This is a genomic window from Aeromonas sp. SE22, assembly GCF_038739755.1.
GTDB classification, from domain to species: Bacteria; Pseudomonadota; Gammaproteobacteria; order Enterobacterales; family Aeromonadaceae; genus Aeromonas; species Aeromonas jandaei.
Genome location: NZ_JBCGFD010000010.1, coordinates 1 through 56,143, shown reverse-complemented (window position 1 = coordinate 56,143; position 56,143 = coordinate 1). Strand labels below are relative to the sequence as shown.

Genomic DNA, 56,143 nt, shown 5'->3' with positions numbered 1-56,143 from the left:
TCAAGGGCGGTCTCGAGCCCGAGCCGAAGGATTTCGCCGAGCTGGCTGCCAAGTTTGAAGGGCGCCCCGATGCGGAGCTGCTCTCCACCATGCTGCTGCGCTCCATGCGTCAGGCCATCTATCAGGCTGACAACATCGGTCACTTCGGTCTGGCCCTGAAGTCTTACGCCCACTTCACCTCGCCGATCCGTCGTTACCCCGACCTCATCCTGCACCGCGCGATCAAGTATCAGACCGCCAAGGAGCAGCAGGCCAACCTGCGCCACAAGTGGACGCCGAGCGGTGGTTACCACTACCAGCTGGAAGAAGTGGATCCGATGGGCGAGCACTGCTCCATGACCGAGCGCCGTGCCGACGATGCCACTCGCGATGTGGCCGACTGGCTCAAGTGCGAGTACATGCTGGATCACGTAGGTGACGAGTTTGACGGCGTCATCGCCAGCGTCACCGGCTTTGGCTTCTTCGTGCGTCTGGCCGAGATCCACATCGACGGTCTGGTGCACGTCAGCACCCTCACCAACGACTACTACCAGTTCGACCCCCTGCATCAGCAGCTGATCGGCGAGAACTTCCGCCGCCGCTACCGTCTGGGCGACAAGGTGCGGGTCAAGGTGATGGGCGTCAATCTGGACGATCGCAAGATCGACTTCGTGATGGTGGAAGAGCCCCTCAAGATCACCGGCAAGAACGCCAAGCAGGCGGTTCGCAAGATGGCCGAGATCAAGAAGGAGAAGGCCAAGAGCGCCGAGCGCCACGAAAAGCGCAAAGAGAAAGATGGCAAGGAGAGCGGCAAACCCGCCAAGGGTGGCCGTGCCAAACCCAGCAACAGACGACCGGGCAAAAAAGCTCGCGATAAGGCCAAGAGCACTAAATGAGTACTGAACTGATCTACGGCATTCACGCTGTCACCGCGCTGCTGGAGCGCACTCCCGAGCGCTTCATCGAAGTGTGGGCCCTCAAGGGGCGGGATGACGACCGGCTGCAACCCCTGCTGGCCGAGCTGGAGTCCCTCGGCTTGCGCGTGCAGAGCGTGAACCGCAAGACTCTTGATGACAAAGCGGAAGGCAACAATCACCAGGGCATCATGGCCCGGGTGAAAGAGGCGCCGAAGCTGGCCGAGCACGATCTAGCCAGCCTGCTGGACGAGTTGGCGGCACAAGAGAGTCAGCCCTTCCTGCTGGTGCTGGACGGCGTGACCGACCCGCACAACCTCGGCGCCTGCCTGCGCAGCGCCGATGCCGCCGGGGTGCACGCGGTGATTGTGCCGCGCGACAAGGCCACCGGCCTGACCCCGATTGTGCGCAAGGTCGCCTGTGGCGCCGCCGAAGTGGTGCCGCTTATTCAGGTCACCAACCTGGCCCGCACCCTGCGCGAGCTGCAGGAGCGCGGCGTCTGGATCGTCGGCACCGCCGGTGAGGCCGATCACGACCTCTATCAGGCCAAACTGACCGGCCCGATGGCGCTGGTGATGGGTGCTGAAGGTAAAGGCATGCGCCGTCTGACCCGCGAGCACTGCGACGAGCTGGTGAGCATCCCGATGGCGGGGGCGGTATCCAGCCTCAACGTCTCGGTGGCGACCGGCGTCTGCCTGTTTGAAGCCGTGCGCCAGCGCCGTGCTTGATCATGCTGACTGACAGACCCCCCTTCGATTGGGCGCAGGTCGCAGATAGAGAGGAGGCCGCGCGCCTCCTCTCTTTTACCCGCCCGCTGACCCTCAGCCCGAAAAGCTGCCTCTGGCACGCCGGCGACAGCCCGGATCTGCTGGTCAGGGTGGAGCAGGGGCTGCTGCGGGCCAAGCTGGTGCTGGAGGATGGCCGCGAGTACATCAAGGAGTTCTACTGGGAGGGGGACGAGTTTCTCGACTTCCACCACCTGCTCAGTGGCGAGCCGGCCCGCTACAGCGTGGAGGCGCTGGAGCCTTGCCGTTTGCAGCTGTTCAGTCTGGCCGACTTGCGCCAGCTGCCCGGCTGGCCGCGCTGGTATCAGCACCTGTTGGAGGTGCAGTTGCGCATCAAGGAAGAGAAGGAGCAGTTGCTGCTCACCGGCAGCCCGCAGGCGCGCTATCAGCACTTTCTCGACAGCTTTCCCGCACTCGATGCCAGAGTGCCCGACCACCAGATCGCCGCCTATCTTGGCATTACTCCCATCAGCCTGAGTCGCATTCGCAAACGGCTGAAAGAACTTAACAAAGGTTAATGCAGGGTGCTGGCGCCACGATTATGCTGGCAGGCCGAACTGATAAGGAGTTGCCGATGAACTGGATCCTGAAACCCTGGTCTGAACTGACCACTGACGAGTTGTATGAGTTGCTGGCGCTGCGGGCCGAGGTGTTCGTGGTGGAGCAGACCTGTCCCTTTCAGGATCTGGACGGGCTCGATCGCCGCGAAGGGGTCTGGCACCTGCTCGGCTATCAGGGTGATCTGCTGGCCGCCTATGCGCGGATCATGGCGCCCGGCATCGGCGACGAGAGTGGCGCCGCCATCGGTCGGGTGGTGACCTCACCCAAGGCGCGCGGCGGTGGTCTCGGTCACCAGCTGATCGGCGAGGCGGTCAAAGCGTGCGAGGCGCGCTGGCCGACCCACAGCATCTGGTTGGGGGCGCAGGCCCATCTGCAGGGCTTCTACGGCCAGCACGGTTTTGTGGCCGAGGGAGAGGGATATGTCGAGGACGATATCCCCCATATCGGTATGCGCAAGACGGTGGCCTGACAGGTTGGCTGCATTCAGGCGTTGCGCCCTGAGATCGGGCGATGACTCCGCAGGGCGTCTGACGGGCAGATTGATGCCCTGATGATCGGATGAGGTTCACTATAAGTTTTGGTTAGGTCATTCAGCTAAAACCCATAAATTAAATTTATAGTGAGTCGTTCTGGCTGCAAATAGCCCTGCAACGGCGGTGGCGAGCCCGGGGCAACACAGCTCCGATTTGCCAGATACACAGAATGCAGAAGGGCCATCCCGCGGGATGGCCCTTCTCTTTATCGCTAGGCGATCACTTCTTCTTTTTCTTCTTGGTCGCTTTCTTCTTGCCATCGACCGGCTTTTTCTTCTTCACCGGTACCCGCGCTTCTTTGTGTTTCGGGCGCAGCTCGTCGATCACCCGGCGCTTGAGGCGCTCCTCGGTGTAGCGCTCGATCTTGGCGACCATCGCCATGTCGTGGGCTTCCACCAGACTGATGGCACAGCCACGGTTGCCGGCGCGGCCGGTACGGCCGATCCGGTGGACGTAGACATCGGCGCCGTAGGGCATGTCGTAGTTGATGACATGGCTGACGTTCGGCAGGTCGATGCCGCGGGCGGCGACGTCGGTGGCGATCAGGAAGGGCACTTCACCTTCGTGGAACTTGCGGATCGACTCGATACGCTTGCTCTGCTCCATCTCGCCGCGGATCCAGGCGCAGGAGATGCCTGCCGCCTGCAGCTGGCCGGAGAGCTCCGCCAGACGCTCGCGAGTCTTGACGAAGATGATCGCCTTCTGGGTTTCCGGGTTTTTCAGGATGTGGGTCAGCAGCGCCAGCTTGTGGGCGGCGTCATCGGCCAGATGGATCCACTGGGTGATGGGGCGACGCTCGCTGCGCGGCGGCTCGGCGTGCAGCTCCACCGGGTCTTTGAGGATTTCGCTGGCGAACTTCTCAAGGCCGGCCCCTTCCAGAGTGGCGGAGAAGAGCATGGTGTGCTTGCGGTAGCGCGCCTCTGCCACGATGCGGTTCACATCCTTGATGAAGCCCATGTCCAGCATGCGATCCGCTTCGTCCAGTACCAGCACCTCGATGTCGTGGCTCTCGAACTCCTCTTTCTCGATGTACTCGAGCAGACGGCCCGGGGTGGCGACCACGATGTCGGTGGTTTTGGTCAGGGCAGGCAGCTGCTCTTCATGGCTGACGCCGCCGATGATGGTCTCGATGCTGAGGTTGGTGTGGGCCGCCAGCGCCTTGGCGTGGGCAGTGACCTGCAGCGCCAGCTCGCGGGTCGGGGTCAGGATCAGCATGCGGCAGGGGCCCGGCTTGCGGCGCGGGAAGTCCAGCAAGTGCTGGAGCGCCGGCAGCAGGAAAGAGGCGGTCTTGCCGGTACCGGTCGGAGCGGATGCCAGAATATCGCGGCCGTCCAGGGCTGGCTCCAGTACCATCTGCTGGATGGTAGTGGGGCGGGTGAATCCCATCTCGGCCAAAGCCCGGTTGAGGGCAGGGTGCAGGTCGAAATCATCAAAGGACTGGCTCATGGCAATACTCGGTCATTAAGGAAACGGCAGATTATAGGCGATTATCTCGTCGGCTCCTATGGCGAGTGTGGCTTAGTCGCTATAATCGCCAACCATTTTTTCAGATGACGGGGGCCAGATGGGACGTAGTCGCGGTTTTACCTTCAAACAGTTCCATATCAATCACGATCGCTGCGCCATGAAGGTGGGCACCGACGGCATCCTGCTCGGTGCCTGGGCCCCGGTCGAACAGGCGCGCCGGGTGCTCGATATCGGCTCCGGCAGTGGCCTCATCGCCCTGATGCTGGCCCAGCGCAGCAGATCTGACTGCCATATCGACGGGGTGGAGCTGGATAGTGATGCAGTGATCCAGGCCAGAGAGAACGTCGCCGCCTCCCCCTGGGCCGATCGCGTGACCATCACCGAAAGCGCGGTGCAGGAGTATCAGGCTGACCCTTACGATCTGATTGTCTCCAACCCCCCTTACTTCGTGGCAGGCCAGTCATTTAGCGACCCTGCACGGGCGATGGCCCGCCATACCGGTGCCCTCGACAGCCATGCACTGCTGGCTGCCTGCGACCGACTGCTGGCCCCGAATGGCGAGGTGGCACTGGTGCTGCCGACGGCCATGGCTGATGAAATTTTATGCATATCGGCGGATTATGATCTGCATGGCATTTGTTATACAGCTGTTATCACCAGAGAGGGTAAAGAGGCAAATCGTGTTTTATTGCGACTTGGCAGAGGATTAAACAGGTGTGAAAGGGGGGATATTGTGATCCATTCTGCTGATGGAGCCTATTCCGACAGATATATCCAACTGACCAGCCCCTTCTATTTGAAGATGTAAATTTCGTCTTGAACTATTTTTTCATGCCATTATGCTGGTTCCAGATCGAGCACCCGCTCCAGACCAGCCAAAACCACTGGTCGCGATGAAAAATCAAGCGGGGCTCTTTTTTTTACCCATATGAACAAACTGGTCAATGACCGATAAAAACTATAACAAGCAATAATTTACAAGACAGACGAGGTTGAACTTGAAGAAATCACTCACGTTGTCCGACGTACTCGGATTGGGGTTCATGACCTTCGCCTTCTACCTGGGCGCCGGTAACATCATCTTCCCGCCGCTCGCTGGTTACATGGCTGGCGAACACCTCTCTCTGGCGATGCTGGGTTTTCTGGTTACCGCTGTGGGCCTGCCGCTCATCACCATCATTGCCGTCGCCAAGGCCGGTAACGGCTGGGCCGGCATGACCAAGCTGCTGCCTGCGGGCGTGGCCACTGCGCTGGCGGTTGCTATCTATATCATCATCGGCCCGGCCTTTGCGGCTCCCCGTACCGGTCTGGTGGCCTACGAGATGGGTCTCAAACCCTTTATCGGTGATATGGGTCAGGCAGGTCTGGCTGCCTACACTGTGCTCTTCTTCGGGGTGGCCGTGCTGGTCTCCATGAACCAGGGCAAGCTGATGGATGCCATCGGCAAATACCTGACGCCGGTACTGATGTTGCTGCTTCTGACCCTCGCGATCGGCGTATTCGTGGCACCGCAGGGCACCATGCCTGAATCTGCCGGTGACTATCAGAACAGCCCGTTTGTGAAAGGGATCCTGGAAGGCTACAACACCATGGATACCCTGGCTTCCCTGATGTTCGGTGCCCTGATCGTCGACCTGCTGCGCCAGAAAGGGATTAATGACTACCAGAGCCAGTTCAAGTATCTGGCCATCGCCGGCCTGATCTCGGCCATCGGCCTCTCCGTGGTCTACATCTCCCTGTTTGAGCTGGGCAACACTGCCGCAGGCGTAGCGACCGATGTCAGCAATGGTGGCGCCATCGTCAACGCCTATGTGCTGAGCCTGTTTGGTCAGCCGGGTCAGTTCATTCTGGCGGCCATCATTACTCTGGCTTGCTTTACCACTGCCGTGGGTCTGATCTCCGCCTGCTCCGACTTCTTCCACAATCTGACCGGCATGGCTTACAAGAAGCTGGTCGTGCTGCTGGGCGTCATCTGCGCCGTGGTAGCCAACGTGGGTCTGAGCCAGCTCATCAGCCTCTCCATTCCGGTGCTGGTGGCCATCTATCCGGTTGCCGTGGCGCTGGTACTGGTCACCTTCCTGAAGGGTTACTTCGGTCGCCCGCGTCTGGTGTTCCGCGCCGTGCTGGTGGTGGCTTTCCTGTTCGGTTGCCTGGATGGTCTGGGTGCTGCCGGCATGAAGATGGATGCGTTTGCCTTCCTGCCGCTGTTTGACAAGGGCCTTGCCTGGTTGATGCCGACCCTGCTGGCTTGTGTGGTTGGGATGGTGGTTCGCCCGGCCGAGAAGCTGGCCGCCGAAGCTGCCTGATAGCGTCCTTCTCTCTGAACAAAGAGCCTGCCTTGTGCAGGCTCTTTTGTTTGTTGATCACTGCACTGCTGCCGGATGCTTGCCCGCTTCCTTTCTCTCTACCGCTCTTTTGCGACTTCCCCACCCTGGTCATTCAGCGATTAATTCTGGCCAAGCAAATTGTTTCAAGATATTAATGTGTGATTGAGATCAAATATCTCTTCTTTATGCTCAGGATGGCGCTCCTCATCCGATTGTCGGGGAGAGCGGGAAGCGAGCATATGGTTGTCAGGTTATCTGCCAGGCAGTGGGTGTAATCAACAAGAACAAGCTGATAAGGCAGATGAGGTTGGGTTTGACGAAATCATTGAAGTTGTCCGACGTATTCGGATTGGGGTTTATGACGTTCGCCTTCTATCTGGGGGCAGGCAATATCATTTTTCCGCCGCTGGCCGGTTTTATGGCCGGTGAGCATCTGGTCGCCGCCATGTGCGGTTTTCTGCTGACGGCGGTGGGGCTGCCGCTGATCACCCTGATTGCGGTGGCCAAGGGCAGCTCCGGGCGTGGTGCCGGTGGCTGGACCGAGCTGACCCGCTATCTGCCGGCAGGCGTTGCCACTGCGCTGGCCATCGCCATCTACATCATCATGGGGCCTGCTTTTGCCATTCCCCGCACCGGTCTGGTTGCCTACGAGATGGGGCTCAAGCCGTGGCTCGGCGATGCCGGTCATGGGGGGCTGCTGCTCTATACCCTTAGCTTCTTTGCGCTGGTGATCCTGGTGGCGCTCGATCGCGGCAAGCTGCTCGATGCGGTCGGCAAGTACCTGACGCCGGCGCTGATGGTGATGCTGCTCATTCTGGCGGTCGGGGTCTTTGTGGCGCCGCAAGGCACCATGCCTGATGCCAGCGGTGAGTACATAGAAGCAGCCCTGACCAAGGGGATGCTGGAGGGGTACAACACCATGGATACCCTGGCCTCCCTGATGTTCGGTGCCCTGATCATCGGCTTGCTGCGCCAGAAGGGGATTGAGGATTATCGCAGCCAGTTCAAATATCTGACCATCGCGGGGTTGATCTCGGCGGTCGGGTTGTCGGCTGTCTATATCTCGCTCTTTCATCTGGGCAACAGCGCTGAAGGGGTCGCGAGCGATATCAGCAATGGCGGCACCATCGTCAATGCCTATGTGTTGAGCCTGTTTGGTCAGCCGGGTCAGTTCATTCTGGCGGCGATTATCACGTTGGCCTGCTTTACCAGCGCGGTCGGCCTGCTCTGTGCCGGTGCCGACTACTTCCACGGTCTGACTGGCTGGGCCTATCGCAACTGGGTCATGCTGCTGGGGGCGCTCTGTGCGCTGGTGGCCAATGTGGGGTTGAGCGAGTTGATCGGCCTCTCCATTCCGGTGCTGGTGGCCATCTATCCGGTCGCCATCGCGCTGGTGCTGGTGACCTTCCTCAAGGGCTACTTTGGTCGCCCGCGTCTGGCGTTCCGCTGCGTGTTGGCGGTGGCCTTCCTGTTTGGCTGTCTCGATGGGCTGGGAGCTGCTGGCATGAAGATGGAGGCGTTTGCCTTCCTGCCGCTGTTTGACAAGGGGCTCGCCTGGCTGATGCCAACCCTGCTGGCCTGTCTGCTTGGCATGCTGGTGCGGCCGGTCGGCGATCTGACTGCCGAGGCAGCGTAAACAGGTGATTTACCCGCCCGCATAACAAAAGAGGCCAGCAGATGCTGGCCTCTTGGTATGGGTCTTCAAGCTGGCGAACTAGATGCGCGGGCCTTCCGGTTTGGGCTTGCCATCCAGACCATACCAGTGGGTCTGAACGCGCCCGGCATGCCATTCGAAGGTGCCCCACGGCGCTTTGGCTTGCCAGCGGGGGAAGTTGATGACTACCCGATTGTCTTCGTATTTGTAGAGGGAGGTGCTGATCTGGATATCAGAGAGGATCAGCAGCAACGCCCAGCAGATAAAGAACCATTTCAAGGCAGTCCACATCGTGACTACTCGAAGCAGATTTCGATGGTGGCACGACCAAAATCAGATTCGAAAGGCATCATGATCTTGGTGCCATCGGCGCGGTGAGTGATGGTGTGGTTAGGGCCGGAGACGATAACCGGAGTGGCCATGTCAAACTCGTAGCCCTTCTCGCCCAGCATCCGCTTGGCACCACCGGTCACCATGTTGGTGATTTCACCGACCATGTCGGTCACCTCTTCATTGATGGTGGCAGGCGCTTCCCCCAGCATGCGGCGCATGATCTCCAGCGCCAGCCCTTTTTCGAAGCTGATGGAGAGCGAGCCACGGGTCTGCGGGCCGACCATGCCGATCAGGCCTGAGACATCGCCGCGAGCCAGCTCGTCCATCTTGCGTTTCGGTTTGCCCGGTTTGAGTTCCAGCTGTGCCATGGTGGAGAGCACATTGAGCAGAGAGAGCAGGAACGGATTTACAAAATCAGCCTTCATGATGACTTCCTACAGTGGGCGTACAGCGAGCACATTGGCCATGTGCTTCTATCGTCTTATTGGTAATAGTAAAACCATGCAGATGGGCCTGCTCGGAAAACGCGCTATCGATCGCCGTGTCGTGCAGCTCGACCACCTCGCCGCAGTCATCGCAGATGAGCAGCTGCATCGGGTGAGCGTGATCGAAGTGGCAGCAGAAGATAAATGCGTTCAGCGATTCCACCTTGTGGGCAAAGCCTTGTTCGAGCAGAAAATCGAGTGCCCGGTATACGGTTGGCGGTTTGGCGTTGGCTTCCGTTTGCTGCAGTTGAGCCAACAAATCATAGGCGCTGATGGCATTGCCATGTGCCGCCAGCAGGCGAAATACCTGACGTCGGGTCGGGGTGAAGCGGATCCCTCGCTGTACACAGAGTCGCTCGGCTCGTTGTAAAAGTTGGTCTTGATTCATGATCGCGCAATTGCCCTTTCTATTAGCTGGATACTATCACAGGGCCTCGCATGGCGCGGCGACAAAATTCATTTTCTGGGGCTGCTTCACGTTGTGATAAAATCCGCCCCTTTCTTTAGCCAACCCGGATGATTTTTATGCAGGCGCAGCGTTTTTCTATCGCCCCCATGCTCGACTGGACCGATCGGCATTGCCGTTATTTTCATCGACTGATGAGCCGCCAGACCTTGCTCTATACCGAAATGGTGACCACCGGCGCCATCATCCACGGCAAGGGTGATTATCTGGGTTACAGCGAGCAGGAGCACCCCATCTCCCTGCAGCTGGGTGGCAGCAATCCGGCCGATCTGGCGCGCTGTGCCAAGCTGGCCGAGGAGCGTGGCTATGACGAGGTGAACATCAACGTCGGCTGCCCCTCCGATCGGGTGCAGAATGGCCGCTTTGGTGCCTGCCTGATGGGTGAACCGGCGCTGGTGGCTGACTGCGTCAAGGCGATGCGCGATGTGGTCGATATTCCGGTGACGGTGAAGACCCGTATCGGCATCGACGATCAGGACTCCTACGAATTTCTGCAGGCCTTTATCGAACAGGTGCGCGATGCCGGTTGCGGCACCTTCATCGTCCATGCCCGCAAGGCCTGGCTGAGCGGCTTGAGCCCCAAGGAGAACCGCGAGATCCCGCCGCTCGATTACCCTCGGGTCTATCGGGTCAAGCAGGATTACCCGGATCTCACCATCGCCCTCAACGGCGGTGTCACCTCCATGGAGCAGACCCTTGAGCACCTGCAACACGTCGATGGCGTCATGATGGGGCGCGAAGCCTATCAGAATCCCTATATTCTGGCGCAGGTAGACAATCTGGTATTCGGCCAGAATAATGCCGTGCCGAGCCGCCATGAGGTGGTGCGGATGATGCTGCCCTATATCGAGCAGGAGCTGGCCAAAGGCAACTACCTCTCCCACATGACCCGCCACATGCTGGGGCTGTTCCAGAACATGCAGGGGGCGCGCGCCTGGCGTCGTCACCTGAGCGAAAACGCCTGCAAGCCGGGGGCTGATATTCAGGTGGTGCTAGATGCCATGGCGAAGGTGCCGGAGTTTGCTGCCAGCGAGCAGGACGAATAACTCTCCTGTCAGGCAAAGCGAAAAAAGCGCGTCTTGTGACGCGCTTTTTTGATCGCTGTCGCTTCAATATCTGAACTGGTTGATCAGCCGCGAGAGATCCTGCAGCCGTTCTACCAGCAGGGTGATGCCATCGAGCGCCTGCCTGCTGTTGTCGGCGGTGTGGCTGGCCAGCTGGTGGATCTGGTGCACCCCTTCATCGAGCGTTGCTGTCACATCGGCTTGCTGACTTACCGACTGGGCGATCTCGTCGCTGGTGCGGGTCACCTGTCCCAGCATCCGGTTGATCTGGGTGAGCACGTCGGCGGTGGTGCCTGCATGCTGCTGGCAGCGCTCCGAGGTTTGCGCTCCTTGCGTCATCCCGTCTGACAACTGACGGGTGGTCTGTTGCAGCGCCTGGATCATTCCGTGGATCTCGCTGGTTGAGGCACGGGTCTTCTGGGCCAGCGCCCGCACTTCATCCGCAACTACCGCAAACCCGCGGCCCTGTTCGCCCGCCCGGGCTGCCTCGATGGCTGCATTGAGGGCGAGCAGGTTGGTCTGGTCGGCGATTTGGCTGATCACCTCCAGAATGCCGCTGATCTTCTGGCTGTCGCTGGTGAGCTGGGCCAGCACCGCGTGGTTGGCATCGAGCTCATGATGGAGTTGGTTGACGGCGGAGCGGGTGGTCGCCAGCGCTTGCAGCCCTTCGGCGGAGACCTGCTGTACCTCGGTGACCAGATTGCTCGCCTCATGGGCACTGTGGGCCACATCACGAATGGAGTGGCTCAGCTCGGTGATGGCGGTGGCCAGCTGCTCGCTGCGGGCACGCTGTTGCTGCAGGTGAGTATCGATGGTCTGGATATTGCCCCTGTCATCTTCGGCAGCTTGCAGGATCTGCTGGTTGGTGTCGGCGCTGCGCCCGACTACGGCCTTGAGCTCTGCCTGCTTCATCCGCAGCGCCAGTTCGACGGCAGCCAGGGTATCGCGCCGCCGGGTATAGAGCACCTGACAGAGGCGGGTTCCCTTGTCTTGATCGGCAAGGGTGAGCAGATGCGTCAGCCGCTGTTGCAAGCGCCAACCGTGGATTGCTTGTGTCAGTAGCAGCAGGGCAGTGGGCAGCAGCCAGAGCAGGTTGTCGGTAGTAAACGCAATAAGGGTGGTGAGGAATGCAGAAACGGAGAGCCAAAGGGTCAGCTGGCCCGGTTCAATATGAAACCGGCTCAGCCAGGGAAGCGCCTTGCCGCTGCGCAGCAGGCCATAGAGCTGCTCGGCCCAGGCCACATCGCTGGCGGCGGGTTTGGTGCGTACCGACTGGTACTCGACGATCTCCTTCTGGGCATTGAGGATCGGGGTGACGTAAGCGTTTACCCAATAGAACTGACCGCTTTTGGCGCGGTTCTTGACCAGCCCCATCCAGCTTTTGCCCTGTCGCAGCCGCTGCCACATGTCGGCGAAAGCCGCCTTGGGCATGTCGGGGTGACGTACCAGATTGTGGGGCACCCCTTCCATCTCGGCAGCACCATACCCAGCCACATCACAGAAGTGCTGGTTGGCATAGGTGATATGGCTGGCGGGATCCGTGGTCGAGATGAGTGCAATGTTGTCGGGGAAGTGTATCTCCCCCTCCTGATGGAGTTTGGTCATGTGTCGTTCCTGAAAAAGCCAACTAACTGATAAATATGTTTTTTATTATTGTTTTCAGCTAGTCATTCTAAGGCGCTTCAGGGAGCCGAACTTGGCTTGGGTCAATTAATCAACACTATGAATTGATGAAGTGAGGGTCAGCTGGCTGGAGCAAAATCGTGAATTTCACCACTCCTCGGGGTGAGGCGAGGATCGCCGTCGTTATAGCTGCTCACTAGCTGCATGGTCTGGCAGAAACTGCCCGCTTTGTCGTACTCCTGCCGGGCAAGGTCGATAGCCCGCTCGGCCCTTCGCCGCGTCATCTTATCCGCCTTGCGATCGCTGAACTGTTGTTGCTGATGCAGCATCCAGTCGACGAAGGCTTGCTGGCAGTGAGATTCACTCTCGGCCTGGGCTGGCAGTGTCCAGAGCAGGGAGAGCAGTAACAGATAACGCATGATAAATGGCGATCGACAACGGCTGATGGAATCGGAAAGCGGGCATTCTATGCGGCGATATCGGGTGTGAACAGTATCAATAAGAGGGCCGCCCGCAGGCGGCCCTCTTGTGCTTCAGCGCTCTATATCTGCTCAGTGCTTGACGATATAGAGCTGGCGGCTGTAGGCCACATCTTCCGGGTTGTTGATGGGGTAGCCCTTGAGCCAGGGCTTGATGAGCCGGGCATTGGTGTACTGATAGATGGGGGCGATGGGCGCCTGCTGTTCGAGGATGCTCTCCGCCTGATCGAACAGCCGGCTGCGGGCACCGCTGTCGCGGGTTTGCGCCGCCTTGTCCAGCAGTTGGTCATAGCTTGTATCGGCAAAGCCGGTCATGTTGCCGCTATGGTGAGAGCCCCACAGACCGAGGAAGGCGGACGGGTCGTTGTAGTCGGCCACCCAGGAGGAGCGGATCACCTCGAACTGGCCGCTCTGGCGGCTGTCGAGATAGGTTTTCCACTCCTGATTGGTCAGCTCTACCTGAGCACCCAGCTTCTGTTTCCACATGTTGGCGATGGCGAGCGCCAGCTTCTTGTGTACTTCGGCGGTGTTGTAGAGCAGCGAGAGCTTGAGCGGCTTGTCAGGGCCGTAGCCAGCCTCCTTGAGCAGCGCCTGTGCCTTGCTGTCCAGCTCCTGCTGGCTGCTGCTCGAGAGCAGGTTGGCCTTGGGCTCGAAGCTGGCGGTGACATCCGGGGTGAAGTGGTAGGCCGGTTTCTCGCCGGTGCCGAGCACCTTGTCGGCAATCAGGGCGCGATCGATGGTGTAGGAGAGCGCTTTGCGTACCCGCACGTCGTTCAATGGCGGCTGACGGGTATTGAAGGCGTAGTAGTAGGTGCCAAGCTGCATTGGGGTATAGACCTCACCCGGGATCTCTTTCATCAGCTTGTCGTACTGCTCCTTGGGGAAGGATTCGGTGATCTGCAGATCCCCCGCCAGATAGCGGTTGGTTGCGGTGGTCTCCTGATTGATCGGCATGAAGATAACCTTGGTCAGCACAGTGTGGGCCTTGTCCCAGTAGTGGGGATTGGGCACCAGCTCCAGCTTCTCGTTGACCACCCGACTGCTCAGCACGAAGGCGCCGTTGCCGACCAGCTTGCCGGGCTGGGTCCACTTGTTGCCAAACTTCTCGATGCTGGCCTGATGCAGTGGCGACAGGCTGGGGTGGGTGAGCAGGCTCAGGAAATAGGGAACCGGTTGGGAGAGGTTGATCTGCAGGGTGTGGTCATCGATCGCCTTGACACCCAGCTCGCTGGCAGGCAATTTGCCAGCCATGATCTCGTCCACCTTGTCGAAGCGGGCAAGTTGGGCAAACCAGGCGAAAGTGGCCGCCTCTTTCGGGTCGACCAGCTTGCGCCAGCTATAGACGAAGTCGCCAGCCTTGACCGGATCGCCGTTGGACCAGCGGGCATCCGGGCGCAGGTGGAAGGTGAAAAACTGGTTGTCCTTGTTCTCCCAGCGCACGGCAACGGCGGGGACGGGTTTGCCATCCGGCCCCTGGGTCAGCAGCCCCTCGAACAGATCCCGCAGCACCTGCAATTCGGGCAAGCCGACCAGCTTGAGCGGACTGAGACTGGCAGGTTCATCTTTCAGGTGGCGAACCACCACCTGTGTGGCGGCCAGTTCGGTTCCGGCGGGAATATCGGCAGCCTGGACTGCGGCACAGCCCAAGAGGGCCAGCAAGGGGCTCCATCCTTTCATGGGTCGGATCCTTCAAATTGTGTGAAGCGGGGAGAAAACTCGGCGAGAAAATGTCGCCGACAGACGGGAAATCATGATATCCCGTTTACTGGTCTGACCGCCAGCATTCGGCTCTCATCTGTCGCCGGGGCGGCGCCGCGTTGTCGCGTGTCCGGGATTGAATGTGACTAGGAGTAGCAAACGATGAAAGCATGGTTATTGCCGGGCTGTTTCCTGATGGTCGGGGCGCTCAGCCAGAGTGTCTGGGCGTTGACGCCGTGTCAGCGCGACACGGCGGTGGGCAGCTGGTGCGAGGCGGGGATCGAGACTCTGCACCCGACCCAGGGGGGGGTGGGGCAGCTGCAGGTGGATGAAACCCAGGCGATGCTGGCGGACATGAATCCGAAGCAGCTCGACAAGCTGATGAAAAAGAAAGAGATCCCTGTGGTGATTGCGCCGGATGGCGGCTACTGGCTGGTGGACCGACATCACCTGACCAAGGCGCTCTGGCAGCAAGGGGTCAAGCAGGTGCGGGTCAAGGTGATCGGTCGCTTGCAGGATAAAGACAACTTCTGGAGCCAAATGCAGAACAACCACTGGGCCTGGCTCAAGGATGAGAAGGGGTTACCCCTCACGCCGGAGCAGCTGCCGACCAGCATCGACAAGCTGCCTGACTACCCCTATCGCACTCTGGCGGGGTTGCTGCAGGATGCGGGTTACTTCAGCAAGCAGGATCAGGTCTACTTTGTCGAGTTTGCCTGGGCCAGCTGGCTCGGCAAGCAGATGCAGTGGATGCCGATAGACAGCGCCAATCTGGCGGCTCGGCTGCAGCAGGCCAAACGGCTTGCCTGCGGCAGCGATGCCAAAGATCTGCCCGGTTATCCCGGCCGGCAGTGCAGCCTCAACCAGTCGAAAACGGCGAGCTGACAACCAGACTACGAGAGAGGGCGACCCGTGGGGCGCCCTCTTTGTTATGCCTGTCTGCGCGTTATGGTGTCGCATCTGGCGCAGAAGCTTGGCTCTGCCAGGTGGCCGCCGCCTGTTCCAGTAGCGCCACCTCGCCCTGCTGGATCAGTGGCAACAGGGCATTGACCTGTTCGTTCGGCCAATCCCACCAGGCGAGGGCCTGCAGCCGGGCGATCTCGCTCTCGGTGAAGCGCATCCGTACTATGGCCGCTGGCGTGCCTGCCACCATGGCATAGGGCGGCACATCTTTGGTGACCAGCGTCCGGGCGGCGATGATAGCGCCATCGCCGATGGTGACGCCGGGCATGATCATCGCCTCCATACCGATCCAGACATCGTTGCCGATGCGGGTATCGCCGGCAGGGCGGTAGCTGCGCTTTAGCGCCTCCAGATCAGCAAACGGATAGGTGCTGATGAAGGCGGTGTTGTGGGTGTGGTTGCCGCCCATGATGATCTTCACCCCGGCGGCGATCTGCACGTAGTCACCGATATGGAGCTGGTCGATATGCCAGAGCGGCTCCCAGCCGGTATCGGGATGGCGGCTGAAGCTGTCGCCATAGAGGTAACGCACCACCTCCTGTTCGAAGGGGCCATCCCAGGCACCCGAGTAGTAGCTATGTTGCCCCTTGAGGCGGATGTTGGGGTTGCTGACCGTCAGATGCAGATATTCGACCTGTGACCAGTGCTGGCAGGTTTTCATCCTGGTACTCCTTTGCTGAATGGATTTGATTGGTTGCGCTCGATGGAGCGCAGCTAATAGATCCAGACCAGCATGCGGGGCACGCAGAGCAGGGAGCAGCCCAGCATTTGGGGCAGACGGGGTCGCATTCGGGGTAAGCCCTGATATCGGCAAGTGGCGGGATCATAAGGGGGATTGCAGCGATTTGCCAACCTGCAGCGGAGATCCTGCACTAACCATCTGGTTGATATTTATTCTCAATTAGCCATCATTAACCTCCCGGTTTAGTCGGTGGGGGATAACGAAATGACACCAGAGAGTTGGCAGCGTTACATGCTGGAGGCGGAGCGGTCGTGGCAGTCCGGTTCGCTGGGGGCCGCCGTCTGCTTCTATCAGCAGGCGCTGGGGGATGTCTACGAGATGAGCGAGGTTGAGCTTGCCGAGTTGGCCAGCATGCGGGTCGCTACCTGCCACCGGCTGGCAGATTTCTGGCGGGCGATGGATGAACCCGCCTATGAGCTGCGTTATCTCAAGCTTGCCTCCGAGCTGGTGACGGCGCTGGTACCGCAGTGCCCCAACCGGGAGTGCGAGGCGCTGATCAGCGAGCTGGGTTGCTGCCGCGGCGCCCTGCTCGCCTTCTTGAAGCGCCACCCCAACCCCGAAATAGCCAAACTGATCCATTTGCAGGACAAGGTACAGGGCTGCGAGCTAATCGGCCGTTTTCGCCTCAACTGACAGGCGTCGATCTCAGCTGCGGCGTTTGAGCTTTTGAGCGATGCGCTGCTGCGCCTCTTCCCCTTGCAGCGCTTGGGCGAAGGCGCGCGCCTCCAGATCGATGACGAAGTGAACCGCCTGTTTGAGCTCCTGTTTCAGCAGCGCCTTGCTCTTTTGCACCGCCCTGGGCGCCTTGGCTGCCAGCTTGAGCCCCTGCTCGCGGGCAAAGGGGAGCAGGGCATCGGCGGCCATCACCTTGTTGGCAAGCCCGAGCCGCAGTGCCTCGTCGGCATCGATCGCCTCGGCCAGCAGCAACAGCTCCGCTGCCTTGAGGTGACCCACCATGCGCGGCAGCAGCAGGCTGGAGGCAAACTCCGGCACCAGCCCCAGCTCGACGAAGGGGAGTTGCAGGCGGGCGTTATCCGCCAGATAGACCAGATCGCAGTGGAGCAGGATGGTGGTACCGATCCCCACCGCCGGGCCGCCGACCGCCGCAATCACCGGCTTGGGAAAGTCAGCCAGGGTGTGGAGGAACTGCAGGATGGGGTCGTCGGGTTCCAGCGAGCTCTTGCCGACGAAATCGGCCAGATCATTGCCCGCGGTAAAGCAGTCGCTCTGACCCTGCAGCAGCAGGGCGTGCACCTCCTCATCGTTTGCCGCCTGTTGCAGGGCGCTCACCAGCTGCTGATAGAGGGCGGTATTGAGGGCATTGCGCTTGTCGGGGCGGTTGAGCGTCAGGGTGAGCAAGCCATCCTGCTGCTCGGCGACGAGAATGGGGGCCATGTCTAAATCCTTGTTATTGAAGGGTGCACAAAGGTTACTGCTGGAGTAACCTTGGAGCCGTTTAACAACATCATAAAAGGATTTCAACCATGTTTAAACGTGCGTTTTATTCTCTGCTGGTGCTCGGCATGACGGCTCCCGCGCTGGCCAAGGTGGATGCGGTTGACGGCTATGTGCGTTTGCTGCCGCCGGGCTCTCCCAACACCGCCGCCTTCATGGTGCTCAAGAACGATGCCGACAAGCCGGTCAAGCTGGTAGCCGCAGCCTCTCCTGCGGCGGGTCGCGCCGAGCTGCATACCCACCTGCACGAGAATGGCGTGATGAAGATGCGTCAGGTCGAGAGCATCGAGATCCCGGCCAAGGGTGAGGTAGCGCTGCAGCCCGGCAGCTTCCACATCATGCTGTTCGAGATTGGTGCGCTCTCCGAAAAAACGCCGATGCCGCTCACCCTGACCATGGATGATGGCGAGAAGCTGGAGCTCTCCCTGCCGGTCAAACCGATCGAGCCGATGGCGGGGATGAACATGAAGCATATGAAACACTGACATTTGTCGTCGCTTGTTCAGATTTGAGACTGGGTATTTTGGCTGCACCGGGTAAAATAGCGCTCTTTCCATGTATGCAAGAGGAAGTGAAGTGATGAAAAAGACGCTGATTGCCGGTGTTCTGTTTGCCCTGTGCAGCCAGGGTGCCATGGCCGCCAATGACTGGCGTTTCGCCGCCGGTGCCGACGTATGGAATGCCCAGGGCAGTGGTCAGGTTTATGGTGCCAGCACCAACTATGACGATCACTACAACTGGAACGGCTACCTGCAGCTGGAACACGGCATCATTTTCCTGCCGAACGCCAAGTTTGAGATCTCCGACTTCAGCACCTCCGGCGGCGCCTTCAAGAATGAGCTGACTGCCTACGATCTGAACCTCTACTACCGTCTGTTCAACAACGATCTGTTCAAGATCGATCTGGGTCTGACCGGTCGTTACTACGATGGCGAGCTGACCTCCTACGGTCGCAAGGGCTACGACAAGGACACCGTGATGGCCTACGCCGGTAGCGAACTCTACATCCCGAACACAGGTTTCGCCTTCTTCGGTGATCTGCGTACTCACGACGTGGACAACTATGACTACCGTCTGGGCGCTTCCTACAAGTTCTCCAACATGCCGGTCAAGCTGCGCGCCGGCTGGCGTGAAGCCAATGTGGACTTCGACAACGTCGACCAGCGTATCGACGGCTGGTTCATGGGCGGCGAATTCACCTTCTAATCTGAGTGTCTGACGACAAGGAGAAGTAATGGGCTACATCATAGTGACGGGGGCCGGTTCCGGTCTGGGCCGCGCCTTGACCGCAGGGCTGGTTGAGCGGGGCCATCGGGTTGCCATGATGGGGCGCCGTTACGAGAAGCTGCAGGAGCAGGAAGATCTGCTCGGTCAGGCGGTGATCGGCATTGCCGCCGATCTGGCGCACCACGAAGAGGTGGAGATGGCCTTTGCCGCCGCCGTTGAGTGGGGCGGCCTGCCCGAGATGGTGATCCACTGCGCCGGGGTTGGCGAATTCGGCCCGGTCGGCATCTACACCGCCGAGCAGATCCGCAGTGTGGTGGAGAGCAATCTTGTCTCCACCATACTGGTGGCCCAGCAGACGGTGCGTCTCATCGGCGAGAAAGGTGGGGTGCTGGCCAACGTGCTCTCCTCTGCCGCTCAGGTGGGCAAGGCCAACGAGAGCCTCTACTGCGCCTCCAAATGGGGGATGCGCGGCTTTCTGGAGTCGTTGCGCGCCGAGCTGAAAGGCTCGCCGCTGCGGCTGGTGAACCTCTATCCGAGCGGGATCCGTAGCGCCTTCTGGGACAACTCGGATCACGTCGACCCGACCCGTTTCATGACTCCGGAAGATGCCGCCGCCTACATGCTCGATGCGCTGGCGGCGCGCAGCAGTTGCCACGTAACCGATCTCTTTATCGGTCGCAACGAGTAGATTTTTCTCTTGCCGCACAGGCTCAGGTTAAAGAAAGAGGGAGGCGTGATGCCTCCCTTGTTTTTTAGCTGATAGCAAAATCGATCATTGGTGCCCCCCTGCTTGGCCGCTTCTGCTGGCCAGTTTCCCTTTCAGCCAGCTCTCCAGGTCGGCCACATAGCTGTAGACAACCGGCACCATCAGCAGGCTCATGGCGGTGGCTGACAGTAACCCCCCTATTACGGCAATGGCCATCGGTTGGCGGAAGCTGGCATCCGCGCCAAAGCCCAGCGCAAGTGGCAGCAAACCCGCCGTCATGGCGACCGACGTCATGGTGATCGGCTGTGCCCGTTTATGACAGGCATCGAGCAGGGCATCGCGCAGGCTCATCCCCTGCTGCCTGGCTACGATGGCAAAATCCACTACCAGTATCGAGTTCTTGGTGACGATCCCCATCAGCATGACCAGCCCGATGAGCGATGGCAGGTTCAATTCGCCGTGGGTCAGCAGCAAGGCGGCAAAGGCGCCTCCCGCGGCCATCGGGACGGCTGAGAGGATGGTCAGAGGCTGGAACCAATCCTTGAACAGCAACACCAGTACCCCGTAAACGCAAAGCACACCCGCAATCATGGCGCCGCTCATGCCGGCAAACAGCTCGGCCTGGGTCTCTGCATCGCCAGACTCCAGCAGCCGTACCTGTTCCGGGCGATCCTGCAGAGCAGGCAGCGCTTTGGCCGCTTTCAGGGCATTGCCCAAGGCATAACCCCCCAGATCTGCCGTCAGCGTGACCTGACGTTCGCGATCAAATCTGTCTATTTGTGATGGGCCGCTCTCCAGCCCAATCTCGGCTACGTTGCCAAGAGGAACCAGTCCAGTGCGACCCGGCACGCGCAGCGCCGCGATAGCCTCAAGGTTCTGGCGCATCTCCCCGCGCAACAGCACACGGATATCCAGTTGTCGCTGTTCCAGATTCAGTTTGGAGAGCGAGGACTCGCGATCTCCTGCCAGCGCGACCCGCAAGGTGTCGCCAATGGCCTGGGTTGTCACACCGCTCTCGGCAGCTTGATCGGCATCGGGTCGGATGACTACATCTTGTCGCTCCAGACTGGCTGTCGAGGTCACGTTGTGGAGAAATGGCAAGCCACGTAGCTGTTGTTCCAGCTGTTTGGCGCTATTCATCAGCGCGTGTGTATCTGAGCTGGAGAGCACCAGCTCGAGTTTTTCACCCGAGCCACCGCTGCTAAATGAGAAGCGGGCACCGGGAACATCAGCCAACCGCTGCCGCATGGCCAGCTCGATCTCCCTCTGTTTCGGACGTTCCCCACGCTCGGCAAGCACGACGACCAGGCTGGCAAAGCGTACTTCACCGGGATCATTGGCCGAGGCATTGCCGGCATAGGCGAACATGGACTTCACGCCTTCAGTGCCAATCAGCGCATTTCTGGCCTCCTCGGCCATCTCCATGGTTTGATTGATGCTGGCTCCCGGAGGCAGCTCAATGCTGATGGTGGTGCTACCCCGATCAGCCGGCGGAATAAAGCCGGTAGGCAACAGCGGCAACAGGGCGGCGGAGAGTACAAACAGACCGACACCGATGAGCAAGGTCTTCAGACGATGATCGAGGCACCAGCGAGCCAGTCGCAGATAGAGTTGCATGGTGGGGCCATCGTGCTCTTGCTGGTGCTGGCCGGGTTTGATCAGCCAGACCGCCATCATGGGGGTGATGATGCGGGCGACCATGAAAGAGAGGCCGACGGCAATCACTATGGTCCAGCCAAATTGCTTGAATACCAGACCGGGGACACCACTCATCATGGCGGTGGGCAGGAACACCACGATCAGCGTGGTGGTGGTCGCCGCTACTGCCAGCGCAATCTCGTTGACCGCGTCTTCAGTGGCCTCCCGGGCACTTTTCCCCTTGTTCATATGGCGGGCGATGTTCTCGACCTCAACGATGGCATCATCGACCAGGATCCCGACGACGACCGCCAGCGCCAGCAACGTAATAGTGTTGAGCGTATAGCCTGCCCAGTGCATATAGGCGAAGGCCGGTATGATGGAGAGAGGGAGTGCGACCGCCCCGATCAGGGTGGCTCGCCAGTCGCGCAGGAACAGCCAGATTACCAGCACGGAGATAATGGCGCCCTCATAGAGCATGTGCATCGAACCTTCGTACTGCTCCTCGGTATGCTCGACCGTGCTGTTGACCCGTAGCAACTTGATATCGGGATATTTGTGCTGGATCTCCTGCAGCGCTTGCTCTACCCCTGCGGCAATGCGCACCTCGTCAAACCCCTTGGTGCGCCAGAGTTGAAATCCCACCGCAGGTTTGCCATCCAGCATGGCCGACTGGGTTCTGTCGGCAGTTGTATCCCGGACGGTCGCGATCTCGTCCAGACGGATTTTGCGTCCATCACTCAGCACCACCGGCAGGGCGCGCAGCTGGTCGGCTTGCTGTACCGTCGCCAGGGTTCGCACACTCTGCTCAGCCCCACCCATCTGACCCCGTCCGCCGGATGACTCCTGCTGGACACTGCGTAGCGCGCGCGATACATCAGCCGCAGTGGCCCCCAGCCCGGAGAGACGAATGGGATCGACTTCGATGCGCACTTCCCGGCGCACGCCACCGATCCGGGTGAAATCTGTGATGCCGGGAACGGCTTGCACCGCCTTGGCCAGTTCGTTGTCAACCAGCCACGACAGGGCCTCCTCGCTCATCTTGTCGCTGGCAATGGCATAGGTGAGCATGGCGCCGCCTGGCCCCGCGATCACCTTGCTGACGATAGGCTCCTGCAGGTCATCGGGCAGATCGCTGCGGATCCGATCAACCGCATCCTTGGTGTCGGACAAGGCTTCATTCAGATTGCGCTCCAGATCAAAGGTCACCGTGATGGTGACCACTCCATCGTTAATTTTGGTGGTCATGTGGCGCAGACCACGTACGGTCGCCAGCGAATCTTCCACCTTTTTGGCGACATCGGTTTCCAGCTGGGAGGGGCTGGCGCCCGGCTGACGGAGTTCCAGTTTGACGGTCGGTAAATCGAGATCCGGCAAATCCTGGATCCCCAGCTTCTGGAAGCCGGCCACGCCGGCCAGGGTCAGCATGATAAACAGCAGGATGGAGGGAATGGGGTTGCGGATCGACCAGGTTGCCAGATTCATGGTTACTCCTTGCCTTTGGCGGTTATGACGCGAATGGCTTCACCATTGTTGAGGAACCCGGCCCCCTTGAGGGCAATCAGGTCGTTTTCCCGGATGCCCCGGGTGATTTCGACGGCATTGTCGCGGCGCAGGCCCACGGTGACCTCCTGCATATAGGCCTTGCCATCGTCGATGCGGAAAACGACGCTGCGGCCATCCCGGATCAGCAGCGCCTGTGCCGGGATGGTCAGTGCCTGCCGTTTCTCGACTTCAATTTGGCCACCGATATACATGGCCGACTTGGCACCGCTGCCCGGCAGGATATCGACATAGGCAGTACCCATCCGGCTGTTGTTGTCGAGTGCGCCAGCCAGCTGCCTGACCTGCCCTTCCGTTCTGGCACCGGATGGCAGGAGCAAGGAGACATGCTGGCCTGGCTTGACTTGCTCCATCTTGGCGGCGGTCAGTTCGGCGCGCCACTCAAGGCGATTTTGTCGTATGAGGCGAAACAGTTCGGTACCTGTGGCTGGTACCTGCCCCAGTGTGGCATTGCGAGCAGTAATAAGACCATCATCCGGCGCAATGATGCGGGTATCGTCCAGACGTACCTGTTGACTGGTCAGTGATGCCTTGGCTGACAGCTCCTGCGCCTGAGCCAGCTTGAGCTCGGTCTCCACTTTGAGCAGATCCTGATCGCTGACACTCTTTGCCTGATAGAGCCTGCGCATGCGCTGGGCATTGGCCAGGTTTTGCTGCAGGCTCGCCTCGGCCTTGATGAGCTCGGCTTGGGCTCGCTGCACATCCGCCCTGGCGATCCTGTCATCCAGCCGAGCCAGCATGGTGCCTCGAGTGACCAGATCACCGACAGCGGCGTTGATCTCCACCACCGCCATGTTGCCGCTATTGGCACTGACGATGGCCTCCTGCCAGGGGGTAACAACGCCCATTGCCGGAATGATGTCAGGCCAGAGTTGCCGCTGTGGTGTCACCGTCGTGATTGCCGTCGCCATTTTGTTTTCTGCGGCATCACTTATTAATGGGGTCAGACATAGTTGAGCGATGATTAACATGAACAAAGGATGTCGCATAATTTGGAGGCTCCACGCAGCGGCCAATATGGCAATCATGTTATGCTACTATGATTACCGGTCATATTTTTTGGTGATGGATTAAATCAGTAATAAATTTAGCTGGTCGCTGGTGAAGCTGATTCAGGATGGGTAATTCCGGCAAGGAATATTGAAAATACTCCCGGAGCCTGCTTCTGGAGTTGTTCCATATCTTCGGCAATGACGGCTTGCATAATCAAACCTTGCAGCATGCCGATGAATAATGTCGCCGCAGCATCCATATCCAGAGTTGATGGAAATTCATGGTTTGCAATACCTTGCTGCATTAATTTAATCAACATCGCCCGATAACGTAATAACAATGTCTTGGCAATCGTTCTGGTTGGCGAGGCTCGGCTCTTTTGCAGCTCGCCAAACATCATTCTTGGAATACCGGGGTGATGAGCTGCAAATTCAGCGTGCGTCATAAACATGGCTTCCAGTGCAGCCGGTGCTGACTCGATACCCTCTATGGCACGTTCGAGACGGGAGAGCAGGGTGTTGGCGATCCACTCCATCACCGTCTGGAAGATGGCATCCTTGGTGGGAAAATGTTTGAACAGGGCCCCCTGGGTGAGCCCCATGTGCTGCGCAATGATGGTGGTGGTGAGCTCCCCGGGGTGATGCTTGGCCAGCAGTGTGATGACCGTCTGGATCGTGGCGGCTTGCCGCTCTTCGCTCGGTAAATGCTTGGGATGACGCGCCATCTGGTCTGGTCTCTAAGTAAAGTAATTCACCTATTACTTAGCATCAATCTCTGTACGTTTTTTGTCAAGCAAGCCACATCGACAAAAACATAACCATATGAAATAGAAGGTTTTTATATACAGCGTCATTTCTCCATCCTGGCCATGATTAGCTTTGCCAGCGGTTGAGCGGCCTGGACTATCGTCACTAGGTTTCACGTGTGATGGGGTACATCAAGAGATGATGGAGATGAACTCCTTGATGTCTTCGCTGTGCAGAGTTAACGACCAGAGGGCACGATGCTGGTCTGAGCTGAGGCCATCGGTATATATAATTGTGCTGTCTTGAATATGAATATGGTTACGGTGTGCTTCCATTTGCAGCCCCGTCGTTGGAAACCAGATATGTATAATTCCCGATGTAATAAAGGTAAATTGAGCAAAAAGTTCATTTTCGCCGACCAGTCTGAAGGTTCTCTCAATCACTTTGACTTGCATATATTCTCCCGGTTAAAAAACGCAATTGATATTTGCGTCAAGAGATAGTCCTGAAATTAACGAGAGACAATAGAATGTGGTGCTGATTGTGAGAGCGCTCACGGGTGGTGAAAAAGTAATTGCTGGGGCTCACTTGGGGGTTTCATGGCAATTAATGGCATGCTAGGCAAATATTTCTGTTAAATATCGGTTATATATCGCAGCACGACTGGATTGTCCTGCAGTTTATTTTCACAGAACCATATTGAGCACATGGCAGGGGTATTTCCGGTATTTCCCGTCAGATCACCCCAGCATAGCGACACCTCCTTACCAGAGCAGGTGGAGTGGTTTGGTGGTCAGGAGTCAGGAGACAGTGCAGGAGGATACCCGGCATCCTGATGTAACAGGGCCATCCGTCAGAGAGAGCAATAAAAAATGCCAGTCAGCATTGGCTGACTGGCACCATTTTGAGTGCGTTCGTTAAGGCGGCTGTGGGGCTTAGCGGCCCAGCTTGGCCTTGATCATGGCGACGATATCGCTGATGGCCACTTCCTGCTTCTCGCCGGTGCGGCGGCACTTGTACTCCACCACGCCGTTATCCATGCCGCGCTCGCCGATGACGATGCCGTGCGGCACGCCCAGCAGCTCCATGTCGGCGAACATCACGCCCGGGCGCTCTTTACGGTCGTCGAACAGCACGTCGACACCGGCTGCTTTCAGCTCGGCGTAGAACTGCTCGGCCAGCTCGGCAACACGCACGGACTTGTGCATGTTCATCGGCACGATGGCCACTTCGAACGGGGCGATGGCGTCCGGCCAGATGATGCCGTATTGGTCGTTGTTCTGCTCGATGGCAGCGGCCACCAGACGGGAAACCCCGATACCGTAGCAACCCATCTCCATGGTGACGGACTTGCCGCCTTCGTTCAGCACGCTCGCCTTCATCGCTTCGGAGTACTTGGTACCCAGCTGGAAGATGTGGCCCACTTCGATACCGCGCTTGAGCAGCAGCTTGCCCTGGCCACACGGGCTCGGGTCGCCTTCTACTACGTTGCGCAGGTCGGCAACTTCGTAAGCGGTGATGTCGCGATCCCAGTTGGCACCGATCAGGTGGAAACCGGTCTCGTTGGCGCCGCAGACGAAGTCCGCCAGATGGGCGGCGCTGCGATCGACGATGATGCGACCGGCAAAGCCGACCGGGCCGATGGAGCCTGCGTCGCAACCGGCGGCCGCTTTGATCTGCTCGTCGTTGGCGAAGGTCAGCGGGTTGGCAACACCAGCCAGCTTCTCGGCCTTGATTTCGTTCAGCTCGTGGTCGCCACGCAGTACCAGCGCGATGACGGCCTGCTTGCCAGCCTCATCCTCTTCGCCCAGTACCAGCAGAGTCTTGGCGATGGCGGTCGGCGCCACGTTCAGGAAGGCGGCCACTTCGTCGATGGTGTGGACGTTCGGGGTGGCAACCTTGGTCAGGGCAGCAGTGGCGGCAGCGCGCTCGCCAGCCGGTGCCAGCGCTTCGGCCATCTCGATGTTGGCGGCGTAATCTGATGTATCGGAGAAGGCGATCAAATCTTCACCGCTCTCGGCCAGCACTTGGAATTCGTGGGAGCCGGTACCACCGATGGAGCCGGTATCGGCCTGCACCGGACGGAAGTTCAGACCCATGCGGGTGAACGCCTTGCAGTAGGCGGCGTGCATCTTCTCGTAGGTATCGACCAGAGACTCTTTGTCGATGTGGAAGGAGTAGGCATCCTTCATCAGGAATTCGCGGCCGCGCATCACGCCGAAACGGGGGCGCACTTCGTCGCGGAACTTGGTCTGGATCTGGTAGAGGTTGAGCGGCAGCTGCTTGTAGCTGTTCACTTCGTAACGCACCAGCGCAGTGATCACCTCTTCGTGGGTCGGGCCCAGCACGAAGGGACGGTTGTGGCGGTCGGTCAGGCGGCACAGCTCGGGACCGTAGTCATCCCAGCGGCCGGACTCCTGCCACAGTTCGGCGGGCTGCACCACCGGCATGGAGACTTCGATGGCACCAGCATTGTTCATCTCTTCGCGAACAATGTTCTCGATTTTCTTCAGTACCCGCAGACCGGTTGGCAACCAGGCATACATGCCGGAGGCCAGTTTACGGATCATCCCGGCGCGCAGCATCAGCTGGTGGCTGACAACTTCAGCGTCGGAGGGGGTTTCCTTGAGAGTGGAAAGCAGATATTGGCTGGTACGCATCGCGGTAGACCTTAGCTAGAACGGGCGCGGGGCCCAGGATAATTTCAAGGGCGGAATTTTAACAGGCTGGGCGTTGCGGCCCAAGGGCTAAATTTGCCGCAGCCGCGAAAGGGCGGCGCGGGCCGGCCATCTTGCGCGGATCGGAGGGGATGCCCGACTGGCCATCACCGGCTTGCCGGAGGCGCATGTGACCGCAATTGGCTTGGTATAAGTAAAAGTTTGGCCATTTTGGCAAAACCCATAAATTTGATTTATACCGCGTGGTTTGTCCCTGTAACGGGCCGCAGCTTGCCAGTGAGGGCTCGCTAAGGGGATTGGCCGATCCTGACGATGCAAATCTTGCCGCAACCCGCGGGAACGGGGGCTGGCGGGGCCTTGTCCTCGGGCCATTTGGCCGGGCTGCAAAAGCGGGGCGGGTAGTACCACAACCATTGGGCTTTTAATGCCTGCAATTTGGCCGGATCTCCGCTAAACTCTGCCACCTTTTCGTGACGGGTCGGCCAAACCGGCCCCGTCGCCCCCTCTTTTATTTGTACTTTTGGAGCCGCTCATGCCGCTAGTGGGACATCAACACCAGATCGAGATCCTGGAACTGACCGACAAAGGAGATGGCAAAGGACGCCTGTTCGACCGCCCCCTGTTTGTCGAAGGTCTGCTGCCGGGTGAGCAGGCGTTGGTCGAACTGACCGAGGTGAAGCCCAACTACCTGCACGGCAAGGTCGCCGAGCTGCTCCAGCCCTCCGCCGACCGGGTGGCCGACTTCTGCCCCAACACCGAGTGCGGTGGCTGTCAGGTGCGCCCGCTGGCTTATCCGGCCCAGCTCAAGCTCAAGCAGAGTCTGGTGCAGAGCGCCCTGGAGCAGGTCGGGCTGGGTGAGGCCGTGGTCAATCCCATCCTCGGCATGGAGACCCCGTTCGCCTATCGCAACAAGGCGCAGTACGCGGTGCGCGGCTGTGACGCGGGTGCCGAGATCGGTTTTTATCGCAAGCACTCCCACGACCTCATCACCGCCGATGATTGCGCGGTGCAGGACTCGCTGCACGTGGAGCTGAACGCCCGGGTGCGCAACTGGATGCGCGCGCACGACATCGCGGCCTATGACGAGGTGAACCACACCGGCTGCGTGCGCAACCTGATGACCCGCAAGGGCTTCAAGAGTGGCGAGCTGATGGTGGTGCTGGTGACCCTGAGCGAGGAGCTGCCGTTCGAAGCCGAGCTGCTGGCGGCTCTGCAGGATCTGCCGATCACTACCCTGGTGCAGAACATCAACGAAGCGCGCACCAACCGCATTCTGGGCGACAACAACCGGGTGCTGCTGGGCAGCGGGGTGATCCGCGACAAGATCCACGAACTCGAATTCGAGATCTCGCCGCTCTCCTTCTTCCAGAACAACCCGAGCCAGACCGACGTGCTCTACTCCAAGGCGCTGGAGTATTGCGAGCTGACCGGCAACGAGACGGTGTTCGACATCTATTGCGGTATCGGCACCATCTCCCTGTTCCTGGCTGGCAAGGCCGCCAAGGTAGTGGGGATCGAGTCGGTCGAGAGCGCCATCAGCGACGCCCGTCGCAATGCGGCTCTCAACGGCATCGAGCAGACCGAGTTCCACGTCGGCAAGGCGGAGCAGCTGATGCCTGCCCTGCATGCCGAAGGGGTGAGCGCCGATGTGGTGGTGATGGATCCGCCGCGCAAGGGCTGTGACAAGGCCGTATTGCAGACGCTGGTGGCCATGGCGCCCCGTCGTCTGGTCTATGTCTCCTGCAACCCGCAGACCCTGGCCCGCGATCTCGCCTGGCTGGTCAAGCAGGGCTTCGTGCTGGACGAGGTGCAGCCGGTCGATATGTTCCCGCACTCAATGCACGTCGAAGCCGTCGCTCGCCTGAGCCTGCCCGCCAAGGCATAAGTCGCCTCTGACTTGCGCCCATAAAAAAACGACGCCAACTGGCGTCGTTTTTTGCTATCTGATACTCGCAGCTTGCGGTAGTCAGCCCTGCTTGCGTACCTCGTCGGCAATCTGGTCGAGCAGCTGTTGCCAGCCCAGACCCAGCTCGCTGACCAGCGCGTTGTAGCCATCGGCCGGCAGCACCCGCACCTGATTGAAGGGGGCTTCGCGCAGTACCGAGCCATCTTCCGCCAGCAGGCGCCAGCGTCCGCTCAGCACCGCGCGGCCATCGTGACGACCCTGGAAGCGCTCGACCAGTATGGTCAGCACCGGGCCCTTGCGGCCGCCATCCTGACGGACGACCCAGCCCGGCAGGCGGGTGGAGAGGCCGTTGAGGGTGAGCTGGTTGAGCTGATCGTCGAGCGAACCGGCCCAGCGGTGGTACTCGGTGAAGTGGAGCTCCTGCCCCTCCAGCTGATAGACCAGACTGATCCGGTCGAGCTGGCCCGCCAGCGCGATGGGGCGCAGCACCAGCTGGTGCTGCGGAGTAACCGGCGCCGCAGCCGGTTGCTGGCTGTCGGCGGCGAGGGAGTAGTAGTGCAGTGCCGGCTGGGTGCCGCTGCACCCGGCCAGCAGGCCGGTCAGCGCCAGCGTCAGGATGAACTTTTTCATGGTGTGCCTCGCTTGGGTTCAGGGTCCCGGGGACGGACGCGATCGAAGATCAGCGAACTCGGCTGCTCGTTGAGAGAGTGCACCAGCGGCTGCAGCTCGCGCATCAGCTGGTTGAGGGTCTGCACCGACTGACGCAGATCCTGATTGGTTTGCGACTGGGCATCATAGGCCTGCAGGGTCTCCTGCAACTGCTTGAGGCTCTCGTTGAGCGACGCCGGCAGCTGCTGGGTGGAGTCCTTGGCGGTGAGCTTGTCCAGATTGGCGCTGACCGCACTGATGTTGCGCAGGGTGCCATCCAGCGTCGAGAGCGAGCTGTTGACCTTGGTCAGGGTGGTGGCCATATCCATGTCGACAAACTTGTCGAGGATCAGGTTCACCTTGCGCTCGATCTGATCCAGCCCGCCCTGCACGGTCGGGAAGACCTGATAGCCGGCCAGCTTGACCTGATCGAAGCGCGGTGCGTCCGGATAGAAGTTGAGGTCGATGATCTTGCCGCCGGTCAGCAGGCTCGAGGTCTTGAGGCTGGCACGCAACCCCTCCTTGAACTGCTTGCTGAACAGGGCGCGCCACTGATCTTTTTCCGCCTTGGCATAACGGTGGGAGAGGCGCTGCACCTCGATACGGGCCAGTACCGGGATCTGGCGGTTCTGGAAGATGCGAACCCCCTTCTCCTCGATCATGTAGGGCGCCGAGATGACGGTGCCGACCCGGATGCCGCGATACTGCACCGCCGCGCCCGGGTGGAGGCCCGCCACGTTGTCGTCGAACAGGAAGACGTAGTCGATGAACTGATCCAGACTACCGGCCAGCACGCTCGCCTCATCCTGGAACAGGGTGAACTCCTCGTGCTGCTTGACCGGATCACCCGGAGACCAGCCGGCAGGCAGGCCCATGGTGATGCCGCCGTCGATCAGGCTCTCCAGCGAATCCATCTTCACCTTCATCCCTTCACTGCTCATGGAGACCTCGAAGCCCGGGGTCAGCCAGAAGCGGGAGTTGCTGCTCACCAGAATGTCGTAAGGGGCGTTGATGAAGATCTGATACTGCATCTCGCTCTTTTCAGGCAGGAACTTCGCCTCTTCCACCTGACCTATGGTGAAGCCCTGATAGTTGATGGGCGAGCCCTCGCCAAGTGCCTTGGCTTCGCGGCTGGAGAGGGTGAGGCGCAGCCCCTTGGCGTCCAGCGAGGCGAGCGGCGGCTTGTCGAGCATGGCGTACTCGTCGCGTGCCTTCCCTTTCTTGCCGGGGGAGAGCTCGATATAGGCGCCGGAGAGCAGGGTGCTGAGACCCGATACCCCTTCGCGACCCACTCTGGGTTTGACCACCCAGAACTTGCTGTCGCCGCGCAGCATGCTGGCGGCGTCGTTGGTCAGGCGGCCCTTGAGCACGGCGTGGCTGTAGTCATCGCTCAGCTGGACGGCATCAATGCGGCCGACGGTGACCTCGCGCGAGCGGATCTCCGTCTTGCCAGCCACTATGCCTTCGGCGGTGGCGACTGTCAGGGTGAAGCTCGGGCCCTGGGAGTACCAGTGCTGGAACAGCATCCAGAGACCGATGAACAGTGCCAGCAGCGGCACCATCCAGATTGCGGCGGCGGAGCTCAGAAAGTCAGAGCCCGGTTTCCACCTTGTTTTACGCTCACTCACGTTCGCGTTCTCCTTGTTGTAAATCCCAGATCAGGCGCGAGTCGAAGCTCATGGCGGCGACCATGGTGATCAGCACCACGCCTGCAAATGCGACGGCCGCAGGGCCGGGGTAGATGGTCATCAGGTTGTCGAGCCGGATCAGGCCCGCCAGAATGGCCACCACGAAGACATCGATCATCGACCAGCGTCCGACAAATTCGGTCATCCGATAGAGCTTGAGCTTGCCGAGCGGCGACTCGGCATGGCCGCTCTGCACCATGTAGCAGAGCCAGAACAGCGCCAGGATCTTCACCAGCGGCACGACCACGCTGGCAAAGAAGATGACGGCGGCGATGGGGTAGGAGCCCATCGCCCAGAGCAGCACCACGCCGCCGAGGATGGTGGAGGGGCTGTCATCGCCGAGAAAGACGGTGTCCATAATCGGGTAGACGTTGGCCGGAATGTAGAGAATGGCCGAGGTGATGAGCAGGGCCCAGGTGCGGTTCAGGCCGCCCGGTTTGCGGGCATGCAACTTGCCGCCGCAGCGCTGGCAACTGTGGCTGCCCGCATCGCTCAGGGCGCCGCAGATATGGCAGCCCACCAGACCCGATGCCATGGCGCCCGCTTCGGGATCCAGTTCACGCTGCTCGGTCGGGCCGAACAACCGTTGCCAGAGCCACATCCGATCCAGCGACGAGATGGTCTTGATGAGCAGGATGGTGTAACCGACGAAGGCCCAGAACGAGAGGCCCATCTGGATGTCGGCCATCCCCATCAGCTTGACCAGCGAGATGAGCACACCCACCAGAAAGACATCCACCATCAGCCAGGGCTTGATACGGCAGAGCAGGCGGCCGAGAGAGCGCAGGGCGTGGCTGTGCAGGTCTTTGTCGAGGCGCCACAGTACCAGCATGATGGAGCCGATATAGACCAGCGGCAGACCGATCAGGGTGATGCTGAGCACGGCGCTGAGAAACAGATACCCTTCGTCCACCAGAGTCGAGATGCACTGGAGAAAGGTCATCTCCTGCCCGATCCCCTTGGCCGAGAAGGACATGAAGGTAAAGGAGTTGGAGAGCACGAACATGATGAGCGCCGCAAACCCGTAGGAGATGGGACGCAGCTCCTGCTGTGGCAGATGCTGGCTCAGGGTGTGACCGCAACGGGGGCAGTGGCTGGCTTCGCCCACCGCCAGCGGTGTGGCCGGGATCAGCAGGTCACACTCTTCGCAGGCGGTGTCGTCATGAACGTAGGTGGTATGGTGTTGGTGTGAAACCGGATGCAAGATAAAACCCCAGATTAGGCTCGCGAGAGAACCAGAGGGGCGATTATCGCAGTTGTATCGGTCAGCGACCAGTCCTGCAGCGCTGCGATTTGCGGGGCGGTGTGTGAGAATGACTTTGACAAGCCAGTGGCCATTTAGCACAATCAAACGCCACTTTTTTTCCGCGGGACAATAATTTATGACAACTGAATCCCCAAGCTACTCCACGATTGAGCAAGCCTTCTCCCTCGGGAACGGGCAAGATTCTGCCCTCAACTGGTTGCGTAAAAACCGCAGTCAGGTCGCCATTTTCCTGGTGAGCGGCATCAAGCTGGAGGGCACCATCAGCGGGTTTGACCAGTACAGCGTGCTGCTGACCGATGCACACGGCAACCAGCAGCTGGTCTACAAGGCCAAGATCTCCACCATCGCCATGCACACCGGCCGTCCGCAGGTGAACATCCAGCGTGCTCGCAAGCCGCGTGTCTCCATGGCGCCGCGTCCCCACGGTGCGCCGGGTCGCTATGACGACAATCAGGGTGGCGGCAACAACGAGTAATCGTACGTCACTGCCTGTCCGTTGACCGCCAGCTGCGTCAACGGCTGACGGGAGTTCCGCTCATTCTCCATCCTGTCCCGTATGAGCGTGGACTCCCGTAATCGCCCTGCCAGGGGCGATAACTTTCACCTCATCAGAAGTCGATCCCTACCGGTTTACCCTCTTTGACCATGCAGGTCTGCATCCCGGCAGCCTCGCCCGCCTGTACGCCGATCCCGGTATCTTCAAACACCAGACAGTCTGACGGAGCGACCCCCAACTTGCTGGCGACCAGCAGGAAGGTGTCCGGATTGGGCTTGTGCAGCTCCACGTCGTCGGCCGTCACCACCACCTGAAAATAGCGATCCAGCCCGGTATTGCGCAGCACCGCTTCGGCATTGACCCGGGGTGAGCCGGTGCCAATCCCCATCGGGATGGTGCCGTGATAGCGATCGAGCAGTGTCTGCATGGCCGGAAACACAGTCGCCTTGTGCAGATTGGCCACATAGTGGGCGGTCTTGCAGCGGGTCACCTCGAGCGGATCGAGGGGGATCTGCTGCTCTTCGGCGACCAGTAGCGCGATCTTGCGGCTCGGCATGCCACCCAGTTCATAGAACCAGTCGGCATCGAAGCGAAAGCCAAACTCACGGGCGGTGTGCTCCCAGGCGGCGAGATGCAGCGGCATGGAGTCGACCAAAGTGCCATCAAGGTCAAAGACCAGGCCTTGGAATCCGGAAAGGGTCATGGTGCGGGGTCTGTCTCTGAAAAAAGGGAGCCCATTCTAGCCAGTGGCTCCCCGGCTCGCCATCACCTAGCTGGTGAGAAACGCTTGCCCCCACATTTGTGCCTGAAAATAGATGGGGGTGAGCTTGGCCGGATCGAGCTGGTAGTGCGGGGCCAGCTGTGCCAGCAGAGCCCAGTTGCCCTGCTCGTAGGTGTTGACCAGCTGGAACAGATGAAACAGCGGCCCTTCGTGCAGCTCGATGGCCCGTTTGACGTTCGTGGGCAGGTGGCGCTTCATCTCCTCCGACAGCAGGGAGGCATCCTGCACCAGCCCGACCAGAAAGGCCCAGCTGGCGTCGGCTTTACCGAGCGCCGTGAGGGCGATGAGCTCGCAGAAGCGGCCGCGAGCGATGGCCATCCGGGTACAGGCTTCGGGCATATGTTGGCTGGCCCGGGCCAGCCCGTTGATCAGCACGAATTTGCGGATCTCCTGCTCCCCCAGATAGGAGAGGGCACGGGGCACCGAGGTGATGGGAGTGGCGTGATCGAAACCGGGGGCGTTGACATAGGTGAGCAGTAGGCCAGGTAGCCAGGCATCCTGCTCCAGCAGGCGGGCGACTTGAGCAAAGGAGAACTCTTCGTGGCAGATTAGCTGGAGGATCTGCTGCACCAGCGCCATGTCGGGCTGCTGGGCGCGCTGGTTGACCAGCTCGGGACGGGCGAGAAAGCCGCCGGCGAAGAAATCGACCCCCGCCTCCCGCAAGGGGAGAAAGTCCTCCCACGCCTCGACGTTGAGCGCCATCCGCTTGTGATCGGTGGGTTGGCAGATCCCCTCTTCCCCCGTCCAGAACACCAGCAGGCGGCTGGCACCGAGCCAGCGGGCATCGCGATGGGCGCCATGGACGGCGAGTCTGCGTCGGCTGTCGCGCCACTGCTCCAGCACCGGAAAGGAGGTGGGTAGCCGTTCGCTGGATGCCTCGACCAGCGGGATGGTCTCCTGAGCAAACAGCAGGGGGCGTTGCTCATCGAGCTGTTCGTGGCTGAAGGGGAGCAGATATTGGCGCCCCTGCGCCAGCAGGTGGCTATGTTGGGCCAGTGCGGGCCATTCGGCCGGTGAGCTGAGCTGAGCTGATAGTCGATGCCGTAGGCCACCAGAGCCAGGCGACGGTTGAAGATGGGATAGCGACGCAACAGCATGGGATCACCGATAGGCCAGTGTGCGGGCCCTCCCTTCTGATTTGGCGTGGTAGAGCGCCTGGTCGGCCTGTTCGGTCAGGCTCTGCCATGCCTCGTCCTGGGAGGGGACCAGATAGCTAAAGCCTATGCTAACCGTAATGAAATCAGCAACTCGGGATGCGGGATGTGGCAGGTGCAAACGGGCTAGCCCCTCATGAATCCGCTCCGCCAGCTGCTCCGCTTCACCGGGTTGCGGTGCGCAGAGCAGGATGACGAACTCCTCTCCGCCATAGCGAGCCACCAGATTGGTGCGGCGGCGCTCCGCTTCCTGCAGCACCCGCGCCACCTGCTGGAGGCACTCATCCCCCTTGGCGTGGCCAAAGTGATCGTTGTAACCCTTGAACTCGTCCACATCGATCATCAGTACGGCCAGCAGGCTCTGGGTACGTCTTGCCCACTCCCACTCCCGTTGCATGGTGATATCCCACTGGCGCCGGTTGGCGATGCCGGTGAGGGGATCTTCCAGCGACAGTAGGGAGAGGCGCCGGTTGGCCTCCTCCAGCGCACGGTTGGTCTCGGCCAGCTGCATGGTACGCTCGGCGACCCGCTCCTCCAGCTCGCGATTGAGCCGCTCCAGCTGCTCCTGGGTGCGCTGGCGGATCAGCAGTTGCGACAGGATGGCGGCGTACTGTTTGAAGATCTCGCTCTGATAGGCTTTGAGCGGGCGGTGCCACAGCAGGTTGTCGGCGGCAATCCAGCCGATGGGGATGGCGCCATCCCAGAGCGATACCATGGCGTTCCAGCCCTGTCCCACCTGCTGTTTCTCGTAGTAGAGAGGGGTATCTTCGAGCACCAGCACGTAATCCTTGCGCTTGAGCGCCTCTTGCACCGTGGGGTGATCCGGGATGGGGCTGACAAAGTCGTGTTCGTCTACCAGCTCTCCCTCCTCACTGGTGCCCCAGGTGCCGCGCATGGTCTTGCCATCGGGCTCGATGAGAAAGATGGCGACCCGGTCAAATTGCAGCTCCTTGCGTGCCAGCAGCACGGCATCACGCAGTAACTGGTTCTCGCTGCGGCTGCGAGAGAGTGTGACACTGACCATGTGCAGCGCCTGCAGCATGGTGAGAAAGGAGCCCTGCAGCGCCTGACTCTGCACCAGATCGGTCTGGGTATGCAGCCGCTGGTCCCGCTCCTGATCAACCTGATCTGCGAGTAGGTGGTTGCTCAGCTCGGCGGTCAGGTAGTGGATCAGTAGCTGGATCCCCTGACGCTGATGGCGGGAGAGGCGATCGATCCGGCGGTGGGTTTCGAGGTAGATGACCCCTTCCAGCTTCAAGTGACGTTTGAGGGGGAAGCAGGCGCGCAGGCGGGGCGGCTGGGGCTCTGATTCATCCCGCTCGTCCGGAGGCTGGTGGACCGGCTCGATCATCAGCTGGCCCTGATGAATCGCCTTGTCGATCAAGGTGTGGGGCAGGGGCAACGCATCCAGATGGGTGAGATCGAGCGTCGTCAGCCCCTGCTCCAGCTGGAAGCGATAGAGTTTCGGTTCGGGGGATTTCAGCCAGAGATAGAGGTAGTCGGCATCTGTCTTGTCACGAATGGTAGCGAGGCTGACTTCGCATAACTGGGCAAAGTTGGTGAAGTGTTCCGGATCCCATTCCTGCATGCCAATATCCCTTTGGGTCTAACCCAGCGAGTATATATAGAGTCCGTTTAATTTATTGATTGAAATGTCAAAATGGAGATCCAGAGCCCAGATTTTGGCTCCTTTTATGGTGCGTGATGACGGGCTTTGCGTGGGGCTATTAACTGTTACAGGTAACAGCAATCAGTGGCAGATTGGCAGGGAGATTTGAAGGGTTCTGAAAAGAAGAGCCCGCACAGTGGCGGGCTCTGGAGAGGGGGATTTATTCCGCCTTGCTGGCTTCATCGGCCGGTGCCGCGGCGTTATCAGCACTGTTCTCGGCGACCGGCGCTTCCGGTGCCGGTCCCGGCACCAGATCTACCGCCGGTTTGGCGATAAGGGAGCGGGTCTCTTCCACCGCTTCGGTCAGCTTCACCTCGATGATTTGGCCCAGCTCGTAGACCACCTCGGTCTTGTCCAGATAGACGCGGCCGTTGTCCCAGTTGCACTCCAGTCGATCCTTGTTGTCGAGGATGTGACGGGCAGGCATGAACACCACGGCGCCGTTCTCCTGCAGACGCAGCTTGAGACCGGCACGCATCACGTCGATGATCTCGGCGTTGAACACCTGATCGGTGCCCGCGGCGGCTTTCAGATAACGGACATAGAGCCAGTCGCCGATGTCGCGCTCCACCATGCGGTGCAGACGGCGGCAGGCGGTCAGATGCTCGGTGAGCTCGGTGCTCGGGCGCTCGCCCGGGGTCTTGCCGGCGATAACGGCTTTAAGCAGACGGTGGTTGACCATGTCGCCGTATTTACGGATCGGGGAGGTCCAGGTGGCGTAGGCATCCAGACCCAGGCCGTAGTGGGCGCCCGGCTCGGAGGACATCAGCGCATAGCTCTGGAAACGGCGGATCTTGCCATCCAGCCAGCGGGTGTCGAGGTTGTCGATCCAGCGGCGCAGGGCACAGAAGCCGGAGAGGCTGGCGATCTCGTCGCGCTCGAACGGGGCTTCGGCACTCTTCAGCAGGTCGATGGCGCCGTCGAGGGACTCTTCGTCAAAGCCGGTGTGAACGTTGAAGATGCCGTAACCGACGCTCTTGCCCAGCACGCGACCGGCGCAGATGTTGGCGGCGATCATCGACTCTTCCACCATGCGGTTGGCGATGCGGCGTGGCTCGACGTGGATAGCCAGCACTTCGCCATTTTCGCCCAGCTCGAAGTCGTAGTCGGGACGATCCGGGAATACCAGCGCATGTTCGGTGCGCCACTTGATGCGCGCCTCGGTCATCGCCTTCATCAGCGGCAGCTGGGCCAGCACGCCGGCGTCGATGGCCAGCTCTTTGCCATGCTCGGCCCAGTCGGAGACGTCGTCATAGTTGAGACGGGCGTGGGAGCAGATGCGGGCGGCGAAGAACTCGGTCTCCTCCAGCAGCAGACCATCTTCGGCGATCAGCAGACGGGCGCACAGGGTGTTGCGCTCCTCGCCCTCCTTCAGGGAGCAGAGCTCGTCCGATAGGGTACGCGGGATCATGGGTACGTTGCGGCCCGGCATGTAGACGGTGAAGGCGCGCTGGGCGGCTTCCTTGTCCAGCTCGCTCCCTTCGGCCACATAGGCGGTCGGGTCGGCGATGGCGACCAGCAGCTCCCAGCCGTTATCCAGCTTGGTGATGGCCAGCGCATCGTCCATGTCCTTGGTTTTTGCGCCGTCGATGGTGAAGAAAGGCACCTTGGTCAGGTCACGGCGGGGCAGCTCCTCCTCTTCGATCACCTTCCACTCCGGCAGATCAGCCGGTTCGACCTGGGCCAGGTTGTGGCGCGCCAGCACCACCCACCAGGGCACGTTGTGATCTTCCTGTGCGGCGATCTTCTGGGTGATCTCGGCAGAGAAGTTGCCGTCAACCAGCGCGTGGCGCTTGAGGGTGGCGACCACCCAGTCACCTTCCTTGAACTCTTTTTCGTCCAGACCCTTCTTGACGCGGGCCTTGATGGCATCCTTGATCAGCGGATGGTCGGCGACCACGTTGAGGCGGTCGCGGAACATCTTGACCCGGGCCACGAAGCGGGTGACGGACTGCTCCAGCAGGGCATCCGGCTCGGCCACTTCCTTCTCTTTTTCGGTGCGGATCAGGGCGCTCACCCGGTCACCGTGCATCACCTTCTTCATGTAGGGAGGCGGCACGAAATAGCTGGTCTTCTCATCGACCTCCAGAAAGCCGAAGCCCCGATCGGAGGCGCGGATAACACCCTCTTTCTTAGGGATGTTTTCGCGGATTTGTTGCTTGAGCTGGGCCAGCAGCGGATTGTCTTGGAACATAAGTGAGGAACCTGAAGTGAAAACCTGGGTGGAGACCTGATGAAGGATCGCCCAGCACTATACGTTTTTAGCCCTGCAAAGCCAAGGTGAATGGCCTGCTCAGCGTGGTTTCAACTGCGATCTGGCATGGTCGATGAGACGTTGGGATAGCTGCTTGTGTACCCCCTTTTCCAGTACCCAGCGGTGCCAGTAGAGGCGTTCCGTCAAGACATGGTCGGGACTGAGGTTGAGTAGTGACCCGCCAGCCAGCTGGCCTCTTATCTGCAATTCGGGGATGAGACAATAGGCCAGGCCCTGTTCGGCCATGGCGACGAAGGCCTCGGACGAGTGAACCGTGTGGCAGGGATAACCGCCGGGCTCCAGCCCGAAGTGTTGCGCCATGAAGCTGACATGCATGTCGTCGCGTTGATCGAAGGCCACTGCCGGAGCCTTGGCCAGCGCCTCCCGGGTCAGACCGTGGGGGAAGTGTCGCGCCACGAATGCGGGGCTGGCGGTAAGCAGATAGTTCATTTCGCCCAGCTCATCGACGCAGCAACCGGCCAGTGGCTGGGGGCTCAGGCTGACGGCGCCGAAGGCTTGGCCCTCGCGAACCTTGTCGAGGGTGCGGCTCTCGTCATCCACCAACAGATTGAGTTCGATGGGATACTGCTCCAGCAAGGGAGCGATAGCGGGCAGAAACCAGGTGGCCAGGCTATCGGCATTGACGGCGATGCTGATGCGGATGGGGGCTTTTGGCGTGGCGGGGGCCAGTTCGCCGGCCAGCTCAAGTTCGAGCTGGTGCACCTGACGATAGTGAGCCAGCAGCTTTTCCCCCAGTGGGGTTGCCTGCAACGGCTGACTACGGATGAGCAGCGGTTCGGCAAATTGCTGCTCCAGCTGCTTGATGCGTTGAGAGATAGCCGATTGGGTGATGTACAGCGACCTGGCTGCCCGCTCGAAATTCTGCTCCTGCAACACGGCATCCAGTGCCCGCAGCAGTTTGTAATCCAGCTCTTTCATCCCTCATCCTCCCCTCGGCGCAGAGCCCAACTCTACGTGACTGCGCCGGGGACAACAACGGCGAGAGGTGGCGCCATTCTGGCGGTGCTGTGATATCTGACAGTGGTAGAGGAGCCTTTTGGAGCAGATACTGGGCTCGTCGCGCTGGCAGCCCGGCGCGGAGTCATGGCGAGCCATTTGTCCCGGGGCGGGCTCCCGGGATTTTTTATGCTTGAGGGGTCAGTTCAGGCTGCTGATAGTGGCTGCTTTGATAGTTACCCTTGAGTGGCTGTGATACTGCCCTGGCGAAACGTTCATCGAGATGAAAGCGAATGCCAACCCCGCGAACTGCGCCCAGATCTACCGCCTGACGGTGACCAAGGCGTTCGATTGGAAGGCCAAGGCGTCGGAAAATGCGCTCTACCGGCAGGCTGACCACTGCGACCAGTTCGCGGATCCCGTGAGCGATTGCGAAAGCGTAGACTTCGCGAAAGATAACGCAGGTCAGTTCGTTGACTCCGCTTCCCATGCTGGGTGCACGGCTTGCATCTATGGCCAAACGGGTTAGCTCCCAGACATCGGAACTGCGTGGCGCGTTTTCGCCAGCCAGTGCCGTCGGGAATATCGTTGGTAGCATGTAGGCTTCGGCACAGTTGAGCATGCGGATACAGCCGCAAACACCTTCGTTATCTTCGATCAGCACCCAGTGCGTATCTGGTGAATCGAAGCTGTCACGCTCCAGTCCACGACGCGATTCGACATCCCACCCGAGGCGTTCTGAAAAGACACTGTTGCGAAAGCGATAGAGTTCGTTCTCCACCTCGTTTCGTGGGTGTTCTCTCATTTTTCCAGTGAAAACAAACATTATGAACTCTCCATTACTCTATTCAGCGTTATAATCGGGGCCTGGTCAGGGGGACTACCACATGAAACGCGACCAACTGCTTGAATACCTCGAACACTTCACATCGGCCACAGATGGCAACCGCTTGGCTGAGCTGATCGGGCGCTTCACTATTGAAATGGGTTATGACTACTATCGTTTTGCCTTGATCATTCCCATGTCGATGCAAAGACCGAAGGTTGTGCTGTTTAATCAGTGCCCTGACTCCTGGGTGCAGGCCTATACCGAAAACAACATGCTGGCATGTGACCCCGTGATTCAGCTGGCGCGCAAACAGACATTACCCATCTACTGGAATCGCCTTGATGAACGAGCCCGCTTTTTACAAGAGGGGAGTATGGATGTGATGGGCATGGCTGCCGAATTCGGTCTGCGCAATGGCCTCTCTTTCCCTCTTCATGGCGCTGCTGGCGAAAACGGCATTCTCTCTTTCATCACTTCCGAGCGGGCATCAAGTGACTTGCTGCTGGAGTCCTCGCCAGTTCTCTCCTGGATGTCCAATTACATCTTTGAAGCGGCTATACGAGTAGTGCGTTACAACATGGTGGAAACTTCGTACCCGGAGACTTTGACTGAACGCGAGACCGAATGTCTTTTCTGGGCCAGTGAAGGGAAAACCTCGAGTGAAATTGCCTGCATTCTCGGCATTACCGAGCGCACGGTGAATTACCATCTCAATCAGGTCACCCGCAAAACAGGATCCATGAACCGCTATCAAGCGATTGCAAAAGGCGTCAGCAGCGGGATTCTGTTGCCCAACCTGGAACAGGTGGTCGTGACAAACTTTCCACTCGCACTGCAGTAAAACCTTACGACCTTGGTGGTAGCGATGGATTCTCCTGCTGCAATTGGAGGGTCACAATTGTCAGATCCTGTAATTGACAAGATGGCTTGATAAGAGAGTGGATATTCGAGATTAAGAAATCATTAGGAAAATGAATCAATCAGTAAATCCATGAATTTCTCTGGATAGATGCTCATCGCTATAGTGCCGTTTATTCCCAATTTCAGACGGTGCTTTTCATGTTAGCTACTACTCTGCAAGGCTTTACCCTCGGCCTTGCCATGATCATTCCCATCGGTGCCCAGAACGCCTTTGTGCTTAGCCGCGGCATCCATCGCAACCACCATCTGCTGACCGCAACCCTCTGCAGCCTGTGCGATCTCATCCTGATCGGGATCGGGGTATTTGGTGGCGCTACTGTCCTCTCTGCAAGCCCCATCGGGATGGCGCTACTGACCTGGGGAGGCGTGCTGTTTCTCTCCTGGTTCGGCGTGCGTTCCCTGCGCAGTGCCTGGCGTGGTTCTCAGGTCGGGCTTGCTGACTCGCCCCAGCAAAAGGGGGCCAAAAGCGTGTTGGCGATGACGCTGGGCGTCACCCTGCTCAATCCCCATGTCTATCTCGATACCCTGATGTTGCTCGGCTCTGTAGGCAGTCAGGTGGCAGAGTCCTTGCGCCCGGCATTTGCCGCAGGTGCCATGCTGGCCTCGCTGGTATGGTTTTATTCGCTGGCATTGGGCGCCGCCGCTCTGGCCCCTTGGCTGGCAAAGGGGAGGGTGCAGCAGGGGATCGATCTGCTGGTCGGCATCATCATGCTGATCCTGGCGCTACAACTGGCCAGAGGGAGTTAATTCATCCAGATAAAAAGATGCCACTCGCGGGGAGTGGCATCTTGGTTGTTAAGAAGGATCAGACCCGGAACTGCGAAAGCAGCCGCTGTTGCAGCAGGCTGGCCTGATGCAGTGACGAGGCGAGTTGCAGACACTCCTGCGCCTCCTGTTCACCGGTTTTGGCCTGCAGGCTGATCCCCGAGACTTTATCGGAGGAGTGGCTGAGGGTGTGTGACAGCTGCCCAGTTGCAACGGCCACCTGCTGCACCATATCGGCCAATTGGTCGATGGCTCCTTGTACCTTGAACAGGATCTGCTTGGTGTTCTCGGAGTCTTGCATACCCGCTTCCACCGTCTTGAGATTGCGCTGCATCATCAGATAGGCGGTCTCGGTTTGCTGCTGGATGCTGCTAATCACCTGGCTAATCTCGGCACTGGAAGCCGCTGTGCGGTTGGCAAGGGTGCGTACCTCGTCAGCCACCACTGCAAAACCCCGCCCCATTTCCCCTGCTCGGGCCGCCTCGATGGCAGCATTGAGTGCCAGCAGATTGGTTTGCTCCGAGATACCGCTGATGGTGGAGATGATCTGGCCGATCTGGCCCGCCTGCTCCTTGAGGGAGTTGATGGCGATGGCGCACTCGCTCACCTCCTGTACCACACGCTGCATGCCCGCGCTGGCAGAGGCGACATACTGGCTGCTCTCGGTGGTCAGCTGGCGCACCTCATTGGCATTTTGGGCAGCCATGCTGCAGTTGTCAGAGATTCCGGTGGCAACCTGTACCATCTCTTCACTGTCATGATGCAGCGCCAGCGCGTGTTCTGCTGTCTGGCGGCTGCTCTGGCTGATGGCTTCCACCCGATTGACCGAAGTATGGACATGCTCGCTGATGTGCTGGTTGTTGTGCATCGTCGAGCTGATCATCTTCTGCAGCTTCTCGATAAAGCGATCCACACTATTGGCGAGCGACCCGATCTCATCATCCCGCTTCAGGTTGATGCGCACGTTGAGATCGCCATCGCCTGCGGCTATATCCTCCATGCGTTTATTTACCTGGAGCAGTGGGGTTACAAGCTTGCGGGTCAGCCAGAAGCCACACAGGGTGACGATGACGAGGCTGAATACAAGGCCAGCCAGGATCAGAGTGTTGGTCTGGCCGATGATGCCATTGAGCTGGATAATTTGATCTTCCACGGTGGCATCGCCTTTTGCCTCGACATCGACCAGTTGTTGCGCTAGTCGATCTGCGCTTTGCTCATAGGTCGCCTGTTGTGTCTGATAACTGGCGAGGGCCGCTAGCCAGCTGCCCAGTAACTGTTTGTGGCGGGCCTGCAGCTCGCGGTATTGGCTCGACAGCGTATGGCCGCCGAATTCCCCGTTGCCCTGTGCATCGAACATTCCAGTAGCCAGCATCCGGCTGGCGGCACTCTCATAAAATGTGATTGCCTCTTCCAGCTCCTTTTTGATGGCATCCGAGATTCCGAGTCTACGCATCTTTTCCATGGCGTAGAGTTGGCGCAAGAAGCCGATATTGGCCTCCATACCGCCATCGGCAGCCTCCCATCGCGTTTCCAGACCGCCGTTCCAGCTAATGGGTTGGTCAGGCGATTGCGTCAGGCCTTCCACGGCCTCATCACCGATGACCTCCATCTGTTCCGAGAGGCGAGCCAGTCGATCGGCATTATCGCGCAAGGATTGATCCACATCGGTATAGCTGCGATAGAGCGCCAGCAAGGCATCTTGCTGCTGTCGATAGTCCTGCTGCTGCTGCTCCATGATCTTGACTGCGGAGGGGTCGATGAGTTGTCCGTTGGCCACCCGCGTCAGTGCATCATCGGTTGCAGCCTTGGCTGAATTCAGCTTGCCATTATCGAGCGAGATCCCGTTGAGCATCTTCTGGATTTGCAGTTGCTGGTGTCCCAGTTCGATGGAGCCTTCCATGGCGCCATCTGCAGTTTGCCAGGCTGCCCCCAATACATAGGAGAGCAGATTGGCCAGTCGCTGGCTGCCGTACCAGCCGACGATCCCCATGCCCAGCGTACAGCCAAGCAATATGGTGAGGCCCAGATTTGAGGTCGTAACAATCTTCATGTGATGGCCTTCCTTGGTGTATTGCACTATCAGGTGCCGAATAAGTCTAATCAGACAACGCCATGTTTGCCAAAGATGCGGAGTCGGCTACCGGTTATCCCGTGCCTGAAAAAGCACAGGATCAAGCATGGTGGATCTTGCATAAAATGCTTCTCCGATGAGCGGCCACCGATAGGGCAATGCTGGATACTTATCCAGTTATTCTTTATGCTATGAGCCAATTTGCGAATTGCTGTACTGGTGAGGAGAGAGCCGTGATTGGTCGCTTGAGAGGCATTGTCATTGAGAAGCAGCCCCCCGAGGTTTTGCTGGAAGTGGGTGGCGTTGGCTACGAGGTGCAGATGCCAATGAGCTGTTTCTATGATTTGCCGGAAATCGGCAAGGAGGCGACCATCCACACCCATTTTGTGGTGCGTGAGGATGCCCAGCTGCTCTATGGTTTCAACCACAAGCAGGAGCGGGCCCTGTTCCGCGAGCTGATCAAGACCAACGGGGTCGGCCCCAAGCTGGCGCTGGCGATTCTCTCCGGTATGACGGCCAGTCAGTTTGTCATCTGTGTCGAGCGTGAAGAGATAAGCTCACTGGTCAAGCTGCCAGGGGTTGGCAAGAAGACTGCCGAACGGCTGGTGGTGGAGATGAAGGATCGCCTCAAGGGGTGGGTCAGCCATGATCTCTTCTCTCCGGCAGCGGTCACCTTGCCATCTCGCGAGCCGGAACTGCGAGCACCGGATGCAGCGGAAGAGGCGGCCAGCGCCCTGGTGGCGCTCGGTTACAAGCCGCAGCAGGCGAGCCAGATCGTCAGCAAGATCGCCAAAGATGGCATGTCGGTGGAAGACATCATCCGCGAATCCCTGCGTAGTCTGGTGTGAGGTAGCAGATGATTGAAGCAGATCGTCTCATTTCGTCCAGTGCCGCCCGCGAGGACGACATTATCGACCGTGCCATCCGCCCCAAAAAACTGGCGGACTATACCGGTCAGGATGCTGTTTGCGAGCAGATGGAGATCTTTATCGAGGCGGCGCGGCAGCGGGGGGAGGCTCTCGATCACCTGCTGATCTTCGGCCCGCCGGGTCTGGGCAAGACCACCCTCGCCAACATCGTTGCCAACGAGATGGGGGTCAACATCAAGACCACCTCTGGCCCCGTATTGGAGAAAGCGGGTGATCTGGCTGCATTGCTCACCAACCTCGAACCGCACGACGTTCTCTTCATCGACGAGATCCACCGCCTCAGCCCGGTGGTGGAAGAGGTGCTCTATCCGGCGATGGAGGATTACCAGCTCGATATCATGATCGGGGAGGGGCCGGCGGCCCGCTCCATCAAGCTCGATCTGCCCCCCTTTACCCTGATCGGTGCTACCACCCGGGCCGGCTCTCTCACCAGCCCGCTGCGGGATCGCTTCGGCATCGTGCAACGCCTCGAGTTCTACAACGTCAAGGATCTCACCGATATCGTCTCCCGCAGTGCTCGCTGTCTGGGGCTCGACATGACAGAAGATGGTGCCGTTGAGGTCGCTCGTCGCTCTCGCGGCACGCCGCGGATTGCTAACCGCTTGTTAAGACGGGTGCGCGACTTTGCCCAGGTCAAATCCGATGGCCGGATCGATGGCCCCATTGCTGCGCGGGCGATGGACATGTTGGACGTCGATAACGAGGGGTTTGATTTTATGGACCGCAAGTTATTGTTGGCTGTGATAGACAAGTTTATGGGGGGCCCGGTGGGTCTCGATAACCTGGCGGCGGCTATCGGTGAAGAGAAAGATACCATTGAGGATGTACTGGAGCCCTATCTGATCCAGCAGGGCTATCTGCAGCGTACCCCAAGAGGGCGGATAGCGACTACGCGGGCATATGCTCATTTCGGCCTTCAGCGACCTGATGAGAAGTAAGAAAACAGCTGCTTGAGTAAAAAACCGCCACATAAGGCGGTTTTTTGTTATCCGGGCAAAAAAAAGCCCACGGCGGATGCGGTGGGCAAAGACAATTCAGGATGGATGTTCACAGACAGTGAGTGCGTCTGGACACAGACCGGAAAATAAACAGGTGAGCCGTCGCGAGCTCTCAGAGTCGGTTCAGTTGATAGAGCTGAACAAAGGAAAGCTTGTAGTAACGGATGGTTTTAGCAACAAACTTTTTCATCTTCGATTCCAATAGTCAGGTTCAAAATGATGGTCGAATACGTACCGTGAACCCCGATTAACCGGCCTGTATCCAAGGGTATGCCCTCACTGCGAGGCGCATTGTAGGAGTTCGAATCGGCGTGGGCAAACAAGAAAAATTGCACTGTTCAGATTAGTTTATCTAATTTATTTTTCGACTGGTTTGGCTCGCATGAGTATGCATTTTTAGCACTATTAAATTGAGTTTTTCAGAGCGGGAGTCAGTTGAGAATAACATAAGAAAAAGAAGCTTGGCTCCATTTTTCAAATTAAATGAAGGCATTGTTGGTTAAATAATTAAATTGATTTAAATCAATAAATTACTGTTTTTGTTATTCTGTGATCTGACTCATGTCATCAGACGTTAAATAGTTTAAAAATGCCTTTTGTGGTCATCTTTTGCGGGTGCTTTTACATTGATTTCAATCAAATAAAGGTGATATAAAACCACAGTCATCATGGGCGAGAATAAATTCCAGCTGGTTGTTTTATAAATGTTAAACATTAGCTTTCTTTGTTCTCAGTTATTGCCTTGTTGTTAATGCTGGTTGTTAGTAATGGGGTTTTGTTGTGAGTGCTCATGGCGGGACCCATTTGATGGCCATCAACGGAAGCTTTGTGCTTAAAACTTAAAATAGCCGTGCCAATAATCGGTGAGGAAACATCATGATTGCTGAGCATGTGGTCGACCTATCGCGGTTCCAGTTCGCTGCGACGGCCCTTTATCACTTCTTGTTTGTCCCCCTGACGCTGGGAATGACCTTCATTCTCGCGATCATGGAATCTGTCTATGTTATGACCAACAACCCCATCTACAAGGACATGACCAAGTTCTGGGGTAAGTTGTTCGCCATTAACTTCGCCCTCGGGGTAACGACCGGTTTGACCATGGAGTTCCAGTTCGGAACCAACTGGGCTTACTACTCCCACTATGTTGGCGATATCTTCGGTGCCCCGCTGGCTATCGAAGGTCTGATGGCTTTCTTCCTTGAGTCTACTTTCGTCGGCATGTTCTTCTTCGGTTGGGATCGCCTGAGCAAGCATCAACACCTGGTTGCGACCTGGTTGATGGCGCTGGGTACCAACCTCTCTGCCCTCTGGATCCTGGTTGCCAACGGCTGGATGCAGAACCCGGTCGGTGCCGAGTTCAACTTCGAATCCATGCGGATGGAGATGGTGAGCTTCGCAGACCTGGTGTTCAACCCGGTTGCTCAGGTCAAGTTCGTCCACACCGTGGCGGCTGGCTATACCTGTGGCGCCATGTTCGTTCTGGGCATCTCCTCCTACTACCTGCTGAAGAATCGTGATGTGGCCTTTGCCCGTCGCTCCTTCGCCATCGCTGCCGCTTTCGGTATGGCTTCCATCCTCTCCGTACTGGTGCTGGGAGACGAGTCAGGTTACGAGACCGGTGAAGTGCAGAAGGTGAAACTGGCTGCCATCGAAGCCGAGTGGGAAACTGAGCCTGCTCCGGCTGCCTTCACCCTGTTCGGTATTCCGAATCAGGAAGAGATGCGCACCGACTACGCCATCAAGATCCCCTATGCCATGGGCATCATCGCGACTCGTTCCCTTGATACTCAGGTCACCGGTCTCAAGGATCTGAAGAGCGAGCACGAACTGCGCGTTCGCAACGGTATGACAGCTTACGATCTGCTGACCAAGCTGCAGTCTGGTGACAAGTCTGACGAAACCCGTGCTCGCTTCGATGAAGTGAAGCAGGATCTGGGTTACGGTCTGCTGCTCAAGCGCTACACCAGCAATGTGACCGACGCTACCGACGAGCAGATCAAGGCCGCCGTGGATGACTCCATCCCGCAGGTACTGCCGCTGTTCTTCGCTTTCCGCATCATGGTTGCCGTTGGCATGCTGATGCTGGTGCTGATCGGTATGGCCTTCTATGACAGTGCCCGTCACCAGATCGGCCAGCGCAAGTGGCTGCTCAAGGGTCTGCTGTGGGGTATTCCGCTGCCGTGGATCGCTATCGAAGCTGGCTGGTTCGTTGCCGAATATGGTCGTCAGCCCTGGACCATTGCCGAAGTGCTGCCGACCTCTGTCTCCGCTTCCAATGTGCCTGCCGCTGAAATCTGGTTCTCTCTGATCGGTATCTGCCTGTTCTACACAGTGCTGCTGGTGATCGAGATGTACCTGATGTTCAAGTTTGCCCGCCTCGGCCCAAGCAGCCTGAAGACCGGCAAGTATCACTTTGAACAGCTCAAGGCATAAGGAGAGTGACCATGTTTGATTACGAAACTCTGCGTGTCATCTGGTGGGTACTGGTCGGCGTGCTGCTGATTGGCTTCGCCATCACTGACGGCTTCGACATGGGGGTGGGCGCACTGCTCCCCTTCGTCGGCAAGAAAGATATCGAGCGTCGCGTCATGATCAACTCCATTGCCCCCCACTGGGACGGCAACCAGGTGTGGCTGATCACTGCGGGTGGTGCTCTGTTCGCAGCCTGGCCGCTGGTTTACGCAACTGCGTTCTCCGGCTTCTATGTGGCGATGATCCTGACCCTGATGGCGCTCTTCTTCCGTCCGGTCGGTTTTGACTACCGTTCCAAGCTGGAGAGCCCGAGATGGCGCAACAACTGGGACTGGTGCCTGTTTATCGGTGGTGCGGTTCCGCCCATCGTGTTCGGCGTCGCGTTCGGTAACCTGCTGCAGGGCGTGCCGTTCGAATTCAACCAGTTCCTGATGTCCACCTATCACGGCAACTTCTTCGGCCTGCTCAACCCGTTCGGCCTGCTGGCCGGTATCGTCAGCCTCAGCATGTTCCTGGCTCAGGGCGCGACCTGGCTGATGATGAAGACCGAAGGCGAAGTGCTGGCTCGCTCCCGTACCGCAGCCATCGGCAGCTCGCTGCTGCTGCTGGTGCTGTTCGCGGTGGCTGGCTGGTGGGTTAGCGGCATGGAAGGCTATGTCATCGTCAAGGCTGCGGCCAACGATGCTGTCTCCAACCCGCTGGGCAAGGAAGTTGTGCTGCAGGCTGGCGCCTGGATGAACAACTACAGCCTCTACCCGTGGATGATTGCCGCGCCGGTACTGGGTCTCTCCATGAGCCTGCTGACTGCGCTGTTCGCCATGCTGAACAAAGGTTGGGTAGCGTTCACTACCTCCTCCCTGGCGATGGCTGGCGTGATCCTGACTGCCGGTTTCTCCATGTTCCCGTTCGTGATGCCCTCAAGCCTTGAGCCGTCACAGAGCCTGACCATGTGGGATACCACTGCCTCTTTCAACACCCTGCAGGTGATGACAGTGGCCGCAGCTATCTTCGTACCGATTGTGCTGGGTTACACCATCTGGACCTACATCAAGATGTTTGGCCGGGTGACCAACAAGCACATCGAAGATAACCAACATTCGGCCTACTAAGAGGAGCCCTGATAATGTGGTATTTCACCTGGATCCTGGGTCTGCTGCTGGCCTGTGCATTTGGCATCATCAATGCGCTGTGGTTGGAACATACCGAGAACATGGATCGTCAGATCGATGAGGATAAGTGATCGACTGGCCAGGCTGGCGGCTCCACTGGAGCGCCAGCCATGGCAAGGGTTGATGTTGCTCGCGGCGGCCTTGTTGGCCGTCGCTATTTTGCAGGCCCCCAATCTGATAGCCGCCAACACCAGCAGCCACGGCCACTGGTTGTCGTTCTGGCTGATGTGGGCGGTCTGCTGCGGCATCCTGAACGGACTCGGCTTTCATCTGAAAAGCGTGTTCGGGCGGATCCTGTTCAACCCCTGGCTCGCCTGGCCCAGTTTGTTGTATGGCCTTTGGCTGACACATTCATATTTCCTCTCATAAAAAACAGGGGGAGGCAGGATTTCCCTGCTTCCCCCTGCTTCTTTCCTATTCAGCCCTGCGCTATGATAGCCCCCCATCTGACTGTCGAATGGATCACAGATTGTTATGGGGGAAGTCCATGAGTTTCCGGTGCGTGTCTATTACGAGGACACCGACGCCGGGGGCATCGTCTACAACGCCAATTATCTCAAGTTTATGGAACGTGCTCGCACCGAGTTCCTTCGTGCCAAAGGGGTCGAACAGGACGTCTTGCTGCAGGAGGGATATGCCTTCGTCGTGAGTCGAACAGAGATCGATTTCCGCTCGGCGGCCCGTTTTAATGAACTTTTGAATGTGTTAACGCAAGTGACTGAAGTGAAACGCGCATCCATGCGTTTTTCACAGCAGATCCTGGCGGCTGATGGGCGACTGGTCACTCAGGCCATGGTACAGATAGCCTGTGTCAGTCATCCGCAAATGAAACCTGTTGCAATACCTGTAAATGTGAAGGGAGTGCTGTAAGTGCACGCTGAAATTTCGTTTATTGGCCTGTTTTGGCAAGCCAGCCTGTTGGTAAAACTGGTCATGATGACCCTGATGAGCATGTCGATTGTCTCCTGGGCGCTGATTATCCAGCGCTCCAAGGCGATCAAGGCTGCCAATATCGCATCTGAGCAGTTTGAAGATCGCTTCTGGTCCGGGGTCGACCTCAATCGCCTCTATCAGGAGTCCTCTTCCCGCCGCGATGACATCGAAGGCATGGAAGATATCTTCTACTCCGGCTTCAAGGAGTATGCCCGCTTGCTGAAGGCTGGTGCCCGCGGTCAGGATGCGGTGATGGACGGTACCTACCGTGCCATGCGCGTCTCCCTCTCCCGTGCGGTGGACGATCTCGAATCCAACCTGCCCATCTTGGCGACCATCGGCTCCATCAGTCCCTATATCGGCCTGTTCGGTACCGTATGGGGGATCATGAACGCCTTTATCGCCCTGGGTCAGGTACAGCAGGCGACCCTGCAGATGGTAGCCCCCGGTATCGCAGAAGCGCTGATCGCTACCGCCATGGGTCTGTTTGCCGCCATCCCTGCCGTTATCTTCTACAACCGCTTCTCCAACAAGGTGGAAAAGCTGGAGAACGCCTACGCCAACTTCATGGACGAGTTCACCACCATTCTGAACCGTCAAATTGCACAGCAGCAGGGTGATCAGTAATGCAAACCTATCAGCGGATCCGGCGCAAGAAGGTGGCCGAGATCAACGTGGTTCCCTATATCGACGTCATGCTGGTGCTGCTTATCATCTTCATGGCGGTAACGCCGGTGATCACCCAGGGGGTCAAGGTTGACCTGCCGCAGGCGGAATCCGAGCAGTTGCCGGAAGATGCCAAGCCGCCCTTCATCGTCAGCGTCAACACCGATGGCGAGTATGTCATCAAGGCTGGCGAAGCCGAGGATGAGCCGGTACCAAGCGGCACGCCCGAAGCGATGCAGCAGTACATCACCGAGAAAGCCATGGGCTATCTGGCCATCAACCAGAACGCTCCCGTGGTGGTGGCCGGTGACAAGTCGGTGCGCTACGAAGAGGTGATCCTGTTGATGGTGGCCCTCAAGAAAGCCGGTGTTCCTCAGGTTGGCCTGATGACTGATCCGGTAAATTGACGGAGATGGATGTGAAGCGTGGTATTTCCGGTTATCTCATCGCATCGTTTCTGCTGCACCTGATCATCGGCATCATCCTGTTTGTCGGTCTCGACTTCAGCAAGCCGAAGCGGCCCGAGTCGCAGGGGCAGATCGTCAATGCGGTGATGCTGGATAGCGAATTCCTGGCCCAGCAGGCGCAGCAGATCCAGCAGCAGAAGGCTCAGCCCAAGGCTGCACAGCAACAGCAGAAGAAAAAGGAAGAGGCGGAAGAGGCCAAGCGCGAGCTGGCCGAGCAGCAGGAGCGCCTGCGTATTGCCGAGACCAAGCGCAAGCAGGCCGAAGAGGCGACCCGCAAGGCCGAAGCCGAAAAGCAGAAGAAAGAGGCTGAGCAGAAGCAGGCGGAAGAGAAGGCCCAGAAAGCCGAGGAAGCCCGCAAGCTGGAAGAGCAAAAAGCCAAGAAAGCAGAAGCCGAGAAGAAAGCGGCGGAAGATGCCAAGGCGCTCGCGCTGAAGAAAAAGAAAGAGCTCGAGAAAAAACAGGCGGAAGAGAAAGCCAAGGCTGAAGAGGCCAAGGCCAAGAAAGCGGAAGCCGAGAAGAAGGCCAAAGCCGAAGCTGAGAAAAAAGCGAAGGCAGAAGCCGAGAAGAAAGCCAAAGCCGAGGCCGAGAAGAAGGCCAAGGAAGAGGCTGATAAAAAGGCAAAAGCTGACGCAGAGAAAAAAGCCAAAGCCGAAGCCGAGAAGAAGGCCAAGGCGGATGCCGAGCGCAAGCGCAAGGCAGAAGAGGCCAAGCTTCAGAAAGAGATGGAAGCCATGATGGAGCAGCAGATGGCGGCTGAAGCCAATGCGCGCAGTCAGGCTGCATCGGCGGCAGCCAAGGGTGAAGTCGACAAATATGCGGCACTCATCAAGGCCACTGTTGAGCGTTATATGATTTTGGATCCCACCATGCGGGGCAAAACATGTACTATCGGCGTACGTCTTGCGAGCAGTGGCTTTGTCATTTCGGTGGATAACGGCCAGGGTGACCCGGCGGTATGTCGTTCCGGTAAAGCGGCCGTATTGAAGGCCAACCAGTTGCCGGTGCCGAAGGATCCTGCGGCATTCGAGATGTTGAAGGAATTTAACCTCAAATTGGAACCGAGTATTTAAGCCATGATCAGAAAAGTGTTTTTTGCTTTGGTTGGTTGTTTGCTGCTGGGCCAGAGTGCCCATGCGGCTCTGGATATCGTCATCACTGGCGGTATTGACAGCGCCCGTCCCGTCGCCGTTGCCCCCTTCAAGTGGGAAGGTAACGGCCAGCTGCCGCAGGATATCGCGGAAGTGGTCTCCAACGACCTGATGCGTAGCGGCAAGTTCAAGCCGCTGGCGCGCAGCCAGATGCCGCAGACCCCGAGCAGCAGCAGCGAAATCAACTTCGCACCCTGGGCTGCCCAAGGGGTCGAGGCTGTGGTGGTAGGCTCCATCGCCGCCGTGGGTGACGGTACCTACAAGATCAACTTCGAGCTGGTCGATGTGCTCAAGGGCCAGCTGGCCAAGGCGCAGGGTGGCGAGAGCAATGGTTACATCCTGGATAGCCGCATGGCGACCATCCCGGGTGCCCAGATGCGTCAGTTCGCCCACCGTATCTCCGACATCGTCTATGAGCGTTTGACTGGCGAGCGTGGCGCCTTCCTGACTCGTCTGGCTTACGTTTCTGTACAGCAGGGGACCCAGTTCCCGTATCAGCTGCGGATCTCCGACTACGACGGTTACAACGAGAAGACTTTGCTGCGCTCCCGCGAGCCGCTGATGTCCCCGGCCTGGTCGCCGGATGGCAGCAAACTGGCCTACGTGAGCTTCGAGAACCAGAAATCCGAGATTTACGTGCAGGATATCTACACCCAGCAGCGCAGCCTGATCACCAGCTTCCGCGGTATCAACGGTGCGCCGGAGTGGTCTCCGGATGGTCGTCGTCTGGCTATCGTTCTCTCCAAGGACGGGTCACCGAACCTCTATGTTGTTGATGTCGCAAGCAAGCAGTTGACCAGGGTCACCACCAGCCGGGTGATCGACACCGAACCCTCCTGGATGCCGGACGGGCAAAATTTGCTGTTCACCTCTGAACGTGGTGGCAAACCCCAGATTTATAGCGTAAATTTGGCGACTGGCATGACTCGCCGGATGACCTGGGAAGGTGAATCCAACCAGGGCGCATCCATCACACCTGATGGCAAGATCATGGTGATGGTGACCCGGGTTCAAGGGCAATACCGTATTGCCCGTCAGGATATGGACACCAATGCCCAGTTGGTCCTGACTCAGAGTGCACTGGACGAGTCCCCAAGTGTGGCTCCCAATGGCAGCATGATCATTTATGCCACCATCTATCAGGGTCGTAAGAGTCTTGCGTTGGTGTCGACTGATGGTCGCTTCAAGGCTGTGCTTCCGACCAGTAGCGGTGAAATTCGTGCACCAGCTTGGTCGCCCTTCTTGAATTGATAAAAATCCAATTGTTTTTTGTTTTGTTATAAAGGTTTAAGGAAATAGCATGCAACTCAATAAACTGCTCAAGGGTTTGGCCATCGCACTGCCACTGTTCACCCTGGCTGCTTGTAGCTCCTCTTCTGATTCAGGCTCTGCTGGTGCCGAATCAGGTATGACCGACGGCATGGGCGGTGTACAAACCGGTGGCGCCAACGGCATGTTGTCCCCGGAAGAGCAGATGCGTCAGAAGTTCGAAGCGCTGCAGCGCGACAACGTCATCTACTTCCCGTTTGACGGCTACGAAATCCAGGGTCAGTACGCTGATCTGCTGGATGCCCATGCCAGCTACCTGCGCGAGCGTCCGAGCGTGAAAGTACTGATCGAAGGCCACGCCGATGAGCGCGGTACTCCGGAGTACAACATCGCTCTGGGTGAGCGTCGTGCCAAGGCTGTTGCCAAATATCTGCAAACCCTGGGTGTGCAGGCCGAGCAGCTCTCCATCGTCAGCTATGGCGAAGAGAAGCCGCTGGATCTGTCCCACACCGAGGAAGCCTTTGCCAAAAACCGCCGTGCGGTTCTGGTTTACTAAGGTTCTATACGGATGAATTTTGTGTATAAGCAAGCGGCCATTTCGATGGCCGTTTTATTTGCAGTCTCTGCCCACGCCGCGGCTCCGGTCAGCGATTTGGGGGGAGATTCCGGCGGCGTTGTCCTTAATGGCAACAACGGCGCCATCGTGCCCACCGGTAGCCTCGAAGATCGGGTTGCCCTGCTGGAGCGCACCCTGAACGCCCGTCTGCGACTGCAAGCCGACTTGCAGCAGCAGGTCGACTCCCTGCAAGGGGAGGTCTCCGAGCTGCGTGGTCAGCTGGAGCAGCAGACCTACCAGATGGAGCAGTCGCAAGAGCGTCAGCGTCAGCTCTACCAGGAGCTGGACAAGGTGAGCAGCCAGCAGCAGGCCGCTGCTCCGGCCGCCGCCGCACCAGCTGCCGCCACTGCGGCCAATCCGGCCCCGGCCGTCAACTACTCGACCAATCAGGACGAGAATCAGGCCTACGACGCTGCCGTGAACATGGTGCTCAAAGAGAAGAACTACGACAAAGCCATTCCGGCTTTCCAGGGCTTCATCAAGCAGTACCCCAGTTCAAGCTATGTCCCCAATGCACACTACTGGCTGGGCCAGCTGCTGTTCAACAAGGGTGATCGAGCCGGTGCTGCCGCCCAGTTTTCTACCGTCGCCAACAAGTACAGCAAGTCGCCCAAGCGCGCCGATGCCCTGCTGAAGCTGGGGATGCTGTCACAGCTGGATGGCAAGAAGGCCGAGGCGAAAGCGTTCTACGAGCAGGTGATCAAGGGTTACCCCAACACCTCTCCGGCACAGCTGGCGAAGCAGAGCCTGAGCAAGCTGTAACATTGCCGTATGTCACTGTTTTCGTAACGGTACTGTAAAAACAGCCTGCATTTGTACGCACAGTGAGCAAACGGATTTAAATTACGAATTTTCTGTTGCACCGGAAATTTAAATCCGTAATATAGGCCGCCGTCAGAGCCGAAGCAGTAATGCAGTCGGTACTGGTCGTGGTGAGGGTCGTTAGCTCAGTCGGTAGAGCAGTTGACTTTTAATCAATTGGTCGCTGGTT

53 protein-coding genes and 1 pseudogene (1 of these 54 cut by a window edge) are annotated in these 56,143 nt (G+C 58.8%); 30 read left to right on the top strand and 24 right to left on the bottom strand.

Going from position 1 to position 56,143, the window contains the following annotated elements:
• The 4 genes in view from rnr to AAHA39_RS15110 are tightly spaced (at most 56 nt apart) and all read left to right on the top strand, a layout consistent with a single transcriptional unit that may run on beyond the window.
• Nucleotides 1-875, top strand: partial view of a ribonuclease R gene (rnr, locus tag AAHA39_RS15125; protein WP_320656106.1) — the 3' end only. It extends 1,525 nt beyond the left edge of the window; 875 of the gene's 2,400 nt are visible here — the last part of the coding sequence; the start codon falls outside the window, past its left edge; its stop codon occupies nt 873-875.
• Nucleotides 872-1,621 carry a 23S rRNA (guanosine(2251)-2'-O)-methyltransferase RlmB gene (rlmB, locus tag AAHA39_RS15120; RefSeq protein WP_320656107.1) on the top strand — a complete coding sequence of 250 codons (750 nt, stop codon included), beginning with the start codon at nt 872-874 and terminating at the stop codon, nt 1,619-1,621. The genes rnr and rlmB overlap by 4 nt, the downstream gene beginning before the upstream one ends.
• 2 nt (nt 1,622-1,623) lie before the next feature.
• A complete protein-coding gene (locus AAHA39_RS15115) occupies nt 1,624-2,196 on the top strand; it encodes a Crp/Fnr family transcriptional regulator (RefSeq protein ID WP_219278299.1) in 573 nt (190 codons plus the stop codon).
• Nucleotides 2,197-2,252: 56 nt separating this feature from the next.
• Nucleotides 2,253-2,708: a GNAT family N-acetyltransferase gene (locus AAHA39_RS15110; protein ID WP_043849689.1), complete on the top strand. Its 456-nt coding sequence runs from the start codon at nt 2,253-2,255 to the stop codon at nt 2,706-2,708.
• Nucleotides 2,709-2,991: 283 nt separating this feature from the next.
• On the opposite strand, the gene srmB is transcribed toward AAHA39_RS15110, so the two are convergent.
• Entirely contained in the window at nt 2,992-4,218 is a 1,227-nt protein-coding gene (gene srmB, locus AAHA39_RS15105) for an ATP-dependent RNA helicase SrmB (protein ID WP_156853612.1), read from the bottom strand.
• Between the two features lie 118 nt (nt 4,219-4,336).
• Here srmB and AAHA39_RS15100 point away from each other — a divergent pair, with 118 nt between their 5' ends.
• The 3 genes from AAHA39_RS15100 (at nt 4,337) to brnQ (AAHA39_RS15090) (ending at nt 8,202) form a co-directional block, all read left to right on the top strand.
• Nucleotides 4,337-5,047 carry a tRNA1(Val) (adenine(37)-N6)-methyltransferase gene (locus tag AAHA39_RS15100; RefSeq protein ID WP_320656108.1) on the top strand — a complete coding sequence of 237 codons (711 nt, stop codon included), beginning with the start codon at nt 4,337-4,339 and terminating at the stop codon, nt 5,045-5,047.
• Between the two features lie 190 nt (nt 5,048-5,237).
• Nucleotides 5,238-6,545 carry a branched-chain amino acid transport system II carrier protein gene (gene brnQ / locus AAHA39_RS15095; protein WP_033115055.1) on the top strand — a complete coding sequence of 436 codons (1,308 nt, stop codon included), beginning with the start codon at nt 5,238-5,240 and terminating at the stop codon, nt 6,543-6,545.
• Nucleotides 6,546-6,924: 379 nt separating this feature from the next.
• Nucleotides 6,925-8,202, top strand: coding sequence for a branched-chain amino acid transport system II carrier protein (gene brnQ / locus AAHA39_RS15090; protein ID WP_320656143.1), 1,278 nt, complete (start codon nt 6,925-6,927; stop codon nt 8,200-8,202).
• Nucleotides 8,203-8,280: 78 nt separating this feature from the next.
• On the opposite strand, the gene AAHA39_RS15085 is transcribed toward brnQ (AAHA39_RS15090), so the two are convergent.
• Genes AAHA39_RS15085 through zur form a run of 3 tightly spaced genes read right to left on the bottom strand, consistent with a single transcriptional unit; the run spans nt 8,281 to nt 9,426 of the window.
• Nucleotides 8,281-8,511 carry a hypothetical protein gene (locus AAHA39_RS15085; protein WP_041209212.1) on the bottom strand — a complete coding sequence of 77 codons (231 nt, stop codon included), beginning with the start codon at nt 8,509-8,511 and terminating at the stop codon, nt 8,281-8,283.
• A 5-nt stretch (nt 8,512-8,516) separates the two neighbouring features.
• Nucleotides 8,517-8,978, bottom strand: coding sequence for a chemotaxis protein CheX (locus AAHA39_RS15080; RefSeq protein WP_033115052.1), 462 nt, complete (start codon nt 8,976-8,978; stop codon nt 8,517-8,519).
• Entirely contained in the window at nt 8,968-9,426 is a 459-nt protein-coding gene (gene zur / locus AAHA39_RS15075; RefSeq protein ID WP_041209211.1) for a zinc uptake transcriptional repressor Zur, read from the bottom strand. The genes AAHA39_RS15080 and zur overlap by 11 nt, the downstream gene beginning before the upstream one ends.
• Nucleotides 9,427-9,563: 137 nt before the next feature.
• Between zur and dusA the strand changes: the two genes are divergently transcribed.
• Entirely contained in the window at nt 9,564-10,550 is a 987-nt protein-coding gene (gene dusA / locus AAHA39_RS15070) for a tRNA dihydrouridine(20/20a) synthase DusA (protein WP_320656109.1), read from the top strand.
• Between the two features lie 63 nt (nt 10,551-10,613).
• Here the strand turns inward: dusA and AAHA39_RS15065 are convergent, their stop codons facing one another.
• From AAHA39_RS15065 to AAHA39_RS15055, 3 genes are all read right to left on the bottom strand, one after another.
• Nucleotides 10,614-12,173 (bottom strand): methyl-accepting chemotaxis protein, encoded by a 1,560-nt coding sequence (locus AAHA39_RS15065; RefSeq protein WP_071912621.1) that lies wholly within the window; start codon nt 12,171-12,173, stop codon nt 10,614-10,616.
• 137 nt (nt 12,174-12,310) lie between these two features.
• Nucleotides 12,311-12,610, bottom strand: a complete 300-nt coding sequence (locus AAHA39_RS15060; protein WP_320656110.1) for a hypothetical protein — start codon at nt 12,608-12,610, stop codon at nt 12,311-12,313.
• Nucleotides 12,611-12,742: 132 nt separating this feature from the next.
• Nucleotides 12,743-14,347 (bottom strand): peptide ABC transporter substrate-binding protein, encoded by a 1,605-nt coding sequence (locus AAHA39_RS15055; RefSeq protein WP_320656111.1) that lies wholly within the window; start codon nt 14,345-14,347, stop codon nt 12,743-12,745.
• 183 nt (nt 14,348-14,530) lie between these two features.
• Here AAHA39_RS15055 and AAHA39_RS15050 point away from each other — a divergent pair, with 183 nt between their 5' ends.
• Entirely contained in the window at nt 14,531-15,253 is a 723-nt protein-coding gene (locus AAHA39_RS15050; protein ID WP_104016432.1) for a ParB-like protein, read from the top strand.
• Between the two features lie 61 nt (nt 15,254-15,314).
• On the opposite strand, the gene AAHA39_RS15045 is transcribed toward AAHA39_RS15050, so the two are convergent.
• Nucleotides 15,315-15,992 carry a CatB-related O-acetyltransferase gene (locus AAHA39_RS15045; protein ID WP_320656112.1) on the bottom strand — a complete coding sequence of 226 codons (678 nt, stop codon included), beginning with the start codon at nt 15,990-15,992 and terminating at the stop codon, nt 15,315-15,317.
• Between the two features lie 285 nt (nt 15,993-16,277).
• Here AAHA39_RS15045 and AAHA39_RS15040 point away from each other — a divergent pair, with 285 nt between their 5' ends.
• On the top strand, nt 16,278-16,706 hold the full coding sequence (locus AAHA39_RS15040; RefSeq protein WP_320656113.1) for a DUF2753 family protein: 429 nt from the start codon (nt 16,278-16,280) through the stop codon (nt 16,704-16,706).
• A gap of 12 nt (nt 16,707-16,718) precedes the next feature.
• Here the strand turns inward: AAHA39_RS15040 and AAHA39_RS15035 are convergent, their stop codons facing one another.
• Nucleotides 16,719-17,468 carry an enoyl-CoA hydratase-related protein gene (locus AAHA39_RS15035; RefSeq protein ID WP_320656114.1) on the bottom strand — a complete coding sequence of 250 codons (750 nt, stop codon included), beginning with the start codon at nt 17,466-17,468 and terminating at the stop codon, nt 16,719-16,721.
• An 89-nt stretch (nt 17,469-17,557) separates the two neighbouring features.
• On the opposite strand from AAHA39_RS15035, the gene AAHA39_RS15030 reads away from it, so the two are divergent.
• The 3 genes from AAHA39_RS15030 (at nt 17,558) to AAHA39_RS15020 (ending at nt 19,443) form a co-directional block, all read left to right on the top strand.
• The gene (locus AAHA39_RS15030; RefSeq protein WP_033115110.1) at nt 17,558-18,013 is read left to right on the top strand and encodes a copper chaperone PCu(A)C; all 456 of its coding nucleotides are present in this window, start codon (nt 17,558-17,560) and stop codon (nt 18,011-18,013) included.
• A 94-nt stretch (nt 18,014-18,107) separates the two neighbouring features.
• Complete coding sequence (locus AAHA39_RS15025) at nt 18,108-18,734, top strand: TIGR04219 family outer membrane beta-barrel protein (protein WP_033115111.1); 627 nt, start codon at nt 18,108-18,110, stop codon at nt 18,732-18,734.
• A gap of 28 nt (nt 18,735-18,762) precedes the next feature.
• On the top strand, nt 18,763-19,443 hold the full coding sequence (locus AAHA39_RS15020) for an SDR family oxidoreductase (protein WP_156853603.1): 681 nt from the start codon (nt 18,763-18,765) through the stop codon (nt 19,441-19,443).
• A gap of 84 nt (nt 19,444-19,527) precedes the next feature.
• Here AAHA39_RS15020 and AAHA39_RS15015 read toward each other — a convergent pair whose 3' ends face one another.
• The 5 genes from AAHA39_RS15015 to AAHA39_RS14995 all read right to left on the bottom strand — a co-directional run bounded on the left by AAHA39_RS15015 (nt 19,528) and on the right by AAHA39_RS14995 (nt 27,061).
• Nucleotides 19,528-22,584 (bottom strand): efflux RND transporter permease subunit, encoded by a 3,057-nt coding sequence (locus AAHA39_RS15015; protein WP_320656115.1) that lies wholly within the window; start codon nt 22,582-22,584, stop codon nt 19,528-19,530.
• Between the two features lie 2 nt (nt 22,585-22,586).
• Complete coding sequence (locus tag AAHA39_RS15010; protein ID WP_320656116.1) at nt 22,587-23,573, bottom strand: efflux RND transporter periplasmic adaptor subunit; 987 nt, start codon at nt 23,571-23,573, stop codon at nt 22,587-22,589.
• A gap of 176 nt (nt 23,574-23,749) precedes the next feature.
• Nucleotides 23,750-24,379, bottom strand: a complete 630-nt coding sequence (locus tag AAHA39_RS15005; RefSeq protein WP_208737091.1) for a TetR/AcrR family transcriptional regulator — start codon at nt 24,377-24,379, stop codon at nt 23,750-23,752.
• Nucleotides 24,380-24,592: 213 nt separating this feature from the next.
• Nucleotides 24,593-24,856, bottom strand: a complete 264-nt coding sequence (locus AAHA39_RS15000; RefSeq protein ID WP_050490107.1) for a hypothetical protein — start codon at nt 24,854-24,856, stop codon at nt 24,593-24,595.
• 480 nt (nt 24,857-25,336) lie between these two features.
• A complete protein-coding gene (locus tag AAHA39_RS14995) occupies nt 25,337-27,061 on the bottom strand; it encodes a proline--tRNA ligase (RefSeq protein ID WP_320656117.1) in 1,725 nt (574 codons plus the stop codon).
• A 550-nt stretch (nt 27,062-27,611) separates the two neighbouring features.
• Between AAHA39_RS14995 and rlmD the strand changes: the two genes are divergently transcribed.
• Entirely contained in the window at nt 27,612-28,964 is a 1,353-nt protein-coding gene (gene rlmD / locus AAHA39_RS14990) for a 23S rRNA (uracil(1939)-C(5))-methyltransferase RlmD (RefSeq protein ID WP_071912641.1), read from the top strand.
• Between the two features lie 81 nt (nt 28,965-29,045).
• Here the strand turns inward: rlmD and AAHA39_RS14985 are convergent, their stop codons facing one another.
• The 3 genes from AAHA39_RS14985 to AAHA39_RS14975 are packed head-to-tail and all read right to left on the bottom strand — an operon-like array spanning nt 29,046 to nt 32,525.
• On the bottom strand, nt 29,046-29,615 hold the full coding sequence (locus AAHA39_RS14985) for a PqiC family protein (protein ID WP_042032581.1): 570 nt from the start codon (nt 29,613-29,615) through the stop codon (nt 29,046-29,048).
• Nucleotides 29,612-31,261, bottom strand: coding sequence for an intermembrane transport protein PqiB (pqiB, locus tag AAHA39_RS14980; RefSeq protein WP_041209196.1), 1,650 nt, complete (start codon nt 31,259-31,261; stop codon nt 29,612-29,614). The genes AAHA39_RS14985 and pqiB overlap by 4 nt, the downstream gene beginning before the upstream one ends.
• Nucleotides 31,254-32,525, bottom strand: a complete 1,272-nt coding sequence (locus AAHA39_RS14975; protein WP_104016419.1) for a paraquat-inducible protein A — start codon at nt 32,523-32,525, stop codon at nt 31,254-31,256. The genes pqiB and AAHA39_RS14975 overlap by 8 nt, the downstream gene beginning before the upstream one ends.
• A gap of 178 nt (nt 32,526-32,703) precedes the next feature.
• Here AAHA39_RS14975 and hfq point away from each other — a divergent pair, with 178 nt between their 5' ends.
• Nucleotides 32,704-33,063, top strand: a complete 360-nt coding sequence (hfq, locus tag AAHA39_RS14970) for an RNA chaperone Hfq (RefSeq protein WP_005335772.1) — start codon at nt 32,704-32,706, stop codon at nt 33,061-33,063.
• Between the two features lie 133 nt (nt 33,064-33,196).
• Here hfq and AAHA39_RS14965 read toward each other — a convergent pair whose 3' ends face one another.
• From AAHA39_RS14965 to AAHA39_RS14940, 6 genes and pseudogenes are all read right to left on the bottom strand, one after another.
• Nucleotides 33,197-33,787: an HAD family hydrolase gene (locus AAHA39_RS14965; RefSeq protein WP_043849710.1), complete on the bottom strand. Its 591-nt coding sequence runs from the start codon at nt 33,785-33,787 to the stop codon at nt 33,197-33,199.
• 66 nt (nt 33,788-33,853) lie between these two features.
• Nucleotides 33,854-34,962: pseudogene (locus AAHA39_RS14960) on the bottom strand (EAL and HDOD domain-containing protein).
• Nucleotides 34,963-34,966: 4 nt separating this feature from the next.
• The gene (locus AAHA39_RS14955; protein ID WP_042032570.1) at nt 34,967-36,607 is read right to left on the bottom strand and encodes a GGDEF domain-containing protein; all 1,641 of its coding nucleotides are present in this window, start codon (nt 36,605-36,607) and stop codon (nt 34,967-34,969) included.
• 241 nt (nt 36,608-36,848) lie between these two features.
• A complete protein-coding gene (locus tag AAHA39_RS14950) occupies nt 36,849-38,882 on the bottom strand; it encodes an exoribonuclease II (RefSeq protein WP_320656119.1) in 2,034 nt (677 codons plus the stop codon).
• A 99-nt stretch (nt 38,883-38,981) separates the two neighbouring features.
• Nucleotides 38,982-39,881 (bottom strand): LysR family transcriptional regulator ArgP, encoded by a 900-nt coding sequence (locus AAHA39_RS14945; protein ID WP_320656120.1) that lies wholly within the window; start codon nt 39,879-39,881, stop codon nt 38,982-38,984.
• A gap of 205 nt (nt 39,882-40,086) precedes the next feature.
• Nucleotides 40,087-40,725 (bottom strand): acyl-homoserine-lactone synthase, encoded by a 639-nt coding sequence (locus AAHA39_RS14940; RefSeq protein WP_320656121.1) that lies wholly within the window; start codon nt 40,723-40,725, stop codon nt 40,087-40,089.
• Between the two features lie 61 nt (nt 40,726-40,786).
• On the opposite strand from AAHA39_RS14940, the gene AAHA39_RS14935 reads away from it, so the two are divergent.
• A complete protein-coding gene (locus AAHA39_RS14935; RefSeq protein WP_041209188.1) occupies nt 40,787-41,569 on the top strand; it encodes a LuxR family transcriptional regulator in 783 nt (260 codons plus the stop codon).
• A 218-nt stretch (nt 41,570-41,787) separates the two neighbouring features.
• Nucleotides 41,788-42,396, top strand: a complete 609-nt coding sequence (lysE, locus tag AAHA39_RS14930; RefSeq protein WP_320656122.1) for an L-lysine exporter — start codon at nt 41,788-41,790, stop codon at nt 42,394-42,396.
• Between the two features lie 58 nt (nt 42,397-42,454).
• Here the strand turns inward: lysE and AAHA39_RS14925 are convergent, their stop codons facing one another.
• On the bottom strand, nt 42,455-44,464 hold the full coding sequence (locus tag AAHA39_RS14925; protein ID WP_203974809.1) for a methyl-accepting chemotaxis protein: 2,010 nt from the start codon (nt 44,462-44,464) through the stop codon (nt 42,455-42,457).
• 254 nt (nt 44,465-44,718) lie between these two features.
• On the opposite strand from AAHA39_RS14925, the gene ruvA reads away from it, so the two are divergent.
• From ruvA to ybgF, 13 genes are all read left to right on the top strand, one after another.
• Nucleotides 44,719-45,333 (top strand): Holliday junction branch migration protein RuvA, encoded by a 615-nt coding sequence (gene ruvA, locus AAHA39_RS14920; protein WP_041209185.1) that lies wholly within the window; start codon nt 44,719-44,721, stop codon nt 45,331-45,333.
• A gap of 8 nt (nt 45,334-45,341) precedes the next feature.
• Nucleotides 45,342-46,352, top strand: coding sequence for a Holliday junction branch migration DNA helicase RuvB (gene ruvB, locus AAHA39_RS14915; protein ID WP_043849718.1), 1,011 nt, complete (start codon nt 45,342-45,344; stop codon nt 46,350-46,352).
• A 936-nt stretch (nt 46,353-47,288) separates the two neighbouring features.
• Nucleotides 47,289-48,845: a cytochrome ubiquinol oxidase subunit I gene (locus tag AAHA39_RS14910; RefSeq protein WP_041209184.1), complete on the top strand. Its 1,557-nt coding sequence runs from the start codon at nt 47,289-47,291 to the stop codon at nt 48,843-48,845.
• Nucleotides 48,846-48,856: 11 nt separating this feature from the next.
• Complete coding sequence (cydB, locus tag AAHA39_RS14905) at nt 48,857-49,993, top strand: cytochrome d ubiquinol oxidase subunit II (protein WP_041209183.1); 1,137 nt, start codon at nt 48,857-48,859, stop codon at nt 49,991-49,993.
• Between the two features lie 14 nt (nt 49,994-50,007).
• Complete coding sequence (gene cydX, locus AAHA39_RS14900; protein WP_026456928.1) at nt 50,008-50,124, top strand: cytochrome bd-I oxidase subunit CydX; 117 nt, start codon at nt 50,008-50,010, stop codon at nt 50,122-50,124.
• Nucleotides 50,111-50,422 carry a cyd operon YbgE family protein gene (locus tag AAHA39_RS14895; RefSeq protein WP_041209182.1) on the top strand — a complete coding sequence of 104 codons (312 nt, stop codon included), beginning with the start codon at nt 50,111-50,113 and terminating at the stop codon, nt 50,420-50,422. Before cydX ends, AAHA39_RS14895 begins: the two co-directional genes overlap by 14 nt.
• 105 nt (nt 50,423-50,527) lie before the next feature.
• Complete coding sequence (gene ybgC / locus AAHA39_RS14890) at nt 50,528-50,923, top strand: tol-pal system-associated acyl-CoA thioesterase (protein ID WP_033113515.1); 396 nt, start codon at nt 50,528-50,530, stop codon at nt 50,921-50,923.
• Nucleotides 50,924-51,613, top strand: a complete 690-nt coding sequence (gene tolQ / locus AAHA39_RS14885) for a protein TolQ (RefSeq protein WP_041209181.1) — start codon at nt 50,924-50,926, stop codon at nt 51,611-51,613. It begins immediately after the preceding gene.
• Nucleotides 51,613-52,059 carry a protein TolR gene (tolR, locus tag AAHA39_RS14880; RefSeq protein WP_033113513.1) on the top strand — a complete coding sequence of 149 codons (447 nt, stop codon included), beginning with the start codon at nt 51,613-51,615 and terminating at the stop codon, nt 52,057-52,059. The genes tolQ and tolR overlap by 1 nt, the downstream gene beginning before the upstream one ends.
• Nucleotides 52,060-52,064: 5 nt before the next feature.
• The gene (tolA, locus tag AAHA39_RS14875) at nt 52,065-53,189 is read left to right on the top strand and encodes a cell envelope integrity protein TolA (RefSeq protein ID WP_041209180.1); all 1,125 of its coding nucleotides are present in this window, start codon (nt 52,065-52,067) and stop codon (nt 53,187-53,189) included.
• Nucleotides 53,190-53,192: 3 nt separating this feature from the next.
• Nucleotides 53,193-54,518 carry a Tol-Pal system beta propeller repeat protein TolB gene (gene tolB, locus AAHA39_RS14870; protein WP_041209179.1) on the top strand — a complete coding sequence of 442 codons (1,326 nt, stop codon included), beginning with the start codon at nt 53,193-53,195 and terminating at the stop codon, nt 54,516-54,518.
• Nucleotides 54,519-54,567: 49 nt separating this feature from the next.
• On the top strand, nt 54,568-55,092 hold the full coding sequence (gene pal, locus AAHA39_RS14865) for a peptidoglycan-associated lipoprotein Pal (RefSeq protein ID WP_033113510.1): 525 nt from the start codon (nt 54,568-54,570) through the stop codon (nt 55,090-55,092).
• Between the two features lie 12 nt (nt 55,093-55,104).
• Nucleotides 55,105-55,914 (top strand): tol-pal system protein YbgF, encoded by an 810-nt coding sequence (ybgF, locus tag AAHA39_RS14860; protein ID WP_041209178.1) that lies wholly within the window; start codon nt 55,105-55,107, stop codon nt 55,912-55,914.
• Nucleotides 55,915-56,143: the final 229 nt, after the last annotated feature.

Excerpts from the sequence above, each read along its gene's own strand:
- AAHA39_RS15040 (WP_320656113.1), top strand. The coding sequence starts at position 16,278 with ATGACACCAGAGAGTTGGCAGCGTTACATGCTGGAGGCGGAGCGGTCG.
- AAHA39_RS15025 (WP_033115111.1), top strand. The coding sequence starts at position 18,108 with ATGAAAAAGACGCTGATTGCCGGTGTTCTGTTTGCCCTGTGCAGCCAG.
- AAHA39_RS15065 (WP_071912621.1), bottom strand. The coding sequence starts at position 12,173 with ATGACCAAACTCCATCAGGAGGGGGAGATACACTTCCCCGACAACATT.
- ybgF (WP_041209178.1), top strand. The coding sequence starts at position 55,105 with ATGAATTTTGTGTATAAGCAAGCGGCCATTTCGATGGCCGTTTTATTT.
- pal (WP_033113510.1), top strand. The coding sequence starts at position 54,568 with ATGCAACTCAATAAACTGCTCAAGGGTTTGGCCATCGCACTGCCACTG.
- AAHA39_RS15115 (WP_219278299.1), top strand. The coding sequence starts at position 1,624 with ATGCTGACTGACAGACCCCCCTTCGATTGGGCGCAGGTCGCAGATAGA.
- AAHA39_RS15015 (WP_320656115.1), bottom strand. The coding sequence starts at position 22,584 with ATGAATCTGGCAACCTGGTCGATCCGCAACCCCATTCCCTCCATCCTG.
- cydX (WP_026456928.1), top strand. The coding sequence starts at position 50,008 with ATGTGGTATTTCACCTGGATCCTGGGTCTGCTGCTGGCCTGTGCATTT.
- AAHA39_RS15030 (WP_033115110.1), top strand. The coding sequence starts at position 17,558 with ATGTTTAAACGTGCGTTTTATTCTCTGCTGGTGCTCGGCATGACGGCT.
- AAHA39_RS14895 (WP_041209182.1), top strand. The coding sequence starts at position 50,111 with ATGAGGATAAGTGATCGACTGGCCAGGCTGGCGGCTCCACTGGAGCGC.
- cydB (WP_041209183.1), top strand. The coding sequence starts at position 48,857 with ATGTTTGATTACGAAACTCTGCGTGTCATCTGGTGGGTACTGGTCGGC.
- AAHA39_RS14935 (WP_041209188.1), top strand. The coding sequence starts at position 40,787 with ATGAAACGCGACCAACTGCTTGAATACCTCGAACACTTCACATCGGCC.
- rlmB (WP_320656107.1), top strand. The coding sequence starts at position 872 with ATGAGTACTGAACTGATCTACGGCATTCACGCTGTCACCGCGCTGCTG.
- AAHA39_RS15080 (WP_033115052.1), bottom strand. The coding sequence starts at position 8,978 with ATGAAGGCTGATTTTGTAAATCCGTTCCTGCTCTCTCTGCTCAATGTG.
- hfq (WP_005335772.1), top strand. The coding sequence starts at position 32,704 with ATGACAACTGAATCCCCAAGCTACTCCACGATTGAGCAAGCCTTCTCC.
- AAHA39_RS15055 (WP_320656111.1), bottom strand. The coding sequence starts at position 14,347 with ATGAAAGGATGGAGCCCCTTGCTGGCCCTCTTGGGCTGTGCCGCAGTC.
- AAHA39_RS14945 (WP_320656120.1), bottom strand. The coding sequence starts at position 39,881 with ATGAAAGAGCTGGATTACAAACTGCTGCGGGCACTGGATGCCGTGTTG.
- brnQ (WP_320656143.1), top strand. The coding sequence starts at position 6,925 with ATGACGTTCGCCTTCTATCTGGGGGCAGGCAATATCATTTTTCCGCCG.
- AAHA39_RS14955 (WP_042032570.1), bottom strand. The coding sequence starts at position 36,607 with ATGCAGGAATGGGATCCGGAACACTTCACCAACTTTGCCCAGTTATGC.
- tolR (WP_033113513.1), top strand. The coding sequence starts at position 51,613 with ATGCAAACCTATCAGCGGATCCGGCGCAAGAAGGTGGCCGAGATCAAC.
- AAHA39_RS15050 (WP_104016432.1), top strand. The coding sequence starts at position 14,531 with ATGAAAGCATGGTTATTGCCGGGCTGTTTCCTGATGGTCGGGGCGCTC.
- AAHA39_RS14940 (WP_320656121.1), bottom strand. The coding sequence starts at position 40,725 with ATGTTTGTTTTCACTGGAAAAATGAGAGAACACCCACGAAACGAGGTG.
- ruvB (WP_043849718.1), top strand. The coding sequence starts at position 45,342 with ATGATTGAAGCAGATCGTCTCATTTCGTCCAGTGCCGCCCGCGAGGAC.
- AAHA39_RS15010 (WP_320656116.1), bottom strand. The coding sequence starts at position 23,573 with ATGGCGACGGCAATCACGACGGTGACACCACAGCGGCAACTCTGGCCT.
- rlmD (WP_071912641.1), top strand. The coding sequence starts at position 27,612 with ATGCCGCTAGTGGGACATCAACACCAGATCGAGATCCTGGAACTGACC.
- AAHA39_RS14995 (WP_320656117.1), bottom strand. The coding sequence starts at position 27,061 with ATGCGTACCAGCCAATATCTGCTTTCCACTCTCAAGGAAACCCCCTCC.
- AAHA39_RS15085 (WP_041209212.1), bottom strand. The coding sequence starts at position 8,511 with ATGTGGACTGCCTTGAAATGGTTCTTTATCTGCTGGGCGTTGCTGCTG.
- srmB (WP_156853612.1), bottom strand. The coding sequence starts at position 4,218 with ATGAGCCAGTCCTTTGATGATTTCGACCTGCACCCTGCCCTCAACCGG.
- AAHA39_RS15020 (WP_156853603.1), top strand. The coding sequence starts at position 18,763 with ATGGGCTACATCATAGTGACGGGGGCCGGTTCCGGTCTGGGCCGCGCC.
- AAHA39_RS14985 (WP_042032581.1), bottom strand. The coding sequence starts at position 29,615 with ATGAAAAAGTTCATCCTGACGCTGGCGCTGACCGGCCTGCTGGCCGGG.
- tolA (WP_041209180.1), top strand. The coding sequence starts at position 52,065 with ATGGATGTGAAGCGTGGTATTTCCGGTTATCTCATCGCATCGTTTCTG.
- AAHA39_RS15000 (WP_050490107.1), bottom strand. The coding sequence starts at position 24,856 with ATGCAAGTCAAAGTGATTGAGAGAACCTTCAGACTGGTCGGCGAAAAT.
- dusA (WP_320656109.1), top strand. The coding sequence starts at position 9,564 with ATGCAGGCGCAGCGTTTTTCTATCGCCCCCATGCTCGACTGGACCGAT.
- AAHA39_RS15045 (WP_320656112.1), bottom strand. The coding sequence starts at position 15,992 with ATGAAAACCTGCCAGCACTGGTCACAGGTCGAATATCTGCATCTGACG.
- AAHA39_RS15060 (WP_320656110.1), bottom strand. The coding sequence starts at position 12,610 with ATGCGTTATCTGTTACTGCTCTCCCTGCTCTGGACACTGCCAGCCCAG.
- ybgC (WP_033113515.1), top strand. The coding sequence starts at position 50,528 with ATGGGGGAAGTCCATGAGTTTCCGGTGCGTGTCTATTACGAGGACACC.
- AAHA39_RS14965 (WP_043849710.1), bottom strand. The coding sequence starts at position 33,787 with ATGACCCTTTCCGGATTCCAAGGCCTGGTCTTTGACCTTGATGGCACT.
- zur (WP_041209211.1), bottom strand. The coding sequence starts at position 9,426 with ATGAATCAAGACCAACTTTTACAACGAGCCGAGCGACTCTGTGTACAG.
- AAHA39_RS15035 (WP_320656114.1), bottom strand. The coding sequence starts at position 17,468 with ATGGCCCCCATTCTCGTCGCCGAGCAGCAGGATGGCTTGCTCACCCTG.
- AAHA39_RS14925 (WP_203974809.1), bottom strand. The coding sequence starts at position 44,464 with ATGAAGATTGTTACGACCTCAAATCTGGGCCTCACCATATTGCTTGGC.
- tolB (WP_041209179.1), top strand. The coding sequence starts at position 53,193 with ATGATCAGAAAAGTGTTTTTTGCTTTGGTTGGTTGTTTGCTGCTGGGC.
- AAHA39_RS15100 (WP_320656108.1), top strand. The coding sequence starts at position 4,337 with ATGGGACGTAGTCGCGGTTTTACCTTCAAACAGTTCCATATCAATCAC.
- lysE (WP_320656122.1), top strand. The coding sequence starts at position 41,788 with ATGTTAGCTACTACTCTGCAAGGCTTTACCCTCGGCCTTGCCATGATC.
- AAHA39_RS14910 (WP_041209184.1), top strand. The coding sequence starts at position 47,289 with ATGATTGCTGAGCATGTGGTCGACCTATCGCGGTTCCAGTTCGCTGCG.
- AAHA39_RS15110 (WP_043849689.1), top strand. The coding sequence starts at position 2,253 with ATGAACTGGATCCTGAAACCCTGGTCTGAACTGACCACTGACGAGTTG.
- AAHA39_RS14950 (WP_320656119.1), bottom strand. The coding sequence starts at position 38,882 with ATGTTCCAAGACAATCCGCTGCTGGCCCAGCTCAAGCAACAAATCCGC.
- AAHA39_RS15005 (WP_208737091.1), bottom strand. The coding sequence starts at position 24,379 with ATGGCGCGTCATCCCAAGCATTTACCGAGCGAAGAGCGGCAAGCCGCC.